We start from the raw sequence: 47,991 nt of genomic DNA, 5'->3' as shown, positions 1-47,991 counted from the left end.
TCTTATATATAAATACATCGTCTCACGTCGCACCCCTCGTGGGTGCGTGGATTGAAATCTTATAATAATCAGCGACAATTTTTGGTAATTTAATGTCGCACCCCTCGTGGGTGCGTGGATTGAAATATATCTGCTATGAGATATGCAATGGGAAGACAAAGTCGCACCCCTCGTGGGTGCGTGGATTGAAATAATTTAGACACATTCAGGTCTTCAGATGCCAAATGTCGCACCCCTCGTGGGTGCGTGGATTGAAATTTACTTGAAGAGCCTAACCCATATATGTCTGGACGTCGCACCCCTCGTGGGTGCGTGGATTGAAATGACTCAACTTATGGAAATTGTAAACACCACAGACGTCGCACCCCTCGTGGGTGCGTGGATTGAAATAAATTTGGAGGAAGTATTGACCACTTAGCTTGGGGCGTCGCACCCCTCGTGGGTGCGTGGATTGAAATTGCAACAAGTTTGGGGATAACCCACATGGCAACGTCGCACCCCTCGTGGGTGCGTGGATTGAAATCTGTATCGTTTACGATTGTGTCCACCCATTTATCAAGTCGCACCCCTCGTGGGTGCGTGGATTGAAATTAATCATCTTGTTAGATGGAGATACATAAGGCACGTCGCACCCCTCGTGGGTGCGTGGATTGAAATTGGGAGAGTAAATATAATAAGGCTACCAACGAACTTGTCGCACCCCTCGTGGGTGCGTGGATTGAAATTTATTTCTTTTTTCTCTACCATTTCTATCCTCCTCGTCGCACCCCTCGTGGGTGCGTGGATTGAAATTATTAAGTGCGTAAATGCCTGTGCCCTCAGTCCTTGCGTCGCACCCCTCGTGGGTGCGTGGATTGAAATAAAATTACTAAAAAAAAATTAAAGAATACTAGCTGTCGCACCCCTCGTGGGTGCGTGGATTGAAATGAAGAAGTGCCACAACTTAAAAAGTTATTTGTGCCGGTGTCGCACCCCTCGTGGGTGCGTGGATTGAAATACATCACAAAATCTGGGGATACCTGGGACTTAATGTCGCACCCCTCGTGGGTGCGTGGATTGAAATATCATCGCTGTCGTGGATTATTATTGGCTTGTAAGTCGCACCCCTCGTGGGTGCGTGGATTGAAATTCACTTGGCAAAGTACAGTCAAAGTCAAATTCTGTGTCGCACCCCTCGTGGGTGCGTGGATTGAAATTCTACTACAACCTCAACGGGACAACCAGTTTTTACAAGTCGCACCCCTCGTGGGTGCGTGGATTGAAATTTTTGTCATAGTCATTCTCCATGTAATCTATGATCCAGTCGCACCCCTCGTGGGTGCGTGGATTGAAATAAGGATAATTCTTTGTGCAAAAAACATAGCCATCAGTCGCACCCCTCGTGGGTGCGTGGATTGAAATGTCATGGATAAGGTCCAAGCTAGTGCTATTGAATAGTCGCACCCCTCGTGGGTGCGTGGATTGAAATCTGCAAGCCCTAAGTACACTGACACTGTAACATGTCGCACCCCTCGTGGGTGCGTGGATTGAAATTTAATTGTATTTATTTTTATACAATTTTTACTGGGTCGCACCCCTCGTGGGTGCGTGGATTGAAATACGCTGCCTAAAAAGTCCAGGTACCATTTACACACGTCGCACCCCTCGTGGGTGCGTGGATTGAAATGACCAATCAACATTTGCTATGTTACTGACAATCTATGTCGCACGCCTCGTGGGTGCGTGGATTGAAATCTCTTTGAAAACGTCAAAGGCTTACTATCGCACGAGTCGCACCTCTCGTGGGTGCGTGGATTGAAATTTACAAATAGAAATAATAATTTGAAATAAAGTAAAGTCGCACCCCTCGTGGGTGCGTGGATTGAAATAATTGACTTAGACAGTCAGGCTAACCTTACATTTGGTCGCACCCCTCGTGGGTGCGTGGATTGTAATGCAAAAAAGTGTCATTTGCTGTGATGATAAAGTCGCCCCAACTTTAAGAAGTTTTTGATTTAAAAAACATTGTGAGCTTGTCTGGGAGTTAATCTTATATTATGGAAAATATTAAGGATTTAGAAAGTAAATATGTAAAAAATATGGAGATATTTTTCCAAATATTGGAATTTCTGAAGAATACGAAAGAGAGATTATATTAGAATGTTTAGCCCAAGGTAAGGATGCTTATGAGCTAGGTTTTTTTAATTTAAAAGATTGCTATTAAAGGGAAAAATTATATAATAATTTTTCAAGCTGCTTTGATTAATAGTTTTTACATAAGCAAATAATTTAGATTTTTATAAAATATTTTAATTCATTTAATACATATTTTGCATTAATTCTTTTTATCTCATGATTTCAAGGCTTAAATTGATTTTATAGGCGATTTCAGTTATAATTATTTTAATTATGATAGATTTTAATCGGAATTTTGACAGATTTTGCCAAGACCTTATCCCCAGGGATTGGGTTTTTTTATGGAGGTTTTATGAGCAATAAAAAATTTTATGTTACGACGCCAATTTATTATCCAAGTGATAATCTTCACATTGGTCATACTTACTGCACTGTGGCAGTTGATTGCGTTAAGAGATTTAAAAAAATGCAAGGTTACGATGTTTTCTTTACTACTGGTACTGATGAACATGGTCAAAAGATAGAGACTAAGGCAAAGGAATTTGGCATGAAGCCAAAGGAATATGTTGATGGCATTGTCAAAAATATCAAGAAGCTTTGGAAAACTATGGACATTGACTACGATTATTTTGTCAGATCTACTGATGAGGATCACGAAGAAGATGTTAGAAATATTTTCCAAGAGCTTTACGACAAGGGCGACATTTACAAGGGCGAATATGAAGGTTATTATTGTACTCCTTGTGAATCTTTTTGGACTGAGGCACAAGTTGGTGAAGACCACAATTGTCCTGACTGCGGAAGACCAACTCAGCTTACTCATGAGGAATCTTATTTCTTTAGACTTTCTAAGTACAAGGACAGACTTTTAAAATATTATGAAGACCACCCTGAATTTATTGAGCCTGCTTTTAGAAAAAATGAAATGATTAAAAACTTTTTCGAAGGCAAGGACGGTCTTGAAGACCTTTCTGTTTCTAGGTCTACTTTTGATTGGGGAGTTAAGGTTCCCTTTGATGATAAGCATGTTGTCTATGTTTGGATAGATGCTCTTGCATGTTACTTAACTGCTATTGGTTATGGCACTGACAAGGAAAAGTTTAATTCTTATTGGCCAGCTGGCGTTCACTTTGTTGGCAAGGAAATTATTAGATTCCATGTTATTATTTGGCCTGCTATTTTAATGGCACTTGATTTGCCTCTTCCTGATAAGGTCTTTGGTCACGGCTGGATTTTATTTGACAACGACAAGATGAGTAAGTCTAAGGGAAATGTTATTTATCCTGAGCCAATTATCAAGCTTTATGGCGTTGATGCTCTTAAGTATTTCTTGCTAAGAGAATTTTCTTTTGGCTCTGACGGATCCTTTAATATTGAAAAATTCATGCAAAGACTTAATTCTGATTTAGCCAACGACCTTGGCAATCTTCTTTCAAGAACTGTTTCCATGATTTCTAAATATAATGATGGAGTAATTGAAGACAAGGGCGCAAGAGAAGATGTTGATGATGATCTTAAAAATCTTGCTGTTTCTGTAATTGACGAAGTGGAAGATGCAATGGAACACTACCAATTTTCTGTAGCTCTTGAGGCGATTTGGAAGTTAATCAGAAGATCCAACAAGTATGTTGATGAAACTGAACCTTGGAAGCTTGCAAAGGACGATGACAAAAAGGACAGACTTAACACTGTTTTATATAACTTGGCAGAAAGTTTAAGAATTGTTTCTGTTTTAATTTATCCATTTATCAAGGATACTTCTCTAAAGATTAGAGAGCAACTTGGTGTAAGTGGCGAAATTAATTGGGAAGATGCAAGAACTTTTGGCTTATTAGAAGATGGCACTAAGGTAAATAAGGGCGAAGTTATTTTCCCAAGACTTGACATCGAAGCTGAAATTGATAGATTTAACGAAGAAAACACTGCTCTTTTAAATTCTAGAATAATGGCAGAAGGTCACCAAGATAAAGATATTGCTGAAGATATAAAAAAGGAAATTAATATAGAAGATTTTGCAAAACTTGATATTAGAGTTGCAGAAATTGTTGGCGTAGAAGATCATCCTAATGCTGATAAGCTTTATGTCCTAAAATTAAAAGTTGGCGATTTAGATAGACAAATTGTCTCTGGCATAAAGGATTACTACAAGAAAGATGACTTAGTTGGCAAAAAAATCCTCATGATTTTAAATCTAAAGCCAATTAAATTAAGGGGCGTTGAGTCCAACGGTATGCTTCTTGCTGCAGCAGATGATGATGGAAATCTTACTCTTGCATCAACTTTAGCTGACATTAAATCAGGAGCAAAAATTAGTTAGGAGAAACTATGATAGATTCACATGTGCACTTAGACGACGAGGCCTTTAACGGAGACCGAGAGGACATAATAAAGAGTTTAGGTGAAAATGGAATAGAACTTGTTATAAATAATTCTTCTGACCTCCCTTCATCTGAGAGGTCAGTGGAGCTTGCTAATAAATACGATAATATTTACGCAGCTATTGGAGTTCATCCTCATGAGGCAAGCACTTATGATGATGAAGTTGAGAAAAGACTTATTGAGCTTTCGGGGGACAAAAAAGTCGTGGCTCTTGGAGAAATTGGTCTTGACTATTATTACGACAACTCTCCAAGAGATGTGCAAAAGGAAGTTTTTAAGAGGCAAATTGAGCTTGCAGCAAAGCTAAAGAAAAATATTGTAATTCACTCTCGCGATGCAGCAAAGGATACCTTTGACATCTTAAAGGAAGCTCACGAGAAATATGATTTCACAGCTTTAATTCACTGTTTCTCCCAATCTGTGGACATGATGAGAGAATATTTAAAGATGGGCGACTACATTGCCCTTGGCGGTGCAGTTACCTTTAAAAATGCAAAGACTCCCAAGGAAGTTGCCAAGGCAGTTGACCTTGATAGACTTCTTCTCGAAACGGACTGTCCCTACATGACACCTGTTCCCTATAGGGGCAAGAGAAATGAGCCAAAGCTTGTGAAGTTTACCTGCCAATATATTGCAGATTTAAGGCAAATGGATGCCTTAGAGCTTGAAAAAATTACTGGGGAAAATACAAAGAGGTTTTTTGGAATATGAAAATGACAATTAAAGAAGTAATTGTCGCTGAGGGTCGTGACGACGAGATTGCCATTAAAAAGGCAGTGGATGCAGAGGTTATTACCACTCACGGCTTTGCCTTTGGCAGAAATTTAATAAATCTTTTAAAAGAAATGGACAAGAAAAAGGGCATAATTATCTTCACAGACTCTGACTACATGGGCTCTCAAATAAGAAAGAGAATTGCAGATGAAATTCCAAATGCTAAACACGCCTACCTTTCTCAAAATGTCTCCACAAAACACGGTGATATTGGCGTGGAAAATGCCTCTGCCGAAGAAATTTTAAAGGCACTAAAGGCAGCACGAGCTACAAAAACTGATGCCATAAGTGAATATACTATGGATGATTTAATAGAAAACAGACTTATAAATTCTGATGATGCAAGTGCGAGACGCGAAAAACTTTCGGAAATCCTAAAAATAGGATACGGAAATGGAAAAAAGACCCTTCACAAATTAAATTCCTTTGGCATTACAAGGGAAGAATTTGAAGAGGCTATGAAGGAAGTGAATTCCCATAGATAGATTATATAAACCAAGCAGACTTTCAGAAATCCTTACTAAGTATGGATTTAGATTTACAAAATCCCTGGGGCAAAACTTTTTAATCGACGGAAATATTGTTAGAAAAATTGCCGACGCAGCTGAAATAAGTGAAGATGACAATGTCCTTGAAATTGGTCCTGGAGTTGGAACCTTAACAGAAGAGTTGGCTCTAAGGGCAAAAAAAGTCCTAACGGTTGAAATTGACGAAAAGTTAAGGGAGCTTCATAAGGAAACTCTTGCCCTAGACAATGTTAAAGTAGTTTATGGAGATTTTTTGGACTTAGACTTAAAAAAACTTTGCCAAGAAGAATTTGGCAATGAGGGCTTTAAAGTCGTTGCAAATCTTCCCTACTATGTGACAACACCAATAATTGAAAAATTAATTTTGGCTAAGGTAAATTTAATTTCTATTACAGTAATGGTGCAAAAGGAAGTTGCAAAAAGACTTGCAGCAGAGCCAGGAGGTAAAGATTATGGCTCATTATCTGTCTTTATAAATTATTACACAGATTGTAAATATAAGTTTCAAGTGCCAAGTTCAGTTTTTATGCCAAAGCCCAATGTTGACTCGGCAGTTGTGAACTTGAAGATGAAAAAGAGAGAAGAAGTTGACACAGACTTTTTATTTAAAGTTGTTCGTGCAGCTTTTACAACTAGGAGAAAGACTATTTTAAATTCTCTTTCCAATTCAAAATTAAATTACACAAAAGATGATATAAGAAGAGCCCTTGAATTAAGTGGCATTGATGAGAGCAGAAGAGCTGAAACTCTAAAGCTTGAAGAATTTATTCTTTTAAGTGTAAATTTTAAAAGTGTGGGGTAACAAAAATGAAGGATAAATATATAGATGAAATCTCAAAAAAAGTTGAAAAAGATATTTCTAACTTCAATAAGGAAGAGGACTTAATAGAAATACTTTCTCAAATATTTAAAGCCCTATCTGATCCTACAAGGATAAAGATTATCTATGCGCTGATGAATGGACCTCTATGTGTGTCCGATATTGCAGTCTTGCTTGACATGAGTCAGTCTTCAATATCACATCAACTTGCACTTTTAAGAAATCAAAGCTTGATAAAGGTAAAGAGAAAGGGCAGAAGAGCCTACTATTCACTAGATGACGAACACGTCCTATGCATATTTAAAGACGGACTAGAACACGCAAAACACAAATTATAAAAATATTAATTATAAAAAACTTAAAGAATTTGCTTCACTTATACTATTGGAGTATAATAAAAGTAAGTAATGAGGAGGAATAAAATGAGTAAAGTAACAGTATATACAAGTAACACTTGTCCTTATTGCACAATGGCAAAGGATTATTTAAAGGAAAGAGAAGTTGACTTCGAAGAAAAGAACGTTCAAACTGACAAAGAAGCAAGAAACGAACTTATGGCAATGGGATACACTGGAGTACCAGTAATCTGCATTGACGACGAACAAATCGTTGGCTTCGACAAAAATAGATTAGACGAATTGTTAAAATAATTTTTAAAAATTAGAAGAGAAATAGATGCTATGGGGGCATCTATTTTTTTGAGGAGTGAAGATGAATTTAATATCGGTATTTTTTATTGGAGTGGGACTTTCCATGGATGCCTTTGCGGCAGCAATATGTAAGGGTCTATCCATTAGAAAAAATTTTTTTGAAAAATCCTTTGTCATTGCACTATTTTTTGGAGTTTTTCAAGCACTAATGCCCTTTGTAGGTTATCTCTTGGGCTCAATTTTTGCAGAGAAGCTTCAAGCAGTGGACCACTGGATAGCCATTGTCCTCTTGTCAATTATTGGGGTGAATATGATAAGAGAATCAAAGGATAAAACTTGCACAATTGAAGGAGATAGGCTAGACCTTAAAAATTTATTTATGCTTGCCATAGCAACATCTATAGATGCTCTTGCAGTGGGAGTGTCCTTTGCCTTTTTGAAGATAAAAATATCTCTTGCAGTCTTTGTAATTGGCTTTACAACTTTTGCCATTTCCTTTTTCGGAGTGCGAATAGGAAAGGCCTTTGGCATAGCCTTAAAGGGCAAGGCACAGGTTACAGGTGGCTTAATTTTAATTTTTCTTGGACTAAAAATTTTACTTGAGCATCTTGGATTACTTGTCTTTTAATTTAACAATATTAAAACTCTCTTAGCTTAGGCGGAGAGTTTTTTATTGGAAAATTTTAGCTTAAAATTATTTTTTTTCCTTTAAAAAATTTTATTTTTATAAAGGAGTGCAAAGATTTTCTAAAAGAAGAATAAAAAAATAAAGTTTCATATAGTCAAAGATTTTGCGTCAAAAATTAATTTTTCTAAAAAAACAAATCATAATTAAATCTTTTTTTAACAAATGTAATTAATATTTAAAATTTTATAAAATTTGTTTATCTTAGCAAAATTACTAGAGAGGCTTTCCTTTATTTTACTCATGTTTTCATGTATAATTATTTTGGAAAAGATTTTGATTAATTAATCATACATAGAGATTCTAATTGAATTAATCATAGGTCTTTGTTATAATATTCCTAAAAGCTGGAATGGATTCCGTAATATGAAACCACATTGGGAGGTGTGATAATGTTAGGAGATGTTACTCTTACCATGGGAGAGGCCTTTGGTGTAGCGTTGACAGGACTTAGCGTAGTTTTCTTGGCCCTTGTATCTTTATTAATAGCAATTTTAATTATTACTAAAGTAGTTGGAGGTATTCAAGGTAAGGCTGACGCTGGAAAGTCAAATCAAGTAGCGGCGCCTGCTAAGGCAGCACCAAAGAAAGTAGCGGCTGATAATTCAATGGACCCTGCACTTTTAGCAGCAATAGTTGGAGCAATTAGCATGCAAGAAAGATCGAGAGTTGAAAGTTTTAGAATTGTTTCTATAAACGAAAAAAAATAAATTATTTTAAATTATTCTATTATTTATGAAAAGGAGAAATTAATGAAATATCAAGTTAAAGTAGATGGAAAAGTTTTTGAAGTAGAAGTTGAAAAAGTTGGCGGAGGATACCAATCTCTTACTCCAGCATCACTTACAGCAGCACCTGTTGCAGCTCCAGTAGCACCACAAGCTGCACCAGTTCAAGCACCAGCACCAGCTCCTGCAGCACCAGCACCAGCTCCTGCAGCAGCTCCAGCAGCAGCACCTGCAGCAGGCGGAGCAGGAGATGTAATTTCACCAATGCCAGGAACTGTTCTTAGACTAAATGTTAATAGTGGAGACACAGTAGCATCTGGAGATGTTATTCTTATTCTTGAAGCTATGAAGATGGAAAATGAAATCGTAGCTCCATGTGCAGGAAAAGTAACACTTAAAGTAACAGCTGGAGAAACAGTAGATACTGACGCATTACTAGCAGTTGTAGAATAATAGGAGGTCGGAATATGTTATTAGAAACATTACAGGGGATTCTAGGTGAATCGGGATTTGCATCATTGCAATGGCAAAATGTGGTAATGTTTATTATATCCTTCATTCTTATTTATCTAGCGATTAAAAAAGAATTTGAACCACTATTACTTCTTCCAATTGCCTTTGGTATGCTTTTAAGAAACTTGCCAATGACAGGTCTAATGGAAGTAGGAGACCCATGGCAATCTTCTGGAGTTTTGGCAATCATGTATAATGGTGTTAAGTCTAACTTATTCCCATGTTTAATTTTCATGGGCGTAGGAGCAATGACTGACTTTGGACCACTTATTGCCAACCCAATCTCATTACTTCTAGGTTCAGCAGCACAATTTGGTATTTATGTTGCCTTTATCGTTGCTGTTAAACTTGGATTTACTGGACCAGAAGCAGCATCAATTGGTATTATCGGTGGAGCAGACGGACCTACAGCTATATTTACAACATCACAACTTGCACCTCACCTACTAGCACCAATTGCAGTAGCAGCTTATTCATACATGGCACTGATTCCAATGATTCAACCGCCAATTATGAAGGCACTTACTACTGAAAAAGAAAGAGAAACAGTTATGACATCACTAAGAAAAGTATCTAAACTAGAAAAGATAATTTTCCCAGTTGTTGTTGTACTTTTCACAGCACTACTTCTTCCAGATGTAGCACCACTTCTTGGTATGCTAATGCTTGGAAACCTATTTAAGGAATCAGGAGTAGTTAATAGATTATCTGACACTGTACAAAACGCACTAATGAACATTGTAACTATTATGCTTGGAACAACAGTTGGAGCAACTGCAGATGGAGCAACTTTCCTACAACCTGCAACTATTAAGATTATTGTTCTTGGACTAATGGCATTTTGCTTTGCAACAGCAGGCGGTGTTATTTTTGGTAAAATTTTATACATTGTAACAGGTGGAAAAATCAATCCACTTATTGGTTCAGCTGGTGTATCAGCAGTTCCAATGGCAGCTCGTGTATCACAAGTTGAAGGTAGAAAATATAATCCTACTAACTTCTTACTAATGCACGCAATGGGACCTAACGTTGCGGGAGTTATTGGCTCAGCCGTAGCAGCAGGTGTATTCTTAATATTATTCAGTCATTAATTCATTCAGCTCCATAGTGAGCTGAATATTTATGCAATCAAGTTATATAGAACAAAAGGAGGTTTTAACTTGAGTAAAGTAATGAAACTTAAAGACGCCATAGCTAAATATGTTGAAGATGGCGATGTAATTTCACTTGGGGGATTTACAACTAACAGAAAACCTTACGCAGCAGTAAATGAAATTTTGCGTCAAGGTCAAAAAGATTTTATCGTTGAAGCAGGACCTGCAGGAGGAGACTGGGACACATTAATTGGAGCTGGCAGAGTAAAGGCATACATAAATTGCTACACTGCTAACTCAGGATATACAAATGTTTCAAGAAGATTTAGAGCAGCAATTGAAAAGGGAGAACTTCTTATGGAAGACTACTCTCAAGATGTTGAAATGCAAAGAATTCACGCAGCTGCACTTGGCCTTCCATACCTACCAGTTAGACTTATGATGGGTTCAAGTTTAGTTGACGAATGGGGAATCTCTAAAGAAGAAAGAGAAAAAATTGACAAACTTCCAAATGACAAATTTATATATGTAGAAAACCCATTCAAAAAAGGAGAAAAACTTGTTGCAGCACCAGTTCCTGAAATTGACACTGCAATAATTCACGTTCAAATGGCTTCTCCAGATGGAACTACAAGAATTCTTGGAAATACATTCCACGATGTTGATATTGCAATTGCAGCTAGAAAAGTTATCGTAACTTGCGAAGAACTTGTTTCTGACGAATACATCAAAAACTACGATGCAGATGACAACAAGATTCCAGGATTCTGTGTTGACGCAGTAGTTCACGCACCATTTGGCGCTCACCCTTCACAATGTTATGACTATTATGATTATGACGCTGATTTCTACAAGATGTACAATGTTAAATCAAAGACTGAAGAAGACTTCAACGCATTCTTAGATGAATGGGTATATGGAGTTGAAGATCATGAAGCATACCTTAACAAGCTTGGAGCTACAAGACTAATTGGTCTTAAGAATGTTCCAGGATTTGGTTACGCTACAGATGTACTAAAGAAGGGAGAAGAAAAATAATGGCTAGATACGATAACTATACAAATAAAGAAATGCAAGCAGTTACAATTGCTAGACAAATTAAAGATGGTCAAATAGCAATTGTAGGAACAGGACTTCCTCTAATTGGTGCATCTCTTGCTAAAGCAGTTTATGCTCCTCATTGTTATCTAATCGTAGAATCAGGACTTATGGACTGTGACCCAATTGAAGTTCCAAGATCAGTTGGTGACAATAGATTTATGGCACACTGTGGAGTTCACTGGACAAATGCAACTTATGTTGGTTTCCAAGCTAATGAATGGAGACATGACAAGAAGAGAATGATCGCATTTATCGGTGGAGCTCAAATTGACCCATTTGGAAATGTTAACTCTACAGTAATCGGTGACTACCACCATCCTAAGACTAGATTTACAGGTTCTGGTGGAGCTAATGGTATTGCAACTTATGTTAATACTATTATCATGATGCAACACGAAAAGAGAAGATTTATAGAAAAAGTTGACTATATAACTTCTCCAGGTTGGATTGATGGTCCTGGCGGAAGAACTAGAGTAGGTATTCCTGAAAATGTTGGACCACAAATGGTTGTAACTGATAAGGGTATCTTGAAGTTTGACGAAGACACTAAGAGAATGTATCTTGCTGGATACTATCCTTCTTCTTCACCAGAAGATGTTATTGAAAACACAGGATTTGACATTGATGTATCTCGTGCAGTTAAACTTGAAGAACCAGATGAAGATGTAATTAAATTAATAAGAGAAGAAATAGATCCAGGCGAAGCTTTCATTAAGAGACCTGTAGAAGAATAAGGAGGACACATGACTCAATATTCACTTGCTTCATATTTCCAAAATATGAAGACAATTGGGAACCCATTAAGAGAAGTTGATGAAGAAAACTTTAATCAATTAAGAGAAATTGAAGAAGAAATTAGAGTATTTGCTGAAAAAGCTCTTGCTGCTGGAAAACCAGATGAAAAAGTAAATGAACGTGGCGAAATGACAGCTCTTCAAAGAATTGCTGAACTTATCGACGAAGGAACTTGGTGCCCACTTAACACAATTTATAACCCTGGCGATAATGACCATGGTACAACTGGTGTTGTTAAGGGACTTGCAAAGGTTGACGACAGATGGGTATACATTGTTGCATCAGACAACAAAAAACTTGCAGGTGCATGGATTGCTGGACAAGCTGATGACCTTTTAAGAGCATCAGACACAGCAGAAAGACTTAGAATTCCACTAGTTTATATACTAAATTGTTCAGGTGTTAAACTTGACGAACAAGAAAAAGTTTATCCAAATAGACGTGGAGGCGGTACTCCATTCTACAGAAACTCAAGACTTAACCAATGTGGAGTTCCTGTAATAGTTGGTATTTATGGTACTAACCCAGCTGGTGGTGGATACCACTCAATTTCACCTACAATTATAGTTGCTCATAAAGATGCAAACATGGCTGTTGGTGGAGCTGGAATCCTTGGCGGTATGAATCCTAAGGGATATATCGACGAAGAAGGAGCTAACCAAATTGCAGACCAAGCTGCACATGCTAAGAAAACTACTCCTCCAGGAGCAGTTGGCGTTCACTTCGCACAAACTGGTTTCATGAGAGAAGTTTATGTTGAAGAAGAAGGAGTACTTGAAGGAATTAGAAAATATCTTTCAATGCTTCCAAAATTCCAAAGAGAATTCTTTAGAGTTGATGATCCAAAGAATCCACTATTCGACCCTAACGACATGTATTCACTTATTCCACTTAACGGCAAAAAGGCTTACGATATATATGATGTAATTTCAAGACTTTTTGATGGTTCAGAATTTATGGAATACAAAAAGGGATACGGTAGAGAAATGGTAACTGGACTTGCAAAAGTTAATGGACTTCTAGTTGGTGTTGTAGCTAACGTTCAAGGTCTATTTATGGGCTATCCAGAATACTACAATGATCCAAAACACATCTCTATTGGTGGAAAACTTTATAGACAAGGTTTAATTAAGATGAATGAATTTGTTACACTTTGTGCTAGAGACAGACTTCCTATTATCTGGCTACAAGATACAACAGGTATCGATGTAGGTGACGATGCAGAAAGAGCTGAACTACTAGGACTTGGTCAATCACTAATTTATTCAATCCAAAACTCTGACCTTCCACAAATGGAAATTACAATGAGAAAGGGAACTGCAGCTGCCCACTATGTACTTGGTGGACCACAAGGAAACGACACTAATGCCTTTTCACTTGGTTCTGCAGCAACTGAAATCAATGTAATGAATGGAGAAACTGCTGCTACTGCAATGTACTCAAGAAGACTTGCAAAGGATAAAAAGGCAGGAAAGGATCTTCAACCTACAATTGACAAGATGAACGACTTGATTCAAGATTACAATGATAAATCAAGACCATTCTCTTGTGCAAAATATGGTCTAGTAGATGAAGTAGTAAACATGAACCTATGGAGAAATTACATTATTGCCTTTACTGAAAGTGCATACCAAGACCCAGCTTCAATTTGTCCAGTTCATCAAATGCTTACTCCAAGAATTATCAGAGACTACGACAGAATAAATAATATTAAATAATATTAAAAATAATATAAAATATGACAACTTATTGGATAATCTTAAAAAGGATTATCCAATATTTTTGTTCATTGTTTATTTACTTACTATTAGTAAAATATACTTTTTAAAAGTAATAAATAGTAAATCATAAAAGCTCTAAAAGCCTTGTAATTTCAAGTATCTTGGCTTGTGATTTTTGACAAAGATACATAAGTATAGTAGAATTAAGAAGAGTAAGATATTAATTTTAAACTAAAGAGGAGATTGTATGGCAGAAGCTATTTATACAATGGGAGTTGATATTGGTTCAACTGCCTCAAAGAGTATTATTTTAAAGGATGGCAAAGAAATTATTTCAACTTCAGTTATTGATGTTGGAGCAGGAACTAGTGGTCCATCTAGAACTATTAGTGAGACTCTAAAAAATGCTAACATGAAAAGGGAAGACATTTCTTATGTAATGGCTACTGGCTATGGTAGGTCAGCTCTTGAAGAAGCTGACTTTCAAATGTCTGAACTTTCTTGTCATGCTAAGGGTGCTTACTTCTTATTCCCAAATGTTCGCACAATCATTGATATAGGCGGACAAGATGCCAAGGCTCTTAAAATTGGAGACAATGGTATGCTTGAAAACTTTGTTATGAATGATAAATGTGCTGCAGGTACAGGAAGATTCTTAGATGTAATTGCAAAGGTTCTTGAAGTTGATGTTTCTAAGCTTGAAGAGTTAGATAAATTATCTACAAAAGATGTAAGTATTTCCTCTACTTGCACAGTTTTTGCTGAATCAGAAGTTATTTCACAACTTGCAAGTGGAACGAAGATTGAAGATATAGTTAAGGGGATTCACGACTCCATAGCTGCAAGAGTTGGTTCTCTTGCCAAGAGAGTTGGACTTAATGATGATGTAGTATTTACTGGTGGCGTAGCTCTTAATAAAGGCATGGTTAGAGCTCTCGAAGAAAACACTGGACATAAAATACACACTTCACCACTATGTCAACTAAATGGTGCTCTAGGAGCTGCACTATTTGGTTATCAAAAATGTAAATTGGAAAAGTTAAAAGCTAATAAAAAAGCTAATGCATAATTTATTTTAGGAGGTAAACTATGGCTGAAATTCAAAAAATACCTGGTAAAAAACCAAGACCAATCGAAGGACATATTCCTGCTGCTCAAGCTCTAAGAAATGTAGTAGATAGAGTTTATGGGGCAGCATGGGATGCTAAGAAAAGAGGAGAACTAGTTGGATGGTCATCATCTAAATTCCCTATTGAACTTGCAAAGGCATTTGGACTACACGCTGTATATCCAGAAAACCACGCAGCTACAACTGCAGCTAAAAAAGACGGTTTAAGACTTTGTCAAACAGCTGAAGATATGGGATATGATAACGACATTTGTGGTTACGCAAGAATTTCTCTTGCTTACGCAGCTGGAGAACCAACTGACTCAAGAAAGATGCCACAACCAGACTTCGTTCTTTGCTGTAACAACATCTGTAACATGATGACTAAATGGTACGAAAACATTGCAAGAATGCACAATATTCCAATGATTATGATTGACATTCCTTTCCAAAACACTGTTGATGTACCTGAAGAAAAAGTTGATTACTTAATGGGACAATTCGAATATGCTATTCACCAACTTGAAAAATTAACTGGAAAGAAATTTGATGAAAAGAAATTTGAAGAAGCTTGTAAAATTGCAAATAGAACTGCTGCTGCATGGCTTAAAGCTTGTTCTTACATGGCTTATGAACCATCTCCACTTTCTGGATTTGATTTATTCAACCACATGGCAGACATCGTTGCTGCAAGATGTGAAATTGACGCAGCTGAAGGTTTCGAACTTCTAGCAGCTGAATATGAACAATCAGTTAGAGAAGGAACTTCTACTTGGGAATATCCAGAAGAACACAGAATTCTATTTGAAGGTATCCCTTGCTGGCCAGGACTAAGACATTTGTTTGAACCACTAAAACAAAATGGCGTTAACGTAACTGCTGTTGTTTACGCACCTGCTTTTGGTTTCCAATATACAACTGTTAGAGAAATGGCTGCAGCTTACTGTAAGGCACCTTGTTCAGTATGTATCGAAGACGGTGTTGAATGGAGAGAAACAATGGCTAAGGAAAACGGAGTTTCTGGAGCACTTGTTAACTACAACAGATCATGTAAACCATGGTCAGGAGCAATGCCTGAAATCGAAAGAAGATGGAGAGAAGACCTTGACATTCCAGTAGTTCACTTTGACGGTGACCAAGCTGATGAAAGAAACTTCTCTGAAGAACAATATAAGACTAGAGTTCAAGGTTTAGTAGAAATTATGAATGAAAGAAAAGCAGATAGAATTGCTAAGGGCGAAGAAATCTACACTAATTTCGAAAACACTAAAGAAACTGACTGGTCTAAGACTACAATTTAATAGAGGTGCAAAATGACTGATATAAAAGAATTATTAAAAGAATTTAAACATATTGCAGAAAATGGAAGAGAACAAATTGACAAATACCTTGATGAAGGCAAAAAAGTTGTCGGAGTTTTCCCTTACTATGCACCTGAAGAAATTATTTATGCTGGCGGACTTGTTCCTTACGGAGTATGGGGCGGACAAGGACCTATTGACAAGGCAAAAGAATACTTCCCAACATTTTACTATTCACTAGCTTTAAGATGTTTGGAAATGGGTCTTGACGGTTCTCTTGACGGACTTAGCGCATCAATGGTAACTACTCTTGATGACACACTAAGACCTTTCTCTCAAAACTATAAAGTTTCTGTTGGTAGAAAAATTCCTATGGTATTTTTAAACCACGCACAACATAGAAAAGAAGATTTTGGTAAAACTTACAATGCAAAAATCTTTAAACAAGCTGCTGAAAGATTAGAAGAAGTTTGTGGCGTTAAAATCACTGACGAAAACTTAAAGAAAGCTTTCGAAGTTTATAACGAAAACAGAGCTCTTAAGAGAGAATTTGTTAAATTATGTGGAGATTACTCAAAGACAATTAAGGCATCTGATAGATGTAATGTATTAAAGGCTTCTTTCCACATGCTTAAAGATGAACACAACAAGATGCTTAAAGAACTAATCGAAGCATTAAAGGCAATGCCAAAAGAAGAATGCACAGGACCAAGAGTTGTTACTTCTGGTATCATAACTGACAACCCAGCACTTCTTGAAGTTCTTGACAACTTTAATATTTGCGTAGTAGCAGATGATGTTGCAAGTGAATCAAGAGGATTTAAAGTTGATGTTGACACTTCAATAGAAGATCCATACATGGCTCTAGCTGATCAATTTGCAAGAATGGACGAAGACCCAATTCTTTACGACCCAGATATTTGGAAGAGACCAAAATATGTTGTTGACCTAGCACTTGATAACGATGCTGACGGATGTCTATTATTCATGATGACATTTAACGATACAGAAGAAATGGAATATCCATCACTAAAGAAAGCTTACGAAAAAGCTGGCATTCCACTAATTAAGATGGGTTATGACCAACAAATGACTGACTTCGGTCAAGTTAAGACTCAACTTGAAACATTTAACGAAATGGTTCAACTTAATAGAATGTAATAAATTTAATAAAATAAATTTTAAGGCGCCTGATAATGGGCGTCTTTTTTTGAAAATTTAAGGGTAAAGTCGTCTTTGTAAAAGAAAGTCTATGTGATAGAATTAAATTAAATTAATTAAAGGAATAAGCTATGGAGAAAATATCTACAAGAGATTACAATTTAGATTTAATAAAATTTTTTGCAATTATTGCAACTATTTCAATACATGTTTTTGCACCAGGAGCAAATTATGAAGTGGGCTCAAGTTCCTCAAAGTTTTTTATACTTGTAGGATCCTTTTTTAGATTTTGCGTGCCAGTTTTTTCAATGGCAAGCGGATATCTTCTCTACACCAGAGATTATATAAATACAAAAAAGATTTTAAGAGACATTTTTAAGTTTCTCTTGTTTTTTATGCTGGCAGAAATTTTTTATAGATTTCTTTCCTGCCTCTACATTAAATATTACTATCACAGTCAAATAGATTTTATTGCCATGAAAAATGATTTAATGGATGGAAACACTAAGACTCATCTCTACTACATTTTTATAATAATTTTAATATATGTTTTTGCTCCAGCGGGAAATTTTTTAGTCAGAAGGGAAAATGGCGAGCTTAAATACTTATTAAAGGCTTGGATTTTTCTTGCCCTTAGCCTAGTATTTTTGGTAAACCTATTTGATTTAAAGGGTCTAAAAATTATAAAGTCCTATGAGCTAAGTGGTCATTACAATTATGTATTTTATGCACTGCTAGGCGCCTACTTTAAAAAATATAAGAGGGAAATAATTAAAAAAAATATATTTTTTTATATTGCTGTCTTTATCCTTTCCTATTTGTTACTTGTCCTTACAATATTCATGACAAGTCATGAGGAAATAAATTTATTTACTTGGCACAGCAACAATATTTTAATATTTGGCTTGGCATTCGGAATTTTTGGGACGGGAATGAAGATAAATTTAAAAAATGAAAAGTTTAAAGCCTTTTTAAAATTAGTTTCCCAAAATATTTTTGTCATCTATATAATTCATGTTGCTTTTTTAGATTTTCTTAGCATCCACAAATTGACCTACATTAACTTTCAGGGACCAGAAAAAGTTTTTATTGCATTGGGAGAAATTATTTTAATATTTATAATTTCACTTGTGACATCAATAAGCTTAAGATTTATTAAAAATAAAATATTTGCAAAATAAAAAGACTGTTGCATCGTAGCAACAGTCTTTTGTAATTTTTTTTATTAGTCTCTTTTAACAAGAACATTTTCTTCAAATGCTCTGTCATCCAATTTTTCCATTCCAGATGGCACTTCTACTTCCATTATATTATTTTTTCTGAAAGCATACATGTCAATTTCTTTAATATTTTTTGGTAATTTAACTTCAGTAAGTTTGTTTTTGTAGAAAGCACTTACTCCGATAAATTCAACTGTGTCAGGAATTTCAATTTCGCCAATTTCGTTTAGAGAAAAAGCATTGTCGCCAATGAATTCTAATTTTTCAGGCATTTTAACATCAGTTAATTTGTTTCTGTAGAATGCGTAAGCATCTAATTTTTTTACTGAATCTGGAATTTCAACTTCAGTTAAGTTGTTAACGCCAAAAGCTTCGTACCTAATTTCTTCAACAGTTTCAGGAATTACAACTGAGTTAAGTTTTCTTCTGAAGAAGCATTGTTCTCCAATAACTCTTATCTTAGTTCCATCTGGTCCTTCAGTAGGCACTACCATGTCAAATAATTGTTCATTTTTGACTTTGTCTTTGCCCTTTCTTGTCATTCCCTTTAGCACATCGCCATCAAATATAAAATCGTCAAACTCCCAAGGTTTTTCCATAATATGTATGTCCTCCCCCTACATAAATTTTTTCTTACATATATTATAACATAGTGGCTGGAATTTATAAAGGAAGGTTGTAAAACAGAGAAAGGATGAACATTTTTTATAAATAAAAAGAACAAAGTTACTAAAAGTTTGAATTAAGTAAAATATGTTACGAATTATAAATAATTAATGCTTTAAGTGGGTATCATTATAATACGAAAAGAATTTAATACAAAAACAGTAATAGGTGGGTAATAAATTTGTAAAATTTAAATTATTTTGCAGGAAAAGGTAGTCATTATTTGACCCGGAGAACTTTTGTCGTTATAATACAGTAAAGCAAAATATTAAAGACAAATACTAGTGGAATAGTATTAAGAGGAGGAAAAAAATGGAAAATAAAAACTTTTTTGAAGATATGATGGAAATGCAAAAAAATATTTTTGAAAATCAAAAGGAAGCTTATAGCAAATTTATGGAATCTTTTAAGTTTGGAGATTTCAAACCTTTTGGTGGAAATATGTTTGTAAACAACTTTAAAAATCCAATGGACTTTTTCAAGGACTACAGAGAAATCAATGAAAATTTTGAAAATAATTTTAAAGATTTCTTCGCACAAGTTCCTGGCTACAAGGAATCTTTGGATTCTTACAACAAAAATATGGAATTTTTGAACAAACTTTACCTTGCTTATGGCGATTTTTATAAGGACTTAGATCTTGTTTCAGCTCAAAATAAATTAATTGAGTTATTTGAACTTTATAGCGACGAATTAGTTGAAATGTCTAAAAAATATTTCTACAAACTAATTCCAGATAGCTATTACAGAGTTCTTGAAAACTTTAACTTGGAAAAATTTATAAGACCTGCCATAGAAAATTCTAAAAAGTCTATTGATTTTTATGAAAAAGCAATAGAAAATAGACCAGAATTATTAGTTGCAGATGTAAAAGATTTTTACCAAGGAATTTTGGACAAGATTTTTGAAATGCCAACTATTGGCGTAAGTCCAGAAGATAAGGAAGAGTCAAAGAGGGAATTTCAAAATTATCTTGACCTTGAACTTAAACTTTTAGATTTTAATTTATTCCTAGAAAAGAAAAATCAAGAAACAGCTTTAAAGGCTCAAAGAGCTTATATCAATGGACTTGAATCTGAAGCTTCACTAGAAGATTTTGCAGATTTCTTCAAATTCTACATGAATAATTTTGAGAAAGCTTATAGAGAACTTGTAAACTCTAATGAATATAAGGAAAAAGCTCAAGAAGTTTTAGATATTGTTGAAAAAAACAAAAAATCTTACATGGAAAAAGTTGCAGAAAGATTAAAAGATTTTCCAATTGCAACTGCTAGCGATGCAGAAAAATTCATGGACCAAGTTGAAGGACTTACTAAGGGACTTGACGATGCAAAGAGAGCTAAATCAAGCCTAGATAGAAAAGTTAACAAGATAAAGAGCGATTCTGAAAAAGAAATTAAGGCTCTTAAGGAAGAAGTTGCAAAATTAAAAGAAGAAAAGGCAAAAGTTGAAACTGATTCAGCTCTTAAAAAAGAAGTTGAAGAAATGAAAAAAGAGCTTGCTGCTTTAAAGGCACAAGTTAAGGCAAAATAAAATATAAGAATCTTCTCCTAAAAAGGTCTGTGGGTTTTCCTGCAGACTTTTTTTATGCCTTAAATTATTAATGCCAAGGATTTAAATTGTAAGAATAAAAATTTACCTCGCCTAATAAATTATTGATAAACGATAAATAATTATTGTAATTCATTAAATAAAGTGATATACTCCTAGAAAAGGGAGGTTATTATGAAATCATTACGAGTAAAATTTATTGGCGGGCTCCTCTTCATTGCCCTATTTATTTTGGCAGGAGGATTTTATGGGCTGATAAAATTGTCTAGCTTTATGGCAAAAATTTATCCAATGTTCATGAATATGAAGTATCCCATGCTAATTTTGTGCCAGGGAATAATATTAGCCTTAATTTTTGCCCTTCTATTTGGACTTTTTGCCCTAAAAAAATATGGTGATGGCAAAATTTTTGAGAGAGGAATGTTATTTGACCTTCAAGTCATAGCCCTTTCCTTTATAGGAATTTTTTTCCTTTCAATTCTTTCCATAATTTACACAAATTTTAACCTAGATGGGTCAATTACCAACCTAATTTTTATAGGGGGAGCAATTGTTGCCATGTTAATTGCACAAATTTTTCTTCTACTTTGTGATTTGATCAAAGAAGGAATCGCCCTAAAAGAAGAAAATGATCTGACGATTTGAGGTGGACCATGGGAAAAATAATTGTTGATTTAGATGTGGAACTTGCAAAAAATAAAATGTCTCTTACAGAATTATCTGAGCAAGTTGGCATAACCATAGCCAATCTTTCGATTTTAAAGACAAATAAGGCCAAGGCCATAAGATTTTCCACACTTTCAGAAATTTGCAGAGTTTTAAATTGTGATGTAGGCGATATTTTAAGGTACCAAGGTGATGAAGATGAGTGATAAAAAATTTAAAAGAGTTTTAATTATAATGTCTATAATTTTTCTGGCAGCCATTCCTCTTTTATTTTTACTTTCAGATAGTAGAGACCAATCAGTAAAAGAAGTGGAAAATGATTTTGGCATAAGCTTTCCTAAAAGCGTAAAGAGAGTAAGAGAGCTTTATAAAGAGCCAGACTTTCACGGAGACGGGGAAGCTGCAATTTTATTTTCTGTAGACAAAGCTGATATAAAAGAGATAGAAAATGACCTAGAAGACTATAAAGTTAAAGGGGATGACAATAAACTTTCTCAAATCGATACTTGCCTTAATGCAGTTATGAAGAGAGGCTTTGACACTTCTATTGATTTAAATAATGAAGTTTACTTTAAAGCAACATCTGACAATGTCTTTCATAATATATATGGCAACTTCATTGCCCTCATAATAGACGAAGAAAAGGGCGAAATCTTATTCTTGCAGTGGGACACTTAAGAGAATAAACTTGAAGCTAAAAAAATTAAAAGTAAATAAATTAGAAATATGACGTGGAGGACTTGACCCTGGCGTCATATTTTTTTAGAAACTTTTATAATTTGAAAAAATTTGCCGCCGAGAATTATAAAAAATTCTCATAAAATAAAAAAAGGCAAAAAAAATTGCCGAGCATATCTCGGCGTGTAAAAAGGAAATTAATTAAAAAAGTGTATTAAATAATCTGTTATTAGTTTAGCATAATAAATTCATAAATACAATAAAAAAATATAAAAATTTTACAAAAAAGATAAAAATTTTAAAAAAATAATTAGCAGACTACTTGCAAGAGTGCTAATGATGTTGTATAATTAAATAGTCAAAGATAGTCAAACAATTCTTACTTTGTTTGAGTCTTTGACGAGATTTAAATTCTTAACTAGATTTAAGTCTTTGACTAGATTTAAATTTTTGATTTTAAGTTATTAAATCTTAAATTTCACATTTTAATTAAAATAAGTCATTTTATTTGAGCCCACTTTATGTTCATTTATTTTTTATTTGGATATAAATATCTTAGATTAAATGATTTTAAATAGATATGAGGAGGTTACAATTTGAAATACAAAGATTATTATGAAATCCTTGGAGTTTCTAAAGATGCAGATGAAAAGGCGATTAAGAGTGCCTATAGAAAGCTTGCAAAAAAATATCACCCTGATGTAAATCAAGGCGATGAAGCTGCGGCAGAAAAGTTTAAGGAAGTTTCTGAGGCTTACGAGGTTCTATCTGATGCCGATAAGAGAAAAAAATACGATACTTTTGGCTCTAATTATGATTTTTCTTCCGGCTACGATTTTGACCCTTCTCAATATGGTTACACTTATACTACAGGAGGAAGCGGAGCAGATTTTTCTGACTTCTTCGAAACTATTTTCGGCTCATCAAGGTCTGGCAGAGGAGGAAATTTCTCTGGCGGCTTTAATATAAATGACATTTTTGGAGATTTGTCTGGAAGGGGAAGAGGAAAGTCTTCCAACAAGTCCAGAAACAAGTTTGAGTCTGAACTTTCCATCTCCATTAGGGATGCCTACGAGGGCACAACTAAAAATGTGAGCTTAACTTACAACAGAAAGGAATATCAAGTTGCCGTAAAAATTCCTAAGGGAATCACTCGTGGCAAGAAAATTAAGGTAAAGGGCGAAAAGTTTGGTCTTCCTGGAGATATTCTCTTTAAGATTAACATTCGCGACGAAAAGGATCTTGTCCTTGATGGCCTTGATATTATTAAAACTGAAAATATTTATCCATGGGACGCAGCTCTTGGCAGCAGCAAAACTGTGGAAACTTTAAGTGGCAAATTAAAGTTAAAAATCCCAGAAAATTTTGTGGGAGGAAATAAAATGAGGATTCCTTCCAAGGGTTTCAAAGATTTAAAGGGCAATGTGGGCGACCTCTATGTCATCTTTAATATCATAAATCCAAAGAAACTAACTGAGGAGCAAATTAAATTATATAAAGAATTACAAAATTTAAATAAATAATAAGAAAATGAGGTGTTTTTATGAATTTTGAAAAATTTACTCAAAAATCCCTTGAAGCCGTTCAAGGCGCATACAATATTGCGAAGGAATACGGCAATCCTGAGGTAAAAGAAATTCACATAAATTACGCACTTTTAAATGACAAAGAAGGACTTATACCAAGGGTCTTAACTTATATGGAAAAAAATCCTGACATGATAAAAAGTGATGTCTTAAAGGTTATTGAAAGACTTCCTAAGCAATCAGGTGCTGAAGTTTATGCCGACTCTTCCTATAGAGAGCTTTTCCAAAAGGCAGAAGACTTTATGAAAAAAATGGGCGACGAATATCTTTCTGTTGAGCACATTTATCTTGCTCTTTTAAACATGAAGGGCACTGATTCATCTTCTATCTTTAACAAACATAAAATTGATGCTGATAGTTTTTTAAATGCTCTTAAGAAAATTAGGGGCAACCAACATGTGACTACAGATAATCCTGAGGGAACTTATGACGCTCTAAAGAAATACGGACAAGATTTAACTGAACTTGCTCGTGATGGCAAGCTAGACCCAGTAATTGGTCGTGACGAAGAAGTTCGTAATGTAATAAGAATTCTTTCTCGTAGGACTAAGAATAACCCAGTTCTAATTGGCCCTCCTGGAGTTGGTAAAACTGCCATAGCTGGCGGACTTGCCCAAAGAATTGTCTCTGAAGATGTGCCTGAAGGACTAAAAAATAAAACTGTCTTCTCCCTAGACATGGGAGCCCTTATTGCAGGTGCAAAATACCGTGGTGAATTTGAAGAAAGATTAAAGGCTGTCCTTAATGAAGTGAAAAAATCTGAAGGCGACATAATTTTATTCATCGATGAAATTCACAACATAGTTGGTGCAGGAAAAACTGATGGCGCTATGGACGCATCAAACCTTTTAAAGCCAATGCTTGCTCGTGGTGAGCTTCACGCCATTGGGGCTACAACTCTTGATGAATACAGAAAATATATTGAAAAGGATCCAGCTCTTGAAAGAAGATTCCAAAAGGTTATGGTTAAAGAGCCTACTGTTGAAGATACAATTGCCATCCTTCGTGGTTTAAAGGACAAGTATGAAATTTATCACGGAATAAGAATTTCTGACTCTGCAGTAATTGCTGCTGCAACTTTATCTGACAGATACATCACTGACAGATTTTTGCCAGACAAGGCCATCGACTTAATGGACGAAGCCTGCGCAATGCTAAGGACAGAAATCGACTCCATGCCTACAGAAATTGATGAAGTTAGAAGAAAAATTTTGCAACTTGAAATTGAAAACCAAGCTTTAAAAAAGGAAACTGACGAGGCAAGTGCTGAAAGGCTTAAAAAACTTCAAGCTGAACTTTCTGAAGAAAAGGCAGAATTTGATAGATTAAAATCAAAATGGGAAGCTGAAAAGAAGGAACTTGACTCCACAAAGGAAATCAAGAAAGAGATTGAAGATACAAACCACGCCATAGAAGAAGCTGAAAGGAATTACGACTTAGAAAAACTTTCTGAATTAAAATATGGCACTCTTCCAAAACTAAAGGAGGAACTTGCCAAGAGAGAATCAGAAAAGAAGGACGATTCTTCTATGGTTAAGGAAGAAGTTACAGAAGATGAAATCGCCTATGTTGTAAGCAGGTGGACTGGCATCCCTGTTGAAAAATTAAATAAAACTGAAAGAGACAAACTTCTAAACTTAGAAGATATTCTTCACAAGAGAGTTATTGGTCAAGATAGGGCAATTGAAGTTGTATCTGATGCAGTCCTAAGGGCGAGAGCAGGACTTAAGGATAGGAACAAACCTATTGGATCCTTCATCTTCTTGGGACCAACTGGTGTAGGTAAGACTGAAACTGCCAAGGCTCTTACAGAAACACTTTTCGATGATGAGAGAAACTTAATTAGAATTGACATGTCTGAATACATGGAAAAACACTCTGTGTCAAGACTTGTGGGTTCTCCTCCAGGATATGTTGGCTACGATGAAGGCGGACAACTTACTGAAGCTGTAAGGAGAAAACCATATTCAGTAATTTTATTTGACGAAATCGAAAAGGCTCACCCAGATGTATTTAACATTCTTCTTCAAGTTCTTGACGACGGCAGACTAACTGACAACCAAGGAAGAACTGTAGACTTTAAAAATACAGTTATAATTATGACATCAAATATTGGGTCACACTTCTTAATTGATGGAATTGGTGCTGATGGACAAATAACTGAAGCTGCAAGAGAAGAAGTTATGCGCGACCTTAGAAGTGCCTTTAGACCTGAATTTTTAAACAGGGTCGACGAAGTAGTTTTATTTAAACCTCTTCAAAGAGATGAAGTTTATGACATCATCAAACAAAGCATTAAAGAAGTTGAAAGAAAACTTGAAGATAGAGAAATTAAAATTGAAGTTACAAAGGCAGCTCTAGAATTTATCCTAAACGCATCCTTTAGCCCACAATATGGGGCAAGACCAGTTAAGAGATACATTGGCCACACTCTTGAAACTAAAATTTCAAAGATGATTATAAGGGGCGATGTAATGGATGGCGACACAATTTTAGTTGATGTCTATGCAGATGATTTGTCTGTTAAAGTTAAATAATTAAAGATAAGGACTTGCTGAGGCGAGTCCTTTTTTATGTCTATTGTGTTACAAAATGTTAAAAAAATATTAAAAAGCTCAAATATCAGCCACTTATCACTTTTTTATCACAAAAGAGATATAAACTCATTAGCGTAGTATGAAATAGATTTATATTTTATTAGGAGGAAATAATGAAACCATATAGTAAGAAATATTTAACACTTGCACTAGCAGGAGTATTAGCAGCATCAATGCCAGTATCTGCTTTTGCAACTGGAGAACAACCAGCAGCAGGAACAACTAATCAACCAGCAGCAACACAACCAGCAACTACAGGAACACCAACAGAAACAGAAGCACAAAAAAGTGATCTATCAAGCTTAGACTTCAATCTTGATAAGGGAGAAAGATTCTATACTGGAGATATTAGACTACCTGAAGGAGCAACAATTGAAAATAGAATTTTTGAATATGATTCAAAGGGAAACCATGTAGAAATTGTTACAGTAAAATTTAAAGATGGCTCAACAAAAAATGTTACTTTAAAATTTAATGTAAGCGATAGATACGATAATAGATATAGAAATTTAACACTTACAAATGTAAGATTTGATGGAACTTATCTAAGTGGTCAAACTTCACCAAAAGCCAGCATCTATGTAAAATCTAGAAACTTAAAAGACTATAGAAGACTTGACGAGTATTTAGGATCAGCTGATAAAGATGGAAGATTTTCTATTAAATTAGATTTAAGAGAAGGGGAAAGCATAACAATTTGTGCTAAAGATAATGGATACACTTCAGAAGGCGTTGAAGTTAAAAATGATTTTTACAGAGACATCAAGGGTTCAAGAATTGATGCCAGTGACTTGAGACTTATGGGCAGAACTTTGACAGGATATATTAAAAATCATCCTTTCGAATTTGCAAGAGTTTATAGAGATGGCAAATTACTTGGAAGCTTTAGAACTGACAAAAACTCATATTTCTCAGTAGATTTAAGCGAAAATCTTTATAACAACGAAGTTAATGATTTAAGATTTTACCTTGATTCAAAGACAGTTGAAAATAAAAAATTCAAAATCACAGAAGCTCTTGACGGTCAAAAACTAGTAAAGGGAACTGCAAATGCAAAGGACGAAATTACAGTTTACGATGCAAGCAATAGAAAACTTGGCAGCATCACTGTAAATAATTCTGGCGTTTTCACAGTATTTTTAGACAGAGCCCTTATCTATGGCGAAACTATTAAGATTGAAGCTAAGGACGAAAAAGGAGCTATTAGTAAGCTTGAATACAAGGTTACTAAGAATGCAGTAGAAACTGTTAAGGCTATTTCTTATATCAAGGGATATCCAGATGGAACATTTAAGCCACAAGCAAATGTAACAAGAGCTGAAGCTGCTCAAATGTTTGCTACACTTTTAAATGGCGGCGCTAACTTTGGAACAAGTTCTGCAACAAGATTTTCTGATGCAAGCGATAATTGGTTCTCAAAGGCAGTTAACTATGTTGTTGCTAAGGGACTAATTTCTGGTTACCCAGACGGAACATTTAAGCCAAATGAAAGCATTACAAGAGCAGAATTTGCTCAAATGATCTCCGGTTATGTTAAGAACGAAAAGAAGAGCACTACTGATTTCCAAGATGTTAAAGATCACTGGGCAAAGGATGCTATTGATAAACTTTATGGCAACAAAAATGTTTCAGGTTACCCTGATGGATCCTTTAAACCAAATGCAAAAATCACAAGAGCAGAAGCTGTTACTATTCTAAACTCTGTTTTCGATAGAAACACTACTGCACTTTCACTTAACAATGTAAACAAATCAGCTTTAAATAAATTCTCAGATGTTAATGAAGGCTTCTGGGCTTACTACAACATCATTGATGCAGCAAACTCTCACGACAGAGAAAGATTAAACTCATCTTCAGACGTTGATATTTGGAAATAAATTTAATATTATAGGGCTCCCAAGTGGAGCCTTATTTTTTATGTAAAAATTTTTGGAAGCCTAAAAATTTTTTGCAGCTTGAGAATATGAATAAGTAATAAATTTTAGGAGAAAGGTTATAAAAAACAGAGAAAAATAAAAAAATTAAAGAAAAATAAAAAAGTCCTTGACTTTTATAATTCTCATATATATAATTGATGAAACAATTAAATACATTGTATTGAAAAATACGATAGAGGAGCGGACTTTATCAGTAATCTTTTAGAGCAAGACCATGCAGTGAAGAAAGATGAAAGGAAATTTCGCCGAAGTGTATTAATGGTAAGTTAATATGCTGGGCATGCAAACAATATTTGCATGACTGTCACAAATATGTGGGGAGCTATCTAAAGTTAAATACTTTGTCTTATATTTAGACATCTTTAACAGTTTGGTTTTCCAGACTGTTTTTTTTATTACTTTTTATAGCCACCGAGAATTTACGGAGGTATATCATGAATTTAAGAAAGAATGTAGCAAAAATTTTAGTAGTAGGTGCTTTAGCAAGCACAATGTTTTTAGCAGCTTGTAATCCAAAGGGCGATGGAGGTGCAGCAGCTTCACCAGCAGATTCTGATACAATAAAAGTTGGAATGGAATGTGACTATGCACCTTTTAACTGGACACAAACTGGTGAAGAACATGGCTATCCAATTGCAACTGGCGGCTACGCTGGTGGATACGATGTTGAAATCGCAAAGAAAATTGCTGAGTCCATGGACAAGAAACTTGAAATTGTAAAAACTGAATGGAATGGTCTTACTCCTGCCCTTACTTCAGGAAAGATTGATTTAATTATTGCAGGTATGAGTCCAACTGCTGAAAGAAAAGAAACTATTGACTTCTCCAACACTTATTACACATCAGACCTTGTAATTGTTGTTAAAAAGGATTCTCCTTATGCCAATGCAAAGTCACTTGGGGATTTTAAGGGAGCAAACATCACTGGACAACTTAACACTTTCCACTATGATGTAATTGATCAAATTGAAGGTGTAAATAAGTCAACAGCTCTTGAAACTTTCCCAGCAATGATAGTTGCTCTTAGAAGTGGAAAGATTGACGGATATGTTTCTGAAAGACCAGGCGCACTTTCTGCTACTTCTGCAAATAATGATTTAACTTTTGTAGAATTTGAAAAGGGCAAGGGCTTTGAAGCTTCAACTGAAGACACTTCTATTTCAGTTGGCGTTAAGAAGGGAAATCAAGAACTTTTAGACAAAGTTAACGACGCACTTTCAAAAATTTCTGAAGATGAAAGACAAAGCATAATGGAAGAAGCTGTGGCTAATCAACCACTTAGCGAATAAAGTATAGGAGAAAAAAGATGCCAGAAAGTTTTTTTGGATGGATTGGATTTTTAATAAAGGAATATGGTTCCCTCTTTCTTGAGGGAACTCTTAATACCATTATAATTGCCGTTATAGGCACCTTAATTGGTTTTTTAATAGGACTTTTAATAGCAATTGTAAGGACTATAAAAGTAAATAAAAAATCTTCAGCCTTTAAGAGGGGACTTCTAAAGGTTGTAAATGCCATAATTACAGTTTACATTCAAGTTATTAGGGGAACGCCAATGATGGTACAAGCCATGATGTTCTACTACGGTTCTCTACAATATTTCAACTTAAATATGGCAGCCATGCCTTCAGCCCTTATTATTGTATCTGTAAATACAGGTGCCTACATGGCTGAAATCATAAGAGGTGGAATTATTTCTGTTGACAAGGGTCAAACTGAAGGAGCCTTATCCATAGGCATGACTCATTGGCAAACTATGACAGAAGTTGTACTTCCTCAAGCTGTAAGAAATATTATCCCATCAGTGGGCAATGAATTTATTGTAAACATAAAGGATTCTTCTGTTTTAAATGTAATTTCTGTTTCAGAATTATTCTTTATTTCAAAATCAGCAGCAGGAACTTACCTCAGATACTTCGAAGTTTTCTTCATCACAGCCTTAATTTATCTAGTGCTTACTATTACAGTGAGCCAAGCTATGAAGCTTATTGAAAAGAAAATGGATGGCGACGGAACTTACAAAATTTACGGTTCTCAATCTACAGCAGAAGTTATTGAAGTAAAGGAAGAGGTGTGACATGGAATACATTTTTGAAATAGAAAATTTGGAAAAAAGCTTTGGAGATAATGAAGTTTTAAAGGACATAAATTTTAAAGTCAAAAAGGGCGAAGTTGTTTCAATAATTGGTTCCTCTGGCTCAGGCAAGTCCACCCTTCTTAGGTGTATAAATCTCTTGGAAGAACCCAATGGCGGCAAAATAAAATATCATGGAGAAAATATTTTAGATGACCTTTCTATAAATAATTATAGGACTAAGGTTGGCATGGTTTTTCAATCCTTTAACCTCTTTAACAACATGAGCGTACTTGAAAATTGTGTAATAGGACAAGTTAAGGTCTTGAAAAAGTCTCGCCAGGAGGCAGTGAAACTTGCAGAAGAATTTTTGCAAAAGGTGGGCATGTATCCCTTTAAGGATGCAAAACCTGCATCCCTATCTGGTGGACAAAAGCAAAGAGTTGCCATAGCAAGGTCACTTGCCATGAATCCAGAAGTTCTACTCTTTGACGAACCGACATCAGCTCTTGACCCAGAAATGGTTAATGAAGTTTTAAATGTCATGCGTGATTTGGCAGAAGAAGGACTTACCATGCTTGTTGTAACTCACGAAATGGGCTTTGCAAGAGATGTGTCTAACAGAGTTCTCTTTATGGACAAGGGAGTTATTGCAGAAGACGAAGACTCCAAGGAATTTTTCGCAAATCCAAAAACTAAGAGGGCAAAGGAATTTTTGTCCATGGTTTTATAAATTTATTAAAGGTAAAAGCTCGAAAGGGCTTTTATTTTTTTTGTAAAATTTTAGAGACAATAAAATTTCTAGAGACCAAATAATTTTTTAAGTCCAAAAATATTAAGAGATAGAAAAAATTTGTGTAAAGGCAAAATTTTAGGCAAGGATTATAATTTTCCACTATGTAAAACTTTGTTAAAAAAATAATATAGGTTTTAAATAAATTACCGGGGGTATTTCTTATATAGAAGCTTTTTATGATGTATTAAATTGAGATAAGGAGTATAATATGACAAAACCAAAAATTAATTTTGATAAAAAATACGGCCTATTTATTGGCGGAGAATTTGTTGAAGGCGAAAGTGGCGAAACACTTGATGTTTATTGCCCAGCCGATGGAGAACTTTTAGCAAAGATTACACAAGCATCTGAAAAAGATGTTGATAGAGCTGTTGAGGCTGCTTGGGAAGGCTTTAATGAGTACAAGAGGACAAATAGATATGAAAGGGCAAAAATTTTAAATAAAATTGCCGACATAATTGACGAAAATGCTGAACACCTTGCCATGGTAGAAACTCTAGACAATGGCAAGCCAATTAGAGAAACAAGAAATGTTGATATTCCTCTAGCATCTGAACACTTTAGATACTTTGCAGGAGCAATTTTAGCTGAAGAAGGCACTGCCAATGCCATTGACGAAAACACTTTATCAATTGTTCTTCGTGAACCTCTTGGAGTTGTTGGTCAAATTATTCCATGGAACTTCCCATTCTTAATGGCAGCATGGAAATTATCACCAGCTCTAGCAGCAGGCGATGCTGTTGTAATTAAACCATCTTCAACTACTTCACTATCACTTCTTGAACTAATGAAGTTAATTAAAGATGTAGTGCCAAAGGGAGTAGTAAATGTAGTAACTGGCTCTGGCTCAAAATCTGGTGAATATTTACAACACCATGAAGGTCTATCAAAACTTGCCTTCACTGGCTCAACTGAAGTTGGCTACAAAATTGCAAAGGCTGCAGCAAACAAATTAATTCCTGCTACACTAGAACTTGGCGGAAAGTCAGCAAATATTTTCTTTGACGACTGCGACATGGAACTTGCCCTAGATGGACTTGCTATGGGAATTTTGTTTAACCAAGGTCAAGTATGCTGCGCTGGCTCAAGAGTTTTCGTTCAAGAAGACATTTACGATGAATTTATAGAAAAGGCAATTAAAAAATTTGCAGGCATTAAAGTTGGACTTCCTTGGGAAGAAGACACTCAAGTTGGTGCCCAAGTAAATAGATCACAAACTGAAAAAGTTCTTGGCTATGTAGAAATCGCTAAAAAAGAAGGAGCGACAATTGCCGTTGGTGGCGAAAAAGCTACAAAGAATGGCACAGAAAATGGCTACTTCACAATGCCAACTCTTATCACAGATGTAGACAACAAGATGAAAGTTGCAAGAGATGAAATCTTTGGACCAGTTGCTGTTGTAATAAAATTTAAAGACGAAGAAGATGTTATAAAAATGGCAAACGACTCTGACTATGGTCTAGCAGGCGCTGTTTGGACAAGGGACATCAATAAGGCAATAAGAGTTGCAAGAGGCGTTGAAACTGGAAGAATGTGGGTTAACACTTATAACCAACTTCCTGCAGGAGCACCTTTCGGCGGCTATAAGACATCTGGTATAGGTAGAGAAAACCACAAGATGATGCTTGATGCATATTCACAAGTTAAAAATATTTTTATAAACACTTCTGAAAAACCATCAGGACTATACTAAAAATAAGAATAAAATAGAATAATTAAAAAAAGGGCTATGGTAAAAACTATAGCCCTTTTAAAATCTTCAAAATTTTTATTAAATTTTACATACCTGCGCCCATTTTTGTTGCTATATCCAAGAAGGTTGTAATAATAAAGGCATTTGTAAGATTTGAAATAAATCCACCAATTACTGGCACAACGAAGAAGGCAAGCTTTGAGTATCTGTACTTGTCACATACAGTCTTCATTGTAGTCATTGAAACTGGTACGGCACCTGTAGAGAAACCAAGGTGACCTACTGCCATTACTGCTGAGTCGTAATTCTTGCCTAGAAGTCTAAAAGTTAAGAAGTAAGTGAATACTAGTACAAGAACAATTTGAGCAAGAAGAAGCACAATAAGTTGAGGTCCTAGGTCTGCAAGTTGCCACAATTTCATTGTTACAATTGACATTGAAACAAAGAGTGCAAGGGAAAAGTCTCCCACTGTGTCAATTGCCTCTAATAGAGAGTCCTTTGCTCTGCCAGTTTTGTCTAAGAAGACTCTCACTATAATACCGCCAAGCATACAGTTTACATGAATTGGAATATTAATGTCATAGTGTTGCCATACTAAGAAAAATAATTCACCAATACCACAGGCAAGAACTAGCATATTTACTGCTGAGATTACATTATTTTTGTTCATCATAACAGTTTTTGCAGTGTCAACTATTGTGTTTTGCTTATTGTCTAGTTCTGGATTTTGAAAGCCAAATCTTTTTACTATAAAGTTACCGTAAGGTCCACCAATTAGTGAACCGGCAATAAGTCCAAAGGTAGCAGATGCAATTGCAACTTCCATAGCAGCTTTTTGTCCTGCCTTAATAGCTATTGGCGCAAAACTTGCTGCGTTTCCATGACCACCAGTCATAGGTATTGAGCCAGTCATCATAGAGATAAGTGGATGAACATGAAGTAAATGACCTACTCCAAGAGCTACAGTGTTTTGACAAATGGCAAGTAAGGCTGCCAAAAAAGCAAATATAACTACCAGTTTTCCACCTTGCTTTAAAAGTGAAAGGCTGGCTGCTGCACCACTTGCAGCAAAAAATAAGCAATAAAATAAAGTGTTAACAGTTTTAAAGTCGAAGTCTGGCTCTATAATTCCTGCATAGTATAAGATCATTGTAATTATTGAAATTATGGTTCCTCCAACTACTGCTGATGGCAAGCAATATTTAACAAGAATAGGGAATTTCTTTCTTAGAAAATCTCCTAGATAAATACCAAGTATAGCAAGAAGTAAAACTTCGAACATTCCAAATTCTACATTTATTCTTTCCATTTTTTTCCTCCCAAAAAAAAATTCATTGAGACCATAATGAATATTATTCTCAACTTTGTAATTATAAAATAAAAAAGAACTAGAGTCAAAAAAATTAATGAAATTACTAAAAATTTTTTAAAGTTTGAATTTATAAGCTAAGTGCAAGAAAAAATACTTTCCTTTAATACTAGACAAAAGTACAAAAAGTAAAGATTATGTGATAAAATAAAATCAATAAGAAATTATAAATTATAAAAAATAGGAGTGATATCATGAGTATAGTGAAACCTTCAACTCTTCCAGGATTTATGGAACTGCTACCAAAGGAACAAATTCTCTTTAACGAGATGAGAGATATAATTAGAGACAATTTTGAAAAACATGGTTTCTTGCCAATAGATACACCAGTTATAGAAAAATCTGAAGTGCTACTCGCAAAGGGCGGCGGAGAAACTGAAAAGCAAATTTACAGATTTTCTAAGGGCGACACAGACATGTCCCTTAGATTTGACTTAACAGTTCCTCTAGCAAGATACACTGTAGAGCACATGAATGATTTGTCCTTCCCTTTTAAGAGATATCAAATAGGAAAGGTCTATAGGGGCGAAAAAGCTCAAAAAGGTCGCTTTAGAGAGTTTTATCAATGCGACATCGACACAATCGGCATGGGGGAATTATCTCTTGTAAATGACGCAGAATTTCCAGTTGTAATTTATCACACATTTAAAGATTTAGGCTTTACAGATTTTACAATTCACCTAAACAATAGAAAAATTTTAAAGGGATTCTTCGGCTCTCTTGGCATTGAAGATTCAATGAATGTTTTGAGAACTGTAGATAAAATCGACAAAATTGGCGAAGAAAATGTCTTGTCTGAGCTTTCTGAACTTGGCGTTACAAAAGAAGCTGGCGAAAAGATTCTTGAATTTATTAAAATCAAGGGCAGCACAGATGAAATTATTAAGGCCCTAAATGATCTTAAAATTGAAAATGAAGTTTTCCTTGAAGGACTTGACGAAATAACTCAAGTTGTAGGCTACATGAGGGATTTTGGCATAGACGAAAATTGTTTTGATATTGATTTAAAAATTGCAAGAGGACTAGATTATTACACAGGCACAGTTTATGAAACTACCCTTGATAATTATCCAAATATTGGATCAGTTTGTTCTGGCGGAAGATACGAAGACCTTGCAAGTTATTACACAGATAAAGTTCTTCCAGGCGTTGGAATTTCCATTGGACTTTCAAGACTTTTCTATCAATTAAATGAAGCAAAGATTATTTCTAGTGAAGAAAAATCTCTTGTTGATTTGTTGATTATACCAATGGACGACTGTCTACACGACGGCATAAAACTTTTAAGTGAACTTAGGGAAAAGGGAGTAAGGGTTTCTGTCTACACTGAATTTGCCAAGTTAAAGAAAAAATTTAAGTATGCAGATCAAACTAAGGTAGACTATGTAATTGTCCTTGGTGAAGAAGAAGTCAAGAGCAGAAAATATTCTTTGAAGAATATGAGAAGTGGAGATCAAGAGGAAGTAACTTTTGATGAATTAGTAGAAAAATTCAAGAGATGATGCGACTCCTTTGAAAAAGCTTCCTATTCGGTCGCTTTTTCTACAGTCGCATGCATAAGCTTCTTCATCAGTTCAGCCTTCGCATGGCTCGGCTTCACTGTGAAGAACATTTCAATCGTGACTCGTCACGATTGTCATTAGCATTAAAGAATATGAGAAGTGGAGATCAAGAAGAAGTAACCTTTGATGAACTAGTAGAAAAATTTAGTAAATAATTGCGACTCCTTTGAAAAAGCTTCCTATTCGGTCGCTTTTTCTACAGTCGCTGCATAAGGTTCTTCATCTACTCAAACTTCCCTTCGGTTGTCTTCGTAGTGAAGACCAGTCCAATCGTGACTCGTCACGATTGTCATTAGCATTAAAATTTTTTGAAGAAAAGCTTAAAAAATACAAGAAATCGTGCAACTTATGTTGCACTTTTTTTTATTTAAGCTTAAAATAGGATAGAAGTTTGAAGAAATGAGATGATATTTTGAAAAGAGAAGATATTAGAAATATAGCAATAATTGCCCATGTCGATCATGGCAAGACTACACTTGTAGATGCACTACTTAGACAATCAGGTATTTTTAGAGATAATCAACAAGTTAACGAGAGAGTTATGGACTCCAACGACATTGAAAGAGAAAGAGGTATTACAATTCTTTCCAAAAACACTGCCGTAAACCACAATGGTGTAAAAATCAATATCATTGACACACCAGGACACGCTGACTTCGGAGGAGAAGTTGAACGTGTGCTTAAAATGGTAAATGGCGTTGTACTACTAGTTGATGCCTTTGAAGGTCCAATGCCTCAAACAAAATTTGTTTTGAAAAAATCTTTTGAGCTAAACCTTCCAGTTATTGTCTGCATAAATAAGGTAGACAGACCAGAAGCCAGACCTCTTGAAGTTGTAGACGAAGTTCTCGATTTATTTATTGAACTTGGCGCAGACGATGAAATTTTGGAATGTCCTTTTGTCTTTGCATCAGCAAAACAAGGTATAGCTGCCCTTGATTTAGATGATAAGATGGAATCCATGGATCCACTTTTTGAAACTATTATTAAGTACATCCCTGCACCAGAAAATAGAGACGACGAACCTTTTAAACTTTTGATTTCAACTATTGACTACAACGAATATGTTGGAAGAATTGGTATTGGAAAAATTGAACAAGGTATTATTCAAGAAAATGACAAACTTGTAAGAGTTAATAAATTAAAACCTGACTTTAAAGAAAATATTAAAATTGCACAAATTTATGAATTTGAAGGTCTTAATAGGGTTGAAGTTGACTCATCAAGATCAGGATCTATTGTTGCTGTTACAGGCATCGAAGACATCAACATTGGCGATACTATTACATCAACTGAAGACACTGAAGGTCTTGAATTTGTAAAAATTTCTGAGCCAACAATTTCCATGAACTTTTCTGTAAATGATTCACCTTTTGCAGGTAGAGTTGGCAAGTTCTTGACATCAAGACAAATTAAAGCAAGACTTAATAGAGAATTACAAACTGATGTTGGACTAAGAGTTGAAGAAACTGACACTACTGATTCCTTTAAGGTATCTGGTAGAGGAGAACTTCACCTTTCTGTATTAATTGAAAACATGAGGCGTGAAGGCTACGAATTCCAAGTTTCTAAGCCACAAGTTCTATACAAGTTTGATGAAAATGGCAAAAGACTTGAGCCAACTGAAAGAGTTACAATTGATGTTGACAGTGTTTACGCAGGTTCTGTCATAGAAAAACTTGGCAGAAGAAAGGGCGAACTTGTTAATATTATTGAGCCGAATGGCGGTTACCAAAGGCTTGAATTTATAATTCCTTCAAGGGGACTTATTGGTTACAGAACTGAATTTATGACTGACACAAAGGGAAGCGGAATTTTAAATTCAATTTTCGAATCCTATGTGCCATACAAGGGTGAAATCCCAAGAAGAGTTAATGCTTCTATAGTTTCCTTTGACACAGGCGTTGCATCAACTTATGGACTTAACAATGCACAAGAGAGAGGAACTCTCTTTGTTGAACCAGGGGAAGATGTCTACGAAGGTCAAGTTGTAGGTGAATCTCCAAAGGGAGTTGAAATCGAAGTTTCTGTAACAAAGGCAAAGAAGCAAACTAATGTCAGAGCTTCAGGTTCAGACGATGCTCTTAGACTTTCTCCAGTAAAGAAGATGAGTCTTGAAGAAGCTCTTGAATTTATTGAAGACGATGAACTTATAGAAATTACTCCAAGTGAATTTAGACTTAGAAAGAAAATTTTAGATTCACAACAAAGGTATAAATCAAAGAAAAACAAATAATAAAAAATAACAGAGGTGTTCCATGTTTAATGCCTATTTTGGAATGTTTAAAAACTTTGCCCAAGTTTATTCCTTCCTATTTGTAGCAAATGTATTAATTTCAGGATTTATTATCCTCTACGACAACAAAAAGCCAGTTTCTACACTATTATGGGTAATGGCTATAAATTTTTTGCCAGTAGTTGGATTTATCCTCTACCTTTTTATAGGTCAGGATATATCAAAGTCCAGAATATTTGACGGCAAAAATAGAGCCGACATGATTCTCGAAAAGGAATCTGAGTATCAGCTTAAACAAATTGAAAAGGGTGAATTTGTCTATTCCAATGATAGGACAAAAAATCATCTTGACATGGTAGAGATGTTTAATCGTGCCGAGGATGAAATTCTCTATACTAACAACAGGGTCAAGGTCTATAACGAGGGTGAAAGCAAGTTTGAAGATTTATTTGCCGATTTAAGACAGGCAAAGCACACAATTTATGTGCAGTACTACATTTATAAATCTGACGAACTTTCTACTGAATTTACAAATATTTTAAAAGAAAAGGCAAGAGAAGGTATTGATGTCTACCTATTAATTGATGGAATGGGTATTAGGAAGATGACTCTTAGACATAGAAGAGAGTTAAAAGAAGCTGGAGTAAAATTTGGCATCTTCTTCCCAGGACTTATCTCAAAAATAAACACCCACATCAACTATAGAAACCACAGAAAAATTGTAGTAATAGACAAGAGAATTGGCTATGTTGGTGGCTTTAATGTAGGCGATGAATATGTATCCAAAGGGCCTATGGGCTTTTGGAGAGATACTCATCTTAGAATTGTGGGGCCAGCAGTTAATGGACTTTCCTGGAGATTTTTCTTGGACTTCAAATTTGCATCTGAGGATTACACTAAGGGATTTACTACAGAGCTTTTCCCTGAAATAGAAGATGGGGTTGACATAAATATTGTCACAAGTGGACCAGACACCAAGGCAGACTCCATAAGAAATGGATACGAAAAACTTATAACATCTGCAAGAAAAGAATTATACATTCAAACACCTTACTTCGTGCCAGATGAAGGACTTTTAAAGGCCTTAAAGGTTGCAGCCCTATCTGGAGTTGAAGTTAACTTGATGTTTCCAAAAAAGAGAGACCATGTCTTTGTTCACTGGGCATCCCTTTCCTTTATGGGAGAACTTTTAAAGTGGGGCGCTCATGTATATCAATATGAAGGCGGCTTTCTCCACACAAAAATAGTAATATCAGACGACTACCTATCCAGTGTTGGAACAGCAAACTTCGACATAAGATCTTTTGAATTAAACTTCGAAGTAAATGCCTTTATATATGATGAAGAGATAAATAAAAAACTAAAGGAAGACTTTAAAGAGGACTTAAAGTCCTGCACAGAAATAACTCCAGAAATCTACAACAATAGGTCTAAGTTTACAAAATTTAGGGAGTCAATCTCAAGACTATTGTCACCACTTTTATAAAATGAATATAGAAATATATAGAAAAAAGGTAAAAAACCTTCGAATAAAGGTAGAAGATGGTATAATAAAGGTGTCGGCACCACTTAGAACAAGTGAAAGAGAAATAAAGAGAATTGTAGAAAACAATTTGGACATTATTGAAAGACTAAAAGAAGAAGACCTAAGAAAAAGACGATACAAAAATCACTTGTTTGGCGAAAAATTAGAAATAACATCAGAAAAAGAACTTGAAAAAATTTATAGATCTGAACTGAAAAAAGCTTTAGATGAAATTTTTGAAAAATACGAAAACCTTACGGGGCTTTCGCCAAAATCTGTTGAGATAAGAAAGATGAAGGTGAGATGGGGCACTTGTTACCCACAAAGTGGCGCCATAAAGATAAATCTTTATCTGGCAGAAAGACCTAGAGAAGAGATCGAGGCAGTGGTCCTTCACGAACTTGTCCACCTCAAATATTTTTACCACGACAAGAAATTTAAAGAAGAGTGCAAAAAGTATATGCCAAATTACGAAGAAATTGAAAGAGACTTAAAGAGATGGTGAAGAAATGAAAAAAGCATTAAAAATAATAGGAATAATCGCCCTAGTGGTAATTCTCATGAAACTTTTTAATATTTCAATATTTGTTGGAAATCAAAAAATCGATAGACAACTAATAATAAATGGAATAAGAAATTTTAACCTTGGAGATCTCTATGATAAAGTAACAAATTTCTTCAACGAACTTGTAGGTGGAATAAAAAGAGCAGCAGGTAGTTTATAAATATGTAAAAAATTAGCACGCCAGGCGTGCTTTTTTGATGCAGTAAAAATTTGTCCCTTACTTATGTTATAATAAAAAGCAGGTGAGAAAATGAATTTAACTTTTATAATACTTGGCTGTATAGTGCCAGGACTTATGACTGGGGTTGGCGCAATCCCCATATTTTTTGCAAAAGATGTCAGCCAAAAGGTACTAGATGTGCTTCTTGCAGCAGCTGCAGGAGTAATGCTTGCTGCAACTTGCTTTTCCCTTATTATACCAAGCCTTGAAGCAGGAGAAGGAAGACTTGGAGTTCTAGTAACGGGGCTGGGAATCTTTTGCGGCGCACTTATGCTTGACTTAATAGATAGGTACGCTCCCCACGAGCATTTAATCGATAAGAAACATGAGGGAGTAAATGTAAAAAATCTATCAAGAATTTGGCTCTTTGTAATAGCAATAGCAATTCACAATTTTCCAGAGGGACTTGCCACAGGAGTTGGCTTTGGTGGAGACAATATGTCCAATGGACTTTCCGTTGCCTTTGGTATTGCCCTTCAAAATATGCCAGAAGGACTTGCCGTTGCCCTTGCCCTTGTAAGAGAAGGCTACTCACGCAAGAAGGGTTTTGCCATAGCAACCTTGACTGGGCTTGTTGAACCCATTGGAGCCTTTTTGGGAGTTTGGCTTGTGTCAATTTTTTCTTCCACACTTGGCTTTATACTTGCCTTAGCAGGAGGTGCCATGCTCTTTGTAATTAGCGACGAAATAATACCAGAGACCCACAACAATGGCTACGAAAGGCCCGCAACTTATGGCGTTATCTTTGGCTTTATCCTAATGATGTTTTTAGATGCTTTAATTTAAGACGCAAAAATACCTCACAACTTTTTAAGTCATGAGGTATTTTTTTATTTTATCCTTGCATTTATATTTATTTCAAAGGAGTTTTCATCTAAAAAGTCTTCCCTCATCTCCACTGCTTCTGTGAAATAAATTTCTGCTTCATCTAAAAAATAAATTGGATGAATGCCGTCAATAAATTTTAACTCAGCATTAGTCCTCACATCGCCATAGGAAATTATTTTGCCCACTGCGTGATATTTTAAGATTAGAGTGTCGCCAAGTTTTTTCATGTAGCTTGGCTTTTTATAGTCAATGGACATTTCCTCTAAGGTGGAAATTATTTTTTCTTCTAAATTTATATCCACTGACTTTAATTTTTTCATAAATTCTTCTGTCTTATAGGTATTTACATTTATCATGTAAGAGTCAAAGGAAAAAATCATTTTATCGCCTCACTTGTGGTAGGGGTGGTTATTTATTATTCTAAAGGCTCTATAAATTTGCTCCATTAAAATAACCCTCATTAGTTTGTGGGGGAAGGTCATCTTTGAGAAGCTTAGCTTGTAGTCTGCCCTTTTTAAAACCTCATCTGATAGTCCAAGACTTCCACCAATTACAAAAGTTATGTTGGAGTGGCCGTCTATCATGAGGTCATTGATTTTATCTGCAAAGGCGACAGAGTCAAGGCTCTTTCCTTCAATGGCAAGGGCAATGACATAGGCACCATCCTTTATTTTTGATAAAATCTTCTCGCCTTCAATATTTTTTACCCTCTCTATGTCCTTTTCCGATAAATTTTCGGGGCAGGGTTCGTCCATAATTTCAAAAATGCTTAAATCGGCATAGGATTTAAGCATTTTTTTGTACTCATTTATAGCATCTTTAAAATAATTTTCCTTGATTTTGCCAAGTACGATTAAATTAATATTTATCATTTTAATTTTTTAACTTCTTCAAGAGCCTTTTCAAAGTTTACTTCGTGAGTTACTTCAGGAACATATTCAACATATTGAACTTTTCCATCTCTATCAACAATTACAACGCCACGAGCAAGTAGCTTAAATTCTTTAATCATGAAGCCATATTTTTCGCCAAATTCTCTGTATTTGTAGTCAGAAACTATGTCTGCGTTTTCTATTCCCTTTACTGAACAGAATCTTTCTTGTGCAAAAGGAAGGTCAACTGTTACAGTTACGATTTTTACATCATCAGATAATTTTGTAGCTTCTTCGTTAAATGTTGTTGCTTGGATAGCACAAACTGGTGTGTCAATTGATGGTGCAACTGAATAAACTACGATTTTGCCCTTTAAGTCAGCTGAATTAAAATCAGATAAATCTCTTTTAACTGCCTTAAATTCAGGAGCCATATCTCCAACTTTGATTTCTTTACCTTCTAAGTTTACTTTATTTCCGCCAAATGTTATATCCATTGTAATTACCTCCAATAAAATATTTACTTTAATTTACACTACATTTATATCCATTTTTATTTAATATTAACAAGGGATTGAAATAAAATAATAAAATTTGGGTAAAAAATATTAAAAGAAAGTTTGTTATTTTAAAAAGTAAAAGAGGTATTTATGAAAAAAATTTTTAAAACTTTAATTTTAGTTTTTGCAATGGGAATGTTGGGAATTTTTTTATCCGCTTGCCAAGGAAATAACGAACTTCTTCCAGACAAAAAAATTTATAATGTTAATTGGACCATTGAGGACATTACAAGGATGGAGGATGGCAAAAAAGTAGATAATGACATGGCAATAAAGTTTGACAAGAAAAATTTTGTCATGACTGATAGAAATAATGCTTATGACTTTACTGGCACTTATAAATTAAAAAAAGCAGGCGCAGGCTATGAAGTCATAATGAAATTTGACGATTTAAAGGAGCCTGTGACTGGGATATATGGCATGAGAACTTATAAAGATAAAGAGCCTAAACCTGATTTAGTATTTGACCACTGGGACACAAGGTATTCTTTTATAGGTGAGTACAAGGATAAATAAAAAAAGAACTGTTGGATTTATTTTTCCAACAGTTTTTTCATGTCTATTAATTTTTCAAAAATTATTTTTCCTTAAAAATTTTTAGCATTATCTTTGTAAAGATGTAGAAGAGAATTAGGACTGCGAAAACTCCAGCAAGTCCCCAAAGCGCAACTTCTACTCCCTGCGTAAATACTGTCATATCCATTTTATCACTCCTACATAAACATTGGCACGAGAGCCAAGATCATTGAACCTGCAACTACTGAGCCAAGTTGACCGGCAACATTGGCTGACATGGCTTGCATTAGGATAAAGTTAGTTGGGTCTTCCTTTGCCGCCATCATTTGCACAACTCTACCAGACATAGGAAAGGCAGAGATGCCAGCTGCACCAATCATTGGGTTGACCTTGTTCTTTAAAAATAAATTTAAAAATTTTGCAAAGAGAACGCCGCCTGCTGTGTCAAAGATAAAGGCAACAAGTCCCATGGCAAGGATCATAAGTGTGTGGATGTTTAAAAAGGCATCGGCAGACATGGTGCCACCAATAGTAATTCCCAGTAAAATTGTAACTAGGTTTGAAAGTTCATTTTGGGCAGAAGTTGAAAGCCTATCAAGAACTCCACAAACTCTTATTAAATTTCCAAACATGAGAGCGCCAATTAGGGCAACAGACATTGGTGCGATAATGCCAGCTATAACTGTTATTACAATTGGGAAGAGAATTTCAACTTTTTTAGGCACATGAACAGTAGTGTACTTCATCCTAATTTTTCTCTCCTTTTCACTTGTGAGAAGTTTAATAACTGGTGGCTGAATAATTGGAACGAGAGACATATAGGAGTAGGCAGCAACAGATATTGGTCCAAGATAATTAGGTGCAAATTCCTTGGCAACATAAATTGATGTAGGGCCATCTGCTGCACCGATTATGCCAATTGAAGCTGCTTCTGGTAGACTAAATTTTCCTGTAGAAATTGCAAAAAGCATTGTGGCAAAAATTCCAAACTGCGCCGCTGCTCCAAAGAAGAGCATAAATGGCGATGCAATAAGTGGTTTAAAGTCAATCATGGCACCGACAGCTATAAAGATTAAAACGGGGAAGAGCTCAGTGGCAATCCCTGCCTTATATAAAATTGTCAAAAAACCTTCTTCGCCAACGGCTGATGATAGTGGAATATTAGAAATAATTGCTCCAAAACCAATGGGAAGAAGAAGTGACGGTTCGTATTGTTTTTCAATGGCAAGATAAATTAAAATTCCGCCAATGATAAACATAATTATGTGTTTAACTTCGAGATTTAAAATCCCAGATAAAAGTGTTTCCATTTGACCTCCTAAATATTTTTACATGCAAAGTAATATAACATAAAAGAGCCTAATATTCAATTCTTGTAAAATAAAAGCCCACATTTTTATGTGAGCTATTTTGACATTTAATTCAAATTTATTAAGGTTAAGAATTTATTTTTTGAATAAGTTCTTTTATATTTAATATAACTTTTTCAAAACTAATATTAATGTAGTTTATTTGATTTTTTATATAATTATTCCACCTAAGTAAAATATTTTCGTTAGAGGAAATTAAATCAATTGTATTTAAAAGCTCATCAAAATTGAAGACATTCCCCCTATAAGAAAAAGTATTTATGCAGGCATTTTTTAGATCATCAAAATTTATTTCTTCCTTTTTCAGTAAGTAAATAATATAAACATCAAAAAAATCTTTGCTTCTACTATTAAAAACTCCTCTTGAGTAAATAGTTTCAATTTTTTCTGCGAGAATAGTTTCAATATTGTAAGCTTTTAAATTAAAGTTTTCTCCAGTAAAAATGCTTTTGTAATTGTAGTTCACTTCTTTTGGAGTTATAGGATCTCCAGTTGCTATGTCGATGTGAATTTTTTCTTTAATATTTTCTAATTTACACATTATTTCAACTCTGTATCCGCCGTAAGGATCATCGTCTTTTATGCTTTTTAAATCAATAATTTCAAAAGAAATATCATTGCCATCTTCCCTTAATATTATTTCGAACTTTTCTCTAAGAATTTCTTCTTCCAAAGAAAAATTTCTTATTGAAAAATCAATATCTCTAGTTGTCCTCTCCTTAAGACCTATAATATTGGACAACAAAAATCAACCCTTAAAAATAAAATCAGAGGAAAAATCACTGTCAGCAATTTGTTTTAGTATTTTTTCCAAAAAATAATAGGTTTGAATGGAATTGTAACTTAAGCCTGATTTTTGAGATACTTGTAAACAAAGGGCTCTCAACTTATTTTTATTCATAGATAACCTCGATTATTTCGCTAACTTCTCTTTCGATTTGCATTTTCCTTGCATAGTCATAAAGTTTATTCAAATCTTTATTCTTATCCTTAATGTAATTATTTATGGTTTTGGAAAAAAGTTCACTGTCTATTTCCTTTCGACTTTTTACAAAATCACAAAAAGTTCGTTCTTTATTATAGGCTTTAACCATATTTCCATACTTAGTTTTTATTTTAGTAATTCCAAGGCCATAAAGGTCCTTACTTACATAATGAACAATTACATTTTTATCAACTCTGTGAGCATTGTAGCCTCTATACACTGTTACTTCCATCTTCTGGGGAATAAAATCTGTGACATCGTGAAGGTATAGAGAAGATGTATAAGAAAAAATAGGCACATCATATCTGTTTGAAAAAAAATAGTATTCATCGTGATCGCCTTCCTTTGAGATATAAACGCCTCTATCAACTCTTTCTAGAAATCCAGCCTTAACCATTCTATGAAGATAAATAGTAGGTATGTTATTTTTTACAAGTTCCCTATTAGTTATTATCCCCTGGTTTTCTTTTATTTTATTTTCAATAATTTCTATATAATTCAAAATATCACCTCGGCTTTGTTGCTTTTGTGCTTACATTTTATCAATTTGTACGCACAAATACAACAAAAATTATTTTTCTTAAAAATTATTTATCTTAATTCATAAAGTTAAAATTGATTTATATTAGTGTATATGATATTTTTTAGTAAAATAGAGATATAGTAAATGACTTAAGTAATATTATAAGATGTAAAGGGTAAATTAAAGGTTAGGAGGATTTTTTGAAAAAATATATAAATTTTATAATCTCACTCTTTCTTTTTCCGATTTTAAACCTAATCAGTTTAAAAATTTTTGGATACATAGGTGGGAAAGTTCAAGCAACCTTTGATATAAAATATATGCTTATCTTAGCTCTTCTTAAAATTATAATGATTTTATTTTTGGGCTTTATGCTTGCCTATTTTTTTAATTTTGCAAGTAAGCTATCAAAAAAATCTGCTGGAATATTTTTCTTAATTGAAATTTTTGTACTGGTAATTTATATGGTAACAAAAAAATGTTATTTGCCTGAAAATTTTTTATACCTCTATGATTTCAATGTCTTGTATTTTTTCTTGCTCCTAGGTGAAAATATTTTTTTACTTTTAAATAAAAAGCCATAAGTTATCTTTAAAATCCAAAAAAAGGCTCTTTTCATAGTGAAAAGAGCCTTATATTTTTATTTATTTTATAAAATTTTTTTACATCAACTTTGACACATTTCTTGCATAGGCGATGGGGTCTTTTATGTCAAGACCTGCCACAAGTCTTGCGCCGTCGTAAAGTAATTCTGTGTAAGTTTTAAATTCTTCGGAGTCCTTGTCCATGTCCTTTAATTTTTTAACAGCAGGGTGGTTTGGATTTATTTCTAAAACCTTGTCTGCCTTAAAGGCTTCGTTGTTTGGCATGTGGCTAAGAGTCTTTTCCATTTCTATGGAGATTTCGCCCCTGCTTGATAGATAAGCTGCGTCATCTTTTAGATTTGGATTTTCCTTTATTGATGAAACTTCGCCAGATAAAAGGTCCTTCATCTTCTTTACATAGTCGCCAAGATTTTTTTCGTCTTCTTCCTTAACTTCTGTTTCAGAAATTGACTTGAATTTCTTGCCATCGTACTCATCAAGCATCTTGATGACAAATTCGTCTATAGGCTCAGTTAGGGCAAGGACTTCAATACCTTCTTCCATGAAGTGTTTTATTTGTGGAAGGTCCTTTATGCCCTCAAGAGATGTGCCATTGGCGTAATAGATAAAGTCTTGGTCTGGTCCCATTTCTTTTCTGTATTCGTTAAATGTCACATTTGCTCTCTTTGTCGTGTCATAGATAAATAGGTCTTTTAGCTTGTCCTTGTCGGCGCCAAAGTTTTCGTAGGCACCAGATTTTAAGCTTACGCCAAAGTTTTTGAAAAATTCAGTATATTTTTCCCTGTCCTTTTTAAGAATTTTTGCAAGTTCTTCTAAGATTTTCTTTTCAATATTTTTCTTTATAAGTTGAAGTTCGCGAGTTTTTTGTAGCATTTCACGAGAAATATTTAGTGAAATGTCTTCAGAGTCAACTACACCCTTGACGAAGTTTAAATAATCTGGAAGGAGATCTTCGCATTTTTCCATGATTAAGACTCCGTTGGAATAAAGTTCAAGTCCGCCCTTTCTATCTGGACTCAAGAAGTCAAAGGGTCTTCTTGATGGAATGTATAAAATTGCCTTAAAGGAAATCATACCTTCCACGCTGATGTGAAGGTGGGCAAGGGGATCTTCAAAGCCAAAGTGTCTTTGCTTAAAGAAGTTGTTGTAGTCTTCCTCTTTCAATTCATTTTTATTTTTTCTCCACATTGGAACAGAGGAGTTAAGGACATCATCTTCCCTATAGGATTCAAATTTTGGATTATCTTCTGTGGAGTCGGCAGCAGGTCTTTTCTTTTCCACTTCCATCTTTATTGGATAGGAGATGTAGTTGGAGTAGT

General features: G+C 34.8%; 47 protein-coding genes, 1 CRISPR repeat array and 1 riboswitch. Of the genes, 37 read left to right on the top strand and 10 right to left on the bottom strand.

The genetic code is table 11. The features are described from left to right. Positions 1-26: 26 nt before the first annotated feature. A CRISPR array of direct repeats spans positions 27-1,935; the repeat unit is 32 nt; unit sequence GTCGCACCCCTCGTGGGTGCGTGGATTGAAAT. 532 nt (positions 1,936-2,467) lie between these two features. The 17 genes from metG to Q0U74_RS04320 all read left to right on the top strand — a co-directional run bounded on the left by metG (position 2,468) and on the right by Q0U74_RS04320 (position 18,653). Next, positions 2,468-4,432, top strand: a complete 1,965-nt coding sequence (gene metG / locus Q0U74_RS04400; protein WP_297392896.1) for a methionine--tRNA ligase — start codon at positions 2,468-2,470, stop codon at positions 4,430-4,432. Between the two features lie 8 nt (positions 4,433-4,440). Then, positions 4,441-5,205, top strand: coding sequence for a TatD family hydrolase (locus Q0U74_RS04395; protein WP_297392895.1), 765 nt, complete (start codon positions 4,441-4,443; stop codon positions 5,203-5,205). Beyond that, the gene (rnmV, locus tag Q0U74_RS04390) at positions 5,202-5,753 is read left to right on the top strand and encodes a ribonuclease M5 (protein ID WP_297392894.1); all 552 of its coding nucleotides are present in this window, start codon (positions 5,202-5,204) and stop codon (positions 5,751-5,753) included. Before Q0U74_RS04395 ends, rnmV begins: the two co-directional genes overlap by 4 nt. Next, entirely contained in the window at positions 5,740-6,597 is an 858-nt protein-coding gene (gene rsmA / locus Q0U74_RS04385; protein WP_367178317.1) for a 16S rRNA (adenine(1518)-N(6)/adenine(1519)-N(6))-dimethyltransferase RsmA, read from the top strand. The genes rnmV and rsmA overlap by 14 nt, the downstream gene beginning before the upstream one ends. Positions 6,598-6,602: 5 nt before the next feature. Further along, a complete protein-coding gene (locus Q0U74_RS04380; protein ID WP_297392893.1) occupies positions 6,603-6,953 on the top strand; it encodes a helix-turn-helix transcriptional regulator in 351 nt (116 codons plus the stop codon). Between the two features lie 84 nt (positions 6,954-7,037). Then, on the top strand, positions 7,038-7,265 hold the full coding sequence (locus Q0U74_RS04375; protein WP_019125490.1) for a glutaredoxin family protein: 228 nt from the start codon (positions 7,038-7,040) through the stop codon (positions 7,263-7,265). 61 nt (positions 7,266-7,326) lie between these two features. Further along, positions 7,327-7,893, top strand: coding sequence for a manganese efflux pump MntP family protein (locus Q0U74_RS04370; RefSeq protein WP_297392892.1), 567 nt, complete (start codon positions 7,327-7,329; stop codon positions 7,891-7,893). Positions 7,894-8,342: 449 nt separating this feature from the next. Next, positions 8,343-8,660, top strand: a complete 318-nt coding sequence (locus tag Q0U74_RS04365; RefSeq protein WP_297392891.1) for an OadG family protein — start codon at positions 8,343-8,345, stop codon at positions 8,658-8,660. Positions 8,661-8,702: 42 nt separating this feature from the next. Beyond that, positions 8,703-9,131, top strand: coding sequence for a biotin/lipoyl-containing protein (locus Q0U74_RS04360; protein WP_297392890.1), 429 nt, complete (start codon positions 8,703-8,705; stop codon positions 9,129-9,131). A gap of 14 nt (positions 9,132-9,145) precedes the next feature. Beyond that, positions 9,146-10,282, top strand: a complete 1,137-nt coding sequence (locus tag Q0U74_RS04355; RefSeq protein WP_297392889.1) for a sodium ion-translocating decarboxylase subunit beta — start codon at positions 9,146-9,148, stop codon at positions 10,280-10,282. Positions 10,283-10,351: 69 nt separating this feature from the next. After that, positions 10,352-11,323 (top strand): glutaconate CoA-transferase subunit A, encoded by a 972-nt coding sequence (gene gctA, locus Q0U74_RS04350; protein ID WP_297392888.1) that lies wholly within the window; start codon positions 10,352-10,354, stop codon positions 11,321-11,323. Beyond that, positions 11,323-12,120 carry a glutaconate CoA-transferase subunit B gene (gctB, locus tag Q0U74_RS04345; RefSeq protein WP_297392886.1) on the top strand — a complete coding sequence of 266 codons (798 nt, stop codon included), beginning with the start codon at positions 11,323-11,325 and terminating at the stop codon, positions 12,118-12,120. Before gctA ends, gctB begins: the two co-directional genes overlap by 1 nt. A 9-nt stretch (positions 12,121-12,129) precedes the next feature. Continuing rightward, complete coding sequence (locus tag Q0U74_RS04340) at positions 12,130-13,899, top strand: acyl-CoA carboxylase subunit beta (protein ID WP_297392885.1); 1,770 nt, start codon at positions 12,130-12,132, stop codon at positions 13,897-13,899. 250 nt (positions 13,900-14,149) lie between these two features. Next, positions 14,150-14,971 (top strand): acyl-CoA dehydratase activase, encoded by an 822-nt coding sequence (locus tag Q0U74_RS04335; RefSeq protein WP_297392884.1) that lies wholly within the window; start codon positions 14,150-14,152, stop codon positions 14,969-14,971. Positions 14,972-14,991: 20 nt separating this feature from the next. Further along, positions 14,992-16,311 (top strand): 2-hydroxyacyl-CoA dehydratase subunit D, encoded by a 1,320-nt coding sequence (locus Q0U74_RS04330; RefSeq protein WP_297392883.1) that lies wholly within the window; start codon positions 14,992-14,994, stop codon positions 16,309-16,311. Between the two features lie 12 nt (positions 16,312-16,323). After that, positions 16,324-17,472: a 2-hydroxyacyl-CoA dehydratase subunit D gene (locus Q0U74_RS04325; RefSeq protein ID WP_297392882.1), complete on the top strand. Its 1,149-nt coding sequence runs from the start codon at positions 16,324-16,326 to the stop codon at positions 17,470-17,472. A gap of 131 nt (positions 17,473-17,603) precedes the next feature. Further along, the gene (locus Q0U74_RS04320) at positions 17,604-18,653 is read left to right on the top strand and encodes an acyltransferase (RefSeq protein ID WP_297392881.1); all 1,050 of its coding nucleotides are present in this window, start codon (positions 17,604-17,606) and stop codon (positions 18,651-18,653) included. A 44-nt stretch (positions 18,654-18,697) separates the two neighbouring features. Here the strand turns inward: Q0U74_RS04320 and Q0U74_RS04315 are convergent, their stop codons facing one another. Next, complete coding sequence (locus Q0U74_RS04315; RefSeq protein ID WP_297392880.1) at positions 18,698-19,291, bottom strand: leucine-rich repeat domain-containing protein; 594 nt, start codon at positions 19,289-19,291, stop codon at positions 18,698-18,700. A 379-nt stretch (positions 19,292-19,670) separates the two neighbouring features. Between Q0U74_RS04315 and Q0U74_RS04310 the strand changes: the two genes are divergently transcribed. The 11 genes from Q0U74_RS04310 to Q0U74_RS04260 all read left to right on the top strand — a co-directional run bounded on the left by Q0U74_RS04310 (position 19,671) and on the right by Q0U74_RS04260 (position 32,936). After that, positions 19,671-20,891 carry a poly(R)-hydroxyalkanoic acid synthase subunit PhaE gene (locus Q0U74_RS04310; protein WP_297392879.1) on the top strand — a complete coding sequence of 407 codons (1,221 nt, stop codon included), beginning with the start codon at positions 19,671-19,673 and terminating at the stop codon, positions 20,889-20,891. Positions 20,892-21,083: 192 nt separating this feature from the next. Next, positions 21,084-21,554, top strand: coding sequence for a DUF2975 domain-containing protein (locus Q0U74_RS04305; RefSeq protein WP_297392878.1), 471 nt, complete (start codon positions 21,084-21,086; stop codon positions 21,552-21,554). Positions 21,555-21,562: 8 nt separating this feature from the next. Beyond that, a complete protein-coding gene (locus Q0U74_RS04300; protein ID WP_019125475.1) occupies positions 21,563-21,781 on the top strand; it encodes a helix-turn-helix transcriptional regulator in 219 nt (72 codons plus the stop codon). After that, positions 21,774-22,253, top strand: coding sequence for a hypothetical protein (locus Q0U74_RS04295; RefSeq protein WP_297392877.1), 480 nt, complete (start codon positions 21,774-21,776; stop codon positions 22,251-22,253). The genes Q0U74_RS04300 and Q0U74_RS04295 overlap by 8 nt, the downstream gene beginning before the upstream one ends. 596 nt (positions 22,254-22,849) lie before the next feature. Further along, entirely contained in the window at positions 22,850-23,776 is a 927-nt protein-coding gene (locus Q0U74_RS04290) for a J domain-containing protein (protein ID WP_297392876.1), read from the top strand. A 20-nt stretch (positions 23,777-23,796) separates the two neighbouring features. Next, on the top strand, positions 23,797-26,376 hold the full coding sequence (gene clpB / locus Q0U74_RS04285; RefSeq protein WP_297392874.1) for an ATP-dependent chaperone ClpB: 2,580 nt from the start codon (positions 23,797-23,799) through the stop codon (positions 26,374-26,376). A 173-nt stretch (positions 26,377-26,549) separates the two neighbouring features. Then, positions 26,550-28,313: an S-layer homology domain-containing protein gene (locus tag Q0U74_RS04280; protein ID WP_297392873.1), complete on the top strand. Its 1,764-nt coding sequence runs from the start codon at positions 26,550-26,552 to the stop codon at positions 28,311-28,313. 225 nt (positions 28,314-28,538) lie between these two features. Beyond that, positions 28,539-28,706, top strand: a riboswitch (Lysine riboswitch). Between the two features lie 101 nt (positions 28,707-28,807). Further along, positions 28,808-29,662, top strand: coding sequence for a transporter substrate-binding domain-containing protein (locus tag Q0U74_RS04275; RefSeq protein ID WP_297392872.1), 855 nt, complete (start codon positions 28,808-28,810; stop codon positions 29,660-29,662). Between the two features lie 17 nt (positions 29,663-29,679). Continuing rightward, positions 29,680-30,450, top strand: coding sequence for an amino acid ABC transporter permease (locus tag Q0U74_RS04270; protein ID WP_297392871.1), 771 nt, complete (start codon positions 29,680-29,682; stop codon positions 30,448-30,450). 1 nt (position 30,451) lies between these two features. After that, a complete protein-coding gene (locus tag Q0U74_RS04265; RefSeq protein ID WP_297392870.1) occupies positions 30,452-31,180 on the top strand; it encodes an amino acid ABC transporter ATP-binding protein in 729 nt (242 codons plus the stop codon). 271 nt (positions 31,181-31,451) lie between these two features. Next, positions 31,452-32,936 carry an aldehyde dehydrogenase family protein gene (locus Q0U74_RS04260; protein ID WP_297392869.1) on the top strand — a complete coding sequence of 495 codons (1,485 nt, stop codon included), beginning with the start codon at positions 31,452-31,454 and terminating at the stop codon, positions 32,934-32,936. 85 nt (positions 32,937-33,021) lie between these two features. Here Q0U74_RS04260 and Q0U74_RS04255 read toward each other — a convergent pair whose 3' ends face one another. Further along, entirely contained in the window at positions 33,022-34,245 is a 1,224-nt protein-coding gene (locus Q0U74_RS04255; protein ID WP_297392868.1) for a sodium/glutamate symporter, read from the bottom strand. Between the two features lie 254 nt (positions 34,246-34,499). Here Q0U74_RS04255 and hisS point away from each other — a divergent pair, with 254 nt between their 5' ends. The 7 genes from hisS (at position 34,500) to Q0U74_RS04220 (ending at position 41,199) form a co-directional block, all read left to right on the top strand. Then, complete coding sequence (hisS, locus tag Q0U74_RS04250; protein ID WP_297392867.1) at positions 34,500-35,807, top strand: histidine--tRNA ligase; 1,308 nt, start codon at positions 34,500-34,502, stop codon at positions 35,805-35,807. 83 nt (positions 35,808-35,890) lie between these two features. Beyond that, entirely contained in the window at positions 35,891-36,022 is a 132-nt protein-coding gene (locus tag Q0U74_RS04245) for a hypothetical protein (RefSeq protein ID WP_297392866.1), read from the top strand. A 254-nt stretch (positions 36,023-36,276) separates the two neighbouring features. Then, entirely contained in the window at positions 36,277-38,103 is a 1,827-nt protein-coding gene (gene typA, locus Q0U74_RS04240) for a translational GTPase TypA (RefSeq protein WP_297392897.1), read from the top strand. A 22-nt stretch (positions 38,104-38,125) separates the two neighbouring features. Beyond that, positions 38,126-39,589, top strand: a complete 1,464-nt coding sequence (gene cls, locus Q0U74_RS04235; RefSeq protein WP_297392865.1) for a cardiolipin synthase — start codon at positions 38,126-38,128, stop codon at positions 39,587-39,589. A gap of 1 nt (position 39,590) precedes the next feature. After that, positions 39,591-40,133 carry a M48 family metallopeptidase gene (locus tag Q0U74_RS04230; protein WP_297392864.1) on the top strand — a complete coding sequence of 181 codons (543 nt, stop codon included), beginning with the start codon at positions 39,591-39,593 and terminating at the stop codon, positions 40,131-40,133. Positions 40,134-40,137: 4 nt separating this feature from the next. Continuing rightward, a complete protein-coding gene (locus Q0U74_RS04225; protein ID WP_297392863.1) occupies positions 40,138-40,353 on the top strand; it encodes a hypothetical protein in 216 nt (71 codons plus the stop codon). A gap of 90 nt (positions 40,354-40,443) precedes the next feature. Next, positions 40,444-41,199, top strand: coding sequence for a ZIP family metal transporter (locus tag Q0U74_RS04220; RefSeq protein ID WP_297392862.1), 756 nt, complete (start codon positions 40,444-40,446; stop codon positions 41,197-41,199). A 44-nt stretch (positions 41,200-41,243) separates the two neighbouring features. On the opposite strand, the gene Q0U74_RS04215 is transcribed toward Q0U74_RS04220, so the two are convergent. From Q0U74_RS04215 to tpx, 3 genes are read right to left on the bottom strand one after another with little or no spacing between them, the layout of a single operon-like run. Next, positions 41,244-41,621 (bottom strand): hypothetical protein, encoded by a 378-nt coding sequence (locus Q0U74_RS04215; RefSeq protein WP_297392861.1) that lies wholly within the window; start codon positions 41,619-41,621, stop codon positions 41,244-41,246. Between the two features lie 9 nt (positions 41,622-41,630). Next, the gene (gene rlmH, locus Q0U74_RS04210) at positions 41,631-42,110 is read right to left on the bottom strand and encodes a 23S rRNA (pseudouridine(1915)-N(3))-methyltransferase RlmH (RefSeq protein ID WP_367178316.1); all 480 of its coding nucleotides are present in this window, start codon (positions 42,108-42,110) and stop codon (positions 41,631-41,633) included. Next, positions 42,110-42,610 (bottom strand): thiol peroxidase, encoded by a 501-nt coding sequence (tpx, locus tag Q0U74_RS04205; RefSeq protein WP_297392859.1) that lies wholly within the window; start codon positions 42,608-42,610, stop codon positions 42,110-42,112. The genes rlmH and tpx overlap by 1 nt, the downstream gene beginning before the upstream one ends. A gap of 153 nt (positions 42,611-42,763) precedes the next feature. Here tpx and Q0U74_RS04200 point away from each other — a divergent pair, with 153 nt between their 5' ends. Then, positions 42,764-43,189, top strand: coding sequence for a hypothetical protein (locus Q0U74_RS04200; protein ID WP_297392858.1), 426 nt, complete (start codon positions 42,764-42,766; stop codon positions 43,187-43,189). Positions 43,190-43,250: 61 nt separating this feature from the next. Here Q0U74_RS04200 and Q0U74_RS04195 read toward each other — a convergent pair whose 3' ends face one another. From Q0U74_RS04195 to Q0U74_RS04180, 4 genes are all read right to left on the bottom strand, one after another. Continuing rightward, positions 43,251-43,376 (bottom strand): OadG-related small transporter subunit, encoded by a 126-nt coding sequence (locus tag Q0U74_RS04195; RefSeq protein ID WP_297392857.1) that lies wholly within the window; start codon positions 43,374-43,376, stop codon positions 43,251-43,253. A 10-nt stretch (positions 43,377-43,386) separates the two neighbouring features. Continuing rightward, complete coding sequence (locus Q0U74_RS04190; RefSeq protein ID WP_297392856.1) at positions 43,387-44,499, bottom strand: sodium ion-translocating decarboxylase subunit beta; 1,113 nt, start codon at positions 44,497-44,499, stop codon at positions 43,387-43,389. 127 nt (positions 44,500-44,626) lie between these two features. Beyond that, positions 44,627-45,301 carry a nucleotidyl transferase AbiEii/AbiGii toxin family protein gene (locus Q0U74_RS04185; protein ID WP_297392855.1) on the bottom strand — a complete coding sequence of 225 codons (675 nt, stop codon included), beginning with the start codon at positions 45,299-45,301 and terminating at the stop codon, positions 44,627-44,629. 151 nt (positions 45,302-45,452) lie between these two features. Further along, positions 45,453-46,046, bottom strand: coding sequence for a type IV toxin-antitoxin system AbiEi family antitoxin domain-containing protein (locus tag Q0U74_RS04180; RefSeq protein ID WP_297392854.1), 594 nt, complete (start codon positions 46,044-46,046; stop codon positions 45,453-45,455). Positions 46,047-46,267: 221 nt separating this feature from the next. Here Q0U74_RS04180 and Q0U74_RS04175 point away from each other — a divergent pair, with 221 nt between their 5' ends. Next, a complete protein-coding gene (locus Q0U74_RS04175) occupies positions 46,268-46,651 on the top strand; it encodes a hypothetical protein (protein ID WP_297392853.1) in 384 nt (127 codons plus the stop codon). Between the two features lie 78 nt (positions 46,652-46,729). Here the strand turns inward: Q0U74_RS04175 and htpG are convergent. Beyond that, a partial coding sequence (gene htpG / locus Q0U74_RS04170; protein WP_297392852.1) for a molecular chaperone HtpG occupies positions 46,730-47,991 on the bottom strand: 1,262 nt, incomplete at its 5' end.

Source organism: uncultured Peptoniphilus sp., assembly GCF_946998875.1.
Lineage (GTDB): Bacteria > Bacillota > Clostridia > Tissierellales > Peptoniphilaceae > Peptoniphilus_A.
This window is presented reverse-complemented; position numbering and strand designations above follow the sequence as displayed.

Bases quoted from the DNA above. Each gene is read 5' to 3' on its own strand.
- metG (WP_297392896.1), top strand. From the start codon at position 2,468: ATGAGCAATAAAAAATTTTATGTTACGACGCCAATTTATTATCCAAGT.
- Q0U74_RS04395 (WP_297392895.1), top strand. From the start codon at position 4,441: ATGATAGATTCACATGTGCACTTAGACGACGAGGCCTTTAACGGAGAC.
- rnmV (WP_297392894.1), top strand. From the start codon at position 5,202: ATGAAAATGACAATTAAAGAAGTAATTGTCGCTGAGGGTCGTGACGAC.
- Q0U74_RS04380 (WP_297392893.1), top strand. From the start codon at position 6,603: ATGAAGGATAAATATATAGATGAAATCTCAAAAAAAGTTGAAAAAGAT.
- Q0U74_RS04375 (WP_019125490.1), top strand. From the start codon at position 7,038: ATGAGTAAAGTAACAGTATATACAAGTAACACTTGTCCTTATTGCACA.
- Q0U74_RS04370 (WP_297392892.1), top strand. From the start codon at position 7,327: ATGAATTTAATATCGGTATTTTTTATTGGAGTGGGACTTTCCATGGAT.
- Q0U74_RS04365 (WP_297392891.1), top strand. From the start codon at position 8,343: ATGTTAGGAGATGTTACTCTTACCATGGGAGAGGCCTTTGGTGTAGCG.
- Q0U74_RS04360 (WP_297392890.1), top strand. From the start codon at position 8,703: ATGAAATATCAAGTTAAAGTAGATGGAAAAGTTTTTGAAGTAGAAGTT.
- Q0U74_RS04355 (WP_297392889.1), top strand. From the start codon at position 9,146: ATGTTATTAGAAACATTACAGGGGATTCTAGGTGAATCGGGATTTGCA.
- gctB (WP_297392886.1), top strand. From the start codon at position 11,323: ATGGCTAGATACGATAACTATACAAATAAAGAAATGCAAGCAGTTACA.
- Q0U74_RS04340 (WP_297392885.1), top strand. From the start codon at position 12,130: ATGACTCAATATTCACTTGCTTCATATTTCCAAAATATGAAGACAATT.
- Q0U74_RS04335 (WP_297392884.1), top strand. From the start codon at position 14,150: ATGGCAGAAGCTATTTATACAATGGGAGTTGATATTGGTTCAACTGCC.
- Q0U74_RS04330 (WP_297392883.1), top strand. From the start codon at position 14,992: ATGGCTGAAATTCAAAAAATACCTGGTAAAAAACCAAGACCAATCGAA.
- Q0U74_RS04325 (WP_297392882.1), top strand. From the start codon at position 16,324: ATGACTGATATAAAAGAATTATTAAAAGAATTTAAACATATTGCAGAA.
- Q0U74_RS04320 (WP_297392881.1), top strand. From the start codon at position 17,604: ATGGAGAAAATATCTACAAGAGATTACAATTTAGATTTAATAAAATTT.
- Q0U74_RS04315 (WP_297392880.1), bottom strand. From the start codon at position 19,291: ATGGAAAAACCTTGGGAGTTTGACGATTTTATATTTGATGGCGATGTG.
- Q0U74_RS04310 (WP_297392879.1), top strand. From the start codon at position 19,671: ATGGAAAATAAAAACTTTTTTGAAGATATGATGGAAATGCAAAAAAAT.
- Q0U74_RS04305 (WP_297392878.1), top strand. From the start codon at position 21,084: ATGAAATCATTACGAGTAAAATTTATTGGCGGGCTCCTCTTCATTGCC.
- Q0U74_RS04300 (WP_019125475.1), top strand. From the start codon at position 21,563: ATGGGAAAAATAATTGTTGATTTAGATGTGGAACTTGCAAAAAATAAA.
- Q0U74_RS04295 (WP_297392877.1), top strand. From the start codon at position 21,774: ATGAGTGATAAAAAATTTAAAAGAGTTTTAATTATAATGTCTATAATT.
- clpB (WP_297392874.1), top strand. From the start codon at position 23,797: ATGAATTTTGAAAAATTTACTCAAAAATCCCTTGAAGCCGTTCAAGGC.
- Q0U74_RS04280 (WP_297392873.1), top strand. From the start codon at position 26,550: ATGAAACCATATAGTAAGAAATATTTAACACTTGCACTAGCAGGAGTA.
- Q0U74_RS04275 (WP_297392872.1), top strand. From the start codon at position 28,808: ATGAATTTAAGAAAGAATGTAGCAAAAATTTTAGTAGTAGGTGCTTTA.
- Q0U74_RS04270 (WP_297392871.1), top strand. From the start codon at position 29,680: ATGCCAGAAAGTTTTTTTGGATGGATTGGATTTTTAATAAAGGAATAT.
- Q0U74_RS04265 (WP_297392870.1), top strand. From the start codon at position 30,452: ATGGAATACATTTTTGAAATAGAAAATTTGGAAAAAAGCTTTGGAGAT.
- Q0U74_RS04260 (WP_297392869.1), top strand. From the start codon at position 31,452: ATGACAAAACCAAAAATTAATTTTGATAAAAAATACGGCCTATTTATT.
- Q0U74_RS04255 (WP_297392868.1), bottom strand. From the start codon at position 34,245: ATGGAAAGAATAAATGTAGAATTTGGAATGTTCGAAGTTTTACTTCTT.
- hisS (WP_297392867.1), top strand. From the start codon at position 34,500: ATGAGTATAGTGAAACCTTCAACTCTTCCAGGATTTATGGAACTGCTA.
- Q0U74_RS04245 (WP_297392866.1), top strand. From the start codon at position 35,891: ATGGCTCGGCTTCACTGTGAAGAACATTTCAATCGTGACTCGTCACGA.
- cls (WP_297392865.1), top strand. From the start codon at position 38,126: ATGTTTAATGCCTATTTTGGAATGTTTAAAAACTTTGCCCAAGTTTAT.
- Q0U74_RS04230 (WP_297392864.1), top strand. From the start codon at position 39,591: ATGAATATAGAAATATATAGAAAAAAGGTAAAAAACCTTCGAATAAAG.
- Q0U74_RS04225 (WP_297392863.1), top strand. From the start codon at position 40,138: ATGAAAAAAGCATTAAAAATAATAGGAATAATCGCCCTAGTGGTAATT.
- Q0U74_RS04220 (WP_297392862.1), top strand. From the start codon at position 40,444: ATGAATTTAACTTTTATAATACTTGGCTGTATAGTGCCAGGACTTATG.
- Q0U74_RS04215 (WP_297392861.1), bottom strand. From the start codon at position 41,621: ATGATTTTTTCCTTTGACTCTTACATGATAAATGTAAATACCTATAAG.
- tpx (WP_297392859.1), bottom strand. From the start codon at position 42,610: ATGGATATAACATTTGGCGGAAATAAAGTAAACTTAGAAGGTAAAGAA.
- Q0U74_RS04200 (WP_297392858.1), top strand. From the start codon at position 42,764: ATGAAAAAAATTTTTAAAACTTTAATTTTAGTTTTTGCAATGGGAATG.
- Q0U74_RS04195 (WP_297392857.1), bottom strand. From the start codon at position 43,376: ATGGATATGACAGTATTTACGCAGGGAGTAGAAGTTGCGCTTTGGGGA.
- Q0U74_RS04190 (WP_297392856.1), bottom strand. From the start codon at position 44,499: ATGGAAACACTTTTATCTGGGATTTTAAATCTCGAAGTTAAACACATA.